General features: G+C 72.6%; 45 protein-coding genes and 1 pseudogene (1 of these 46 running past the window's edge). 20 read left to right on the top strand and 26 right to left on the bottom strand.

Annotation, left to right across the window (positions count from 1 at the left end; translation table 11 throughout):
• Nucleotides 1-1,351, bottom strand: partial view of a protoporphyrinogen oxidase gene (hemG, locus tag ACGFH9_RS20710; RefSeq protein ID WP_393221648.1) — the 5' portion only. 59 nt of this gene lie to the left of the window's left edge; 1,351 of the gene's 1,410 nt are visible here — the first part of the coding sequence; its start codon is at nt 1,349-1,351; its stop codon lies off the left edge, out of view.
• Nucleotides 1,352-1,358: 7 nt separating this feature from the next.
• Entirely contained in the window at nt 1,359-2,456 is a 1,098-nt protein-coding gene (hemE, locus tag ACGFH9_RS20715) for a uroporphyrinogen decarboxylase (RefSeq protein WP_393221651.1), read from the bottom strand.
• A 148-nt stretch (nt 2,457-2,604) separates the two neighbouring features.
• Here hemE and ACGFH9_RS20720 point away from each other — a divergent pair, with 148 nt between their 5' ends.
• Complete coding sequence (locus ACGFH9_RS20720) at nt 2,605-3,177, top strand: DUF3000 domain-containing protein (RefSeq protein ID WP_393221653.1); 573 nt, start codon at nt 2,605-2,607, stop codon at nt 3,175-3,177.
• Between the two features lie 31 nt (nt 3,178-3,208).
• Here the strand turns inward: ACGFH9_RS20720 and ACGFH9_RS20725 are convergent, their stop codons facing one another.
• Both ACGFH9_RS20725 and ACGFH9_RS20730 read right to left on the bottom strand, forming a co-directional pair.
• Nucleotides 3,209-4,048: a hypothetical protein gene (locus tag ACGFH9_RS20725; RefSeq protein WP_393221656.1), complete on the bottom strand. Its 840-nt coding sequence runs from the start codon at nt 4,046-4,048 to the stop codon at nt 3,209-3,211.
• A gap of 143 nt (nt 4,049-4,191) precedes the next feature.
• Nucleotides 4,192-5,394, bottom strand: a complete 1,203-nt coding sequence (locus ACGFH9_RS20730) for a trypsin-like peptidase domain-containing protein (protein ID WP_393221658.1) — start codon at nt 5,392-5,394, stop codon at nt 4,192-4,194.
• 209 nt (nt 5,395-5,603) lie between these two features.
• On the opposite strand from ACGFH9_RS20730, the gene ACGFH9_RS20735 reads away from it, so the two are divergent.
• The 5 genes from ACGFH9_RS20735 (at nt 5,604) to ACGFH9_RS20755 (ending at nt 13,658) form a co-directional block, all read left to right on the top strand.
• Nucleotides 5,604-6,929, top strand: a complete 1,326-nt coding sequence (locus tag ACGFH9_RS20735; RefSeq protein WP_393221661.1) for a ribonuclease D — start codon at nt 5,604-5,606, stop codon at nt 6,927-6,929.
• Between the two features lie 390 nt (nt 6,930-7,319).
• On the top strand, nt 7,320-8,516 hold the full coding sequence (locus ACGFH9_RS20740; protein WP_393221664.1) for a thiolase family protein: 1,197 nt from the start codon (nt 7,320-7,322) through the stop codon (nt 8,514-8,516).
• Nucleotides 8,513-10,564, top strand: coding sequence for a 3-hydroxyacyl-CoA dehydrogenase NAD-binding domain-containing protein (locus ACGFH9_RS20745; protein ID WP_393221667.1), 2,052 nt, complete (start codon nt 8,513-8,515; stop codon nt 10,562-10,564). Before ACGFH9_RS20740 ends, ACGFH9_RS20745 begins: the two co-directional genes overlap by 4 nt.
• A 156-nt stretch (nt 10,565-10,720) precedes the next feature.
• Nucleotides 10,721-11,473: a hypothetical protein gene (locus ACGFH9_RS20750; RefSeq protein WP_393221669.1), complete on the top strand. Its 753-nt coding sequence runs from the start codon at nt 10,721-10,723 to the stop codon at nt 11,471-11,473.
• Between the two features lie 202 nt (nt 11,474-11,675).
• Nucleotides 11,676-13,658 carry a M36 family metallopeptidase gene (locus ACGFH9_RS20755; RefSeq protein ID WP_393221672.1) on the top strand — a complete coding sequence of 661 codons (1,983 nt, stop codon included), beginning with the start codon at nt 11,676-11,678 and terminating at the stop codon, nt 13,656-13,658.
• Between the two features lie 58 nt (nt 13,659-13,716).
• Here the strand turns inward: ACGFH9_RS20755 and ACGFH9_RS20760 are convergent, their stop codons facing one another.
• The 5 genes from ACGFH9_RS20760 to ACGFH9_RS20780 all read right to left on the bottom strand — a co-directional run bounded on the left by ACGFH9_RS20760 (nt 13,717) and on the right by ACGFH9_RS20780 (nt 18,804).
• The gene (locus ACGFH9_RS20760; protein ID WP_355233989.1) at nt 13,717-14,124 is read right to left on the bottom strand and encodes a VOC family protein; all 408 of its coding nucleotides are present in this window, start codon (nt 14,122-14,124) and stop codon (nt 13,717-13,719) included.
• A 169-nt stretch (nt 14,125-14,293) separates the two neighbouring features.
• The gene (locus ACGFH9_RS20765; RefSeq protein WP_393221674.1) at nt 14,294-15,469 is read right to left on the bottom strand and encodes a sensor histidine kinase; all 1,176 of its coding nucleotides are present in this window, start codon (nt 15,467-15,469) and stop codon (nt 14,294-14,296) included.
• Nucleotides 15,466-16,134, bottom strand: coding sequence for a response regulator transcription factor (locus tag ACGFH9_RS20770; RefSeq protein ID WP_393221677.1), 669 nt, complete (start codon nt 16,132-16,134; stop codon nt 15,466-15,468). The genes ACGFH9_RS20765 and ACGFH9_RS20770 overlap by 4 nt, the downstream gene beginning before the upstream one ends.
• 85 nt (nt 16,135-16,219) lie before the next feature.
• Complete coding sequence (locus ACGFH9_RS20775; RefSeq protein WP_393221680.1) at nt 16,220-17,512, bottom strand: PQQ-binding-like beta-propeller repeat protein; 1,293 nt, start codon at nt 17,510-17,512, stop codon at nt 16,220-16,222.
• On the bottom strand, nt 17,509-18,804 hold the full coding sequence (locus ACGFH9_RS20780; protein WP_393221683.1) for a PQQ-binding-like beta-propeller repeat protein: 1,296 nt from the start codon (nt 18,802-18,804) through the stop codon (nt 17,509-17,511). Before ACGFH9_RS20780 ends, ACGFH9_RS20775 begins: the two co-directional genes overlap by 4 nt.
• 116 nt (nt 18,805-18,920) lie before the next feature.
• On the opposite strand from ACGFH9_RS20780, the gene ACGFH9_RS20785 reads away from it, so the two are divergent.
• Nucleotides 18,921-20,777 carry a hypothetical protein gene (locus ACGFH9_RS20785; protein ID WP_393221742.1) on the top strand — a complete coding sequence of 619 codons (1,857 nt, stop codon included), beginning with the start codon at nt 18,921-18,923 and terminating at the stop codon, nt 20,775-20,777.
• A 75-nt stretch (nt 20,778-20,852) separates the two neighbouring features.
• Here the strand turns inward: ACGFH9_RS20785 and ACGFH9_RS20790 are convergent, their stop codons facing one another.
• Nucleotides 20,853-22,778, bottom strand: a complete 1,926-nt coding sequence (locus ACGFH9_RS20790) for a hypothetical protein (RefSeq protein WP_393221686.1) — start codon at nt 22,776-22,778, stop codon at nt 20,853-20,855.
• Nucleotides 22,779-23,143: 365 nt separating this feature from the next.
• Here ACGFH9_RS20790 and ACGFH9_RS20795 point away from each other — a divergent pair, with 365 nt between their 5' ends.
• Complete coding sequence (locus tag ACGFH9_RS20795; RefSeq protein ID WP_393221744.1) at nt 23,144-24,286, top strand: hypothetical protein; 1,143 nt, start codon at nt 23,144-23,146, stop codon at nt 24,284-24,286.
• A gap of 208 nt (nt 24,287-24,494) precedes the next feature.
• On the opposite strand, the gene dxs is transcribed toward ACGFH9_RS20795, so the two are convergent.
• From dxs to ACGFH9_RS20810, 3 genes are all read right to left on the bottom strand, one after another.
• The gene (dxs, locus tag ACGFH9_RS20800; RefSeq protein WP_393221689.1) at nt 24,495-26,444 is read right to left on the bottom strand and encodes a 1-deoxy-D-xylulose-5-phosphate synthase; all 1,950 of its coding nucleotides are present in this window, start codon (nt 26,442-26,444) and stop codon (nt 24,495-24,497) included.
• Between the two features lie 106 nt (nt 26,445-26,550).
• Nucleotides 26,551-27,795, bottom strand: coding sequence for a class I SAM-dependent RNA methyltransferase (locus tag ACGFH9_RS20805; RefSeq protein WP_393221747.1), 1,245 nt, complete (start codon nt 27,793-27,795; stop codon nt 26,551-26,553).
• Between the two features lie 46 nt (nt 27,796-27,841).
• Nucleotides 27,842-29,920, bottom strand: a complete 2,079-nt coding sequence (locus ACGFH9_RS20810) for an APC family permease (protein ID WP_393221750.1) — start codon at nt 29,918-29,920, stop codon at nt 27,842-27,844.
• A 152-nt stretch (nt 29,921-30,072) separates the two neighbouring features.
• On the opposite strand from ACGFH9_RS20810, the gene ACGFH9_RS20815 reads away from it, so the two are divergent.
• Both ACGFH9_RS20815 and ACGFH9_RS20820 read left to right on the top strand, forming a co-directional pair.
• Complete coding sequence (locus tag ACGFH9_RS20815; protein ID WP_393221692.1) at nt 30,073-30,738, top strand: potassium channel family protein; 666 nt, start codon at nt 30,073-30,075, stop codon at nt 30,736-30,738.
• A gap of 3 nt (nt 30,739-30,741) precedes the next feature.
• Entirely contained in the window at nt 30,742-31,431 is a 690-nt protein-coding gene (locus ACGFH9_RS20820; protein WP_355234558.1) for a TrkA family potassium uptake protein, read from the top strand.
• A 27-nt stretch (nt 31,432-31,458) separates the two neighbouring features.
• On the opposite strand, the gene ACGFH9_RS20825 is transcribed toward ACGFH9_RS20820, so the two are convergent.
• The 4 genes from ACGFH9_RS20825 to dut all read right to left on the bottom strand — a co-directional run bounded on the left by ACGFH9_RS20825 (nt 31,459) and on the right by dut (nt 33,893).
• A complete protein-coding gene (locus ACGFH9_RS20825) occupies nt 31,459-32,142 on the bottom strand; it encodes a DUF3159 domain-containing protein (protein ID WP_355234561.1) in 684 nt (227 codons plus the stop codon).
• Nucleotides 32,143-32,167: 25 nt separating this feature from the next.
• Nucleotides 32,168-32,548 carry an OB-fold nucleic acid binding domain-containing protein gene (locus tag ACGFH9_RS20830; protein ID WP_357122730.1) on the bottom strand — a complete coding sequence of 127 codons (381 nt, stop codon included), beginning with the start codon at nt 32,546-32,548 and terminating at the stop codon, nt 32,168-32,170.
• A 126-nt stretch (nt 32,549-32,674) separates the two neighbouring features.
• On the bottom strand, nt 32,675-33,331 hold the full coding sequence (locus ACGFH9_RS20835; RefSeq protein WP_393221697.1) for a DUF3710 domain-containing protein: 657 nt from the start codon (nt 33,329-33,331) through the stop codon (nt 32,675-32,677).
• Nucleotides 33,332-33,356: 25 nt separating this feature from the next.
• A complete protein-coding gene (gene dut, locus ACGFH9_RS20840) occupies nt 33,357-33,893 on the bottom strand; it encodes a dUTP diphosphatase (protein ID WP_355234570.1) in 537 nt (178 codons plus the stop codon).
• Between the two features lie 85 nt (nt 33,894-33,978).
• Here dut and ACGFH9_RS20845 point away from each other — a divergent pair, with 85 nt between their 5' ends.
• Nucleotides 33,979-34,512: a DUF3093 domain-containing protein gene (locus tag ACGFH9_RS20845; RefSeq protein WP_393221699.1), complete on the top strand. Its 534-nt coding sequence runs from the start codon at nt 33,979-33,981 to the stop codon at nt 34,510-34,512.
• A 19-nt stretch (nt 34,513-34,531) separates the two neighbouring features.
• On the opposite strand, the gene ACGFH9_RS20850 is transcribed toward ACGFH9_RS20845, so the two are convergent.
• Both ACGFH9_RS20850 and ACGFH9_RS20855 read right to left on the bottom strand, forming a co-directional pair.
• A complete protein-coding gene (locus ACGFH9_RS20850; RefSeq protein WP_393221702.1) occupies nt 34,532-35,329 on the bottom strand; it encodes a hypothetical protein in 798 nt (265 codons plus the stop codon).
• Nucleotides 35,330-35,449: 120 nt separating this feature from the next.
• Nucleotides 35,450-35,746 (bottom strand): DUF4193 domain-containing protein, encoded by a 297-nt coding sequence (locus ACGFH9_RS20855; RefSeq protein WP_007075406.1) that lies wholly within the window; start codon nt 35,744-35,746, stop codon nt 35,450-35,452.
• A 435-nt stretch (nt 35,747-36,181) separates the two neighbouring features.
• Between ACGFH9_RS20855 and ACGFH9_RS20860 the strand changes: the two genes are divergently transcribed.
• A complete protein-coding gene (locus ACGFH9_RS20860) occupies nt 36,182-36,700 on the top strand; it encodes a LytR C-terminal domain-containing protein (protein ID WP_355234815.1) in 519 nt (172 codons plus the stop codon).
• A 31-nt stretch (nt 36,701-36,731) separates the two neighbouring features.
• On the opposite strand, the gene ACGFH9_RS20865 is transcribed toward ACGFH9_RS20860, so the two are convergent.
• Nucleotides 36,732-37,553, bottom strand: a complete 822-nt coding sequence (locus ACGFH9_RS20865; RefSeq protein WP_393221753.1) for an inositol monophosphatase family protein — start codon at nt 37,551-37,553, stop codon at nt 36,732-36,734.
• A 290-nt stretch (nt 37,554-37,843) separates the two neighbouring features.
• Between ACGFH9_RS20865 and ACGFH9_RS20870 the strand changes: the two genes are divergently transcribed.
• Complete coding sequence (locus tag ACGFH9_RS20870; RefSeq protein WP_393221706.1) at nt 37,844-39,463, top strand: RNA polymerase sigma factor; 1,620 nt, start codon at nt 37,844-37,846, stop codon at nt 39,461-39,463.
• A gap of 245 nt (nt 39,464-39,708) precedes the next feature.
• Complete coding sequence (locus tag ACGFH9_RS20875; protein ID WP_355234582.1) at nt 39,709-39,942, top strand: hypothetical protein; 234 nt, start codon at nt 39,709-39,711, stop codon at nt 39,940-39,942.
• Between the two features lie 233 nt (nt 39,943-40,175).
• Here the strand turns inward: ACGFH9_RS20875 and ACGFH9_RS20880 are convergent, their stop codons facing one another.
• The 3 genes from ACGFH9_RS20880 to ACGFH9_RS20890 form a co-directional block, all read right to left on the bottom strand.
• A complete protein-coding gene (locus ACGFH9_RS20880) occupies nt 40,176-41,909 on the bottom strand; it encodes a DEAD/DEAH box helicase (RefSeq protein ID WP_393221709.1) in 1,734 nt (577 codons plus the stop codon).
• 180 nt (nt 41,910-42,089) lie between these two features.
• Complete coding sequence (locus ACGFH9_RS20885; RefSeq protein WP_393221712.1) at nt 42,090-42,731, bottom strand: trimeric intracellular cation channel family protein; 642 nt, start codon at nt 42,729-42,731, stop codon at nt 42,090-42,092.
• Between the two features lie 40 nt (nt 42,732-42,771).
• The gene (locus ACGFH9_RS20890; RefSeq protein ID WP_007456912.1) at nt 42,772-42,990 is read right to left on the bottom strand and encodes a DUF3039 domain-containing protein; all 219 of its coding nucleotides are present in this window, start codon (nt 42,988-42,990) and stop codon (nt 42,772-42,774) included.
• A gap of 88 nt (nt 42,991-43,078) precedes the next feature.
• On the opposite strand from ACGFH9_RS20890, the gene ACGFH9_RS20895 reads away from it, so the two are divergent.
• Both ACGFH9_RS20895 and ACGFH9_RS20900 read left to right on the top strand, forming a co-directional pair.
• Nucleotides 43,079-44,014, top strand: coding sequence for a pseudouridine-5'-phosphate glycosidase (locus ACGFH9_RS20895; protein ID WP_393221715.1), 936 nt, complete (start codon nt 43,079-43,081; stop codon nt 44,012-44,014).
• Nucleotides 44,011-44,913, top strand: coding sequence for a carbohydrate kinase family protein (locus ACGFH9_RS20900; RefSeq protein WP_393221718.1), 903 nt, complete (start codon nt 44,011-44,013; stop codon nt 44,911-44,913). The genes ACGFH9_RS20895 and ACGFH9_RS20900 overlap by 4 nt, the downstream gene beginning before the upstream one ends.
• Nucleotides 44,914-44,943: 30 nt before the next feature.
• On the opposite strand, the gene ACGFH9_RS20905 is transcribed toward ACGFH9_RS20900, so the two are convergent.
• A complete protein-coding gene (locus tag ACGFH9_RS20905) occupies nt 44,944-45,303 on the bottom strand; it encodes a DUF3099 domain-containing protein (protein WP_355234597.1) in 360 nt (119 codons plus the stop codon).
• 104 nt (nt 45,304-45,407) lie between these two features.
• On the opposite strand from ACGFH9_RS20905, the gene ACGFH9_RS20910 reads away from it, so the two are divergent.
• Together ACGFH9_RS20910 and ACGFH9_RS20915 are read left to right on the top strand one after the other, a co-directional pair.
• A complete protein-coding gene (locus tag ACGFH9_RS20910; protein ID WP_124771959.1) occupies nt 45,408-45,695 on the top strand; it encodes a hypothetical protein in 288 nt (95 codons plus the stop codon).
• Nucleotides 45,692-46,021 carry a hypothetical protein gene (locus tag ACGFH9_RS20915; RefSeq protein WP_393221720.1) on the top strand — a complete coding sequence of 110 codons (330 nt, stop codon included), beginning with the start codon at nt 45,692-45,694 and terminating at the stop codon, nt 46,019-46,021. The genes ACGFH9_RS20910 and ACGFH9_RS20915 overlap by 4 nt, the downstream gene beginning before the upstream one ends.
• 3 nt (nt 46,022-46,024) lie before the next feature.
• On the opposite strand, the gene ACGFH9_RS20920 is transcribed toward ACGFH9_RS20915, so the two are convergent.
• Entirely contained in the window at nt 46,025-46,609 is a 585-nt protein-coding gene (locus ACGFH9_RS20920) for an HhH-GPD-type base excision DNA repair protein (protein WP_393221755.1), read from the bottom strand.
• Between the two features lie 96 nt (nt 46,610-46,705).
• Here ACGFH9_RS20920 and ACGFH9_RS20925 point away from each other — a divergent pair, with 96 nt between their 5' ends.
• On the top strand, nt 46,706-48,190 hold the full coding sequence (locus tag ACGFH9_RS20925; protein WP_393221723.1) for a methyltransferase: 1,485 nt from the start codon (nt 46,706-46,708) through the stop codon (nt 48,188-48,190).
• 90 nt (nt 48,191-48,280) lie between these two features.
• Complete coding sequence (gene dtd, locus ACGFH9_RS20930; RefSeq protein ID WP_393221726.1) at nt 48,281-48,703, top strand: D-aminoacyl-tRNA deacylase; 423 nt, start codon at nt 48,281-48,283, stop codon at nt 48,701-48,703.
• Between the two features lie 82 nt (nt 48,704-48,785).
• Here dtd and ACGFH9_RS20935 read toward each other — a convergent pair.
• Nucleotides 48,786-49,075: pseudogene (locus ACGFH9_RS20935) on the bottom strand (IS110 family transposase); the annotation flags it as partial.

The following is a 49,075-nucleotide window of genomic DNA, read 5'->3' on the forward strand; positions in this document are numbered from 1 at the left end:
GGACGCAGACCGGTATGCCGACACCGTCGTAGCCGGCGCCGGCCAGGACCAGGGTGGGCTGCGCGGCCCGCAGCGCCGTCCGCGCGGCGGCGACCCGGTCGGCGTGCCCCGGGGCGTACTGGGGCAGCGCACCGCCCCACCGCTGCACGTGCCCGTCGACCGGGGCGGGCAGCGGAGTGTCGAGCACCGCCGACAGCTCCCGGTGCACTGTCGCGGCCAGGTCGGCGTCCGGGCGCTGGAGCTGCGCCTCCTCACCGTAGCGGCCCACCGAGGCACGCACGAGGGCCAAACCGTCCGGCCGCCGCAGGTGCCCCCACTTCGTGGTGAAGAACGTCGCCGCCTTGATCAACAGCCCCTCGGTGCTCGGCACCAGGAAGCCGGACAGCTCTGGCAGCGGTGGCTGCGGCAAGGCCAGCGTGACCAGCGCGACGCTGGCGTACTCCAACTCGCCAACGGCCGAGGCGGCCTCCGGGGCCGGACCGGTGAGCAGGCGCGCCGCCGGGCGGGCCGGCACCGTCAGCACCACGGCGTCCACGTCGACGCGCGCAGGGTCACGCGTCGGACCGACCGTGAGCCGCCAGCCGGTGCCGGTCCGGGTCACCTCGCGCACAGCGGCGTCCCGCCGGATCGTCGCGCCGCTGGCCGTCACCGCCGCCTCGACCAGGGTGCCCAGCCCGCCGGCCAGGGTGCCGAAGACCGGGGCGCCGGGCGCGCGGGGGGCGGCGGCCTGCGCGGCCCGGACCGCGCCGACCAGTGTGTGCTCGACCCGGGCGGTACGGGCCAGCGCCGGCATGGTCGTGACCAGGGACAGGTCGTCGGCGCGGCCCGCGTACACGCCACCCAGCATCGGGTCGACCAGCCGGTCGACCACCTCGTCACCGAAACGGGACCGGACCAGCGCACCCACCGAGACGTCCGCCTCGGGCCCGACCAACGGCCGACCGTCGTCCAGGTCGGCGTCCGCCGCCGGGCGCGCGACCGTCGCCACCTGATCCAGATCCCCGGGTACGCCGACAAGCGTCCCGCCCGGAATGGGGCGCAGCCCTCCGTCGACGACAAGCGCGGCCTGCCCGACGGTGGGGTGGACGATCTTCTCGGCCAGCCCGAGCCGGCGGGCCAGCACCACCGCCGCGCTCTCGGCCCCGGTGGGGTCCCGCATCAGGAAGGACTCGGCGCCGAACTCCACCGGTCCGCCGGCCAGCGCACCGGTGCGCAACTTGCCGCCCAGTGCGCCGGACTGCTCGTACACCGTGATCTCGGTGCCCTCCGGCGCGCGGTCGCGCAAGCGGACCGCGGCGGCCAGCCCGGCGATCCCGCCGCCGACCACCGCCACCCGCCAGGGCTGCCGCATCGCCGTGTCAGCCCCGCTCGGCCCGACGGCTGGACACCTCGTGCACCAGCGCGACCACCCGGGTCAGCACCTCCGGGTCGGTCTCCGGCAGCACACCATGACCGAGGTTGAACACGTGTCCGGGGGCCCCCCGGCCCTGCTCCAGGATGCGGCGCACCTCGGCCTCCACCACCGGCCACGGCGCGAGCAGGACACACGGGTCCAGGTTGCCCTGCACCGCCTTGTCCGACCCGATCCGGCAGGTGGCCACGTCCAACGGCGTACGCCAGTCGACGCCGACCACGTCCGCGCCGGCCTCCCCCATCGCGCCCAGCAGCTCGGCGGTGCCCACACCGAAGTGGATGCGCGGCACACCGGAGTCAACCAGCCCGCTCAGCACGGCGGTCGAGTGCGGCAACACGTAGCGGCGGTAGTCGGCCTCGGAGAGCGCGCCGGCCCACGAGTCGAACAACTGCACGGCGGAGACGCCCGCCTCGATCTGCACCCGCAGGAAGGCAAGCGTCACGTCGGCGAGCCGGGCACAGAGCGCGTGCCACAGCTCGGGGTCGCCGTACATCAGGGCCTTGGTCTTGGCGTGGGTCCGCGACGGCCCGCCCTCGACGAGGTAGCTGGCCAGCGTGAACGGCGCGCCGGCGAAGCCGATCAGCGGGGTGTCGCCCAGCTCGACCACGAGCTGGCGGACGGCCTCGTCGACGTACGACACGTCGTCGCGGGTGATCGGGCGGATCCGGTCGACGTCGGCGGCGGTACGGACCGGCTCGGCGACCACCGGTCCGGTGCCCGGCACGATGTCCAGGTCGATCCCGGCCGCTGCGACGGGGACCACAATGTCGCTGAACAGGATGGCCGCATCCACCCCGTGCCGGCGCACCGGTTGGAGGGTGATCTCGGTGACCAGCTCCGGACGGCGGCAGGACTCCAACATCGGCACGTTGGCGCGGATCTCCCGGTACTCCGGGAGGGAGCGGCCCGCCTGGCGCATGAACCAGACCGGGGTGTGCGGGACGGGCCGACGCCGACAGGCCCGGATGAAGGGCGAGTCGGCCGGGCCGCCGGGGCGCGGGTGTCCGTCTCGGGCGGCAGTGCCCGTGGTATCCGTGGTCATCGCCGCAATCGTGCCACGCCCCTCGCCTCCGACCCGCCGGGGGTGAACGGAAGGGACGTACCTAACGCCGAGCCCGCGAGACGGCGGCGGAGGGGCGTGTCGGCGCGCCGTCGAAGCGGGCGGACCAACGGCGGCATAGGCTGCCGACATGGCCCCCCCGATCGCGCTCCCGGAGACCTTCGCCCGCGCGGTCGCCGGGCTGCGGTCGCCGGCGCCCCGGCCGGAGATCACCCTGGAGGAGGTCGGCGCGCCCCAACGGCTCGCGCCGTTCACGTTCGCGCTCTCCGCGACGGTGCTGCGCGACGGCGACGAGGTGGCCACCGGCCGGCTGATCCTGCTGCACGATCCGGCCGGGCACGAGGCGTGGCAGGGCACGCTGCGACTGGTCACCTACGTGACGGCCGAGTTGGAGGTCGACCTCGCCGCCGACCCGCTGCTGCCCGGGGTGGGCTGGACGTGGCTGACCGACGCCCTGGATACCCAGGACGCCGGTCACCGGGCGATCGGCGGGACGGTCACCCAGACCATGTCGACCCGGTTCGGTGACCTCGCGGGCCCACCGACCGCCGGCGACATCGAGATCCGCGCCTCGTGGACACCTGTCGACGACAACCTCGCCCCCCACCTGCTCGGCTGGTGCACCCTGCTCGCCTCGACGGCCGGCCTGCCCCCGCCCGGGGTCACCGCTCTCTCCGACCGCCGCCCCGCCGCCACCGCCTGAACACTGTGGCGACGACGGGCGGCGCGGTGGATCAGAGGTAGTTCTCGGCCTCGTCGCAGACCTTGTCGAGGCCCTTCATCGCCGCGTCGTACGCGCCCTTGTTGCCGGCCGCCGCCGCGCCCAGCGCAGTCGTCAGCTTGTCCAGGCAACTCGCGATGACCTTCTTCTGCCGGGTCTGCTCGTCACGGTCGTTACGGGTACCGGTCAGATCCTGCTCGGTGTTGTCGAGCTTGTCCTGCATGACCTGAAGCTCGGTCTTGAGCTTGCCGATCTCGCTGGTGTTGGCGGCGATGGTGCCGTCGCGCTCGCTGACCTGGGCGGTGAGACGCTTCTCGGTCCGGTTCAGCTCGTTGTTCTTGGTCACGAACAGCCCGGTCATCACCCCGCTGACGACGAAGAGCAGAGCGGCCACCAAGGCCAGCACCAGCACCGCGCGACCGCGCCGAGGAGCCGGCGCAGCGCCGTACGGCGTCATACCGGGCGGGCCCGACATCGGCTGGCCGTACGCGGGACCGGAGACCGGCGGCGCCGACATGGGCTGCCCGTACGCCGGGCCGGAGACCGGCGGCGCCGACATCGGCTGGCCGTGCGGCGGGGCGCTGGCCGGGTAGGCCGACGTCTGCGGTGCGCCGTACGGCGGGGCGGCCTGGCCGGGCGCGTACTGCTGCGGCGGCGTGGGCTGGCCCGGGGTGGGCTGACCCGGCGCGTACTGCTGCGGCGCGGGCTGACCGGCCGGGTACCGCACGGTCGGGTCGGTGCCCGGCGCGGACGGCAGCGTCGCGTGCGGCACCGTCGCGTCGCCCTCGGGCGAGCCGGGCGGCGGCGGGGTGGTGGGCGGGAGGCCCTCCGGGCCGGTCGGTGGCTGGGACATGTTCTTCCTCCAGGGTGAGCAGGTCCTCCGCCGATGGGCGCGACGGACCGGATGCAGCGGCAGGTTCGTCCGGGGCCGAGGACCCGGAGACCTCGGGAACGACCGCTAGGGCCGTGGTTGGCGCGAGCGGCCGGAGCCGCGGGTCAGCAGATCTTGAAACCGTCGCAGGCGACCTTGATCGGTACGGCCAGCCCGATGCCCTCGGCGTCGCGAGCCTTGGCGGTGGCGATGCCGACCACCTGCTTGCTGCCGTTGATCACCGGGCCGCCGGAGTTGCCGGGGTTGATGGGGGCGTCGAACTGGATGGCCGGTCCGGAGCCACCCTGTGCGGCGCGCAGCGCGCTCACCACGCCTGTGGTGACGCTGTCCTCCAGGCCGAGCGGAGCGCCGACGACGACGATCTGCTGGCCGGACTTCACGGCGGTGGGCGCGGTGACCAGGCCGGTGAACTTGCCGGTGGTCCGCAGGTGCGCCACGTCGTTGGTCTTGTCGACCTTGACGATGGTGGCCGGAAAACGCTGGTCCGTGCGCTCCAGGAAGACCTCGCGTCCACCGGCCTCCCACACCGACTCGACCACGTGGAAGTTGGTGAACAGGTTGGTGCCACCGCCGGCCGCCGGCTTGCCCACCGCGAACGCGCTGCCGGTGAACTGCCCGGCCCGAACCCGGAACACGCTCGGCAGCACCGCGCTCGCCACCGCCTCCGGGTTGAACGCGGCCCCGGCCTGCTTCTCCAGGGCGTCCGCGCGCTTCTCCAGGCCGTCGAGGCGTGTGCCGTCGCCGTCCTGGGCCTGCGCCAACCGGCGGTCGGTGGCGGCGAGACGGTCGCCGAGCCGGTCCAGCTGGTACGCCTGAAGGCCGGCAACGGCGGCGAGCGCCACGACGAGCAGGGCGGCGAGCAGGACCGGCCAACGACGGCGGCTGGGTTGGACGGGCGGCGGGGTGACACCCGGCCACGCGGGCTGGCCGGCAGGGAACGGTGGCGCGCTGGCCAGGTCCCCGACGGGCGGGTAGCCGCCGCCGTGCGACGCCGGGGCGTACGGCGCGGTGCCGTAGGGCGCCGACGGGTAGGTACCGGTGCCCTGCCCCGGGGGTACGGCGGCCGGGGCGGGGCCCTGGCTCCACTGCCCGCTGTTAGGCGGTGCCGACCACCCGGTACGGGGTGCCGGAACGGCCGCGGTCGGCTCGGTGCCGCCCGGCGTGCCGGGCCAGGTGGCGCCGAGGGGTGGATGCGGTTCGATGCGCGGGGGCAGGGGGCCGGGTCGTTCGGCGGATGAACCGCTCACACCGTCCGGCTCGGCGCCGCCCATCGGTCGTCCGTCGCCCGCACCGAAGCCAGCCGTCATGATCGTCGTGCCTTTCCCCGTGGTCTCCCCGTGCGGCCGTCGTGCCGGATGTCACGCGATCGGGCCGACGACTCGATGGACCGTACCTGCGCGAACGGGCTTTGTCTCCCCCGATGTCCGGCATCCGAAAGGACACCTTGCGGACACCCGGCCGACACACGCCGGACCGGCTGCACACGCCGGATCGGCGCGCGCACTAGGGTTGGCAGGTGACCGACGAACCACCCCTGCGCCGTCGGCCCACCGCAGAACCTCCGGGACACGCACCCCAGCACCCGCCGTCGGCCCAGCCGCAGCCGGCGGGCGAGGGGCCCGACCCGACCGACGGTGGGCCCGTTCCGCTGACCGCTCCGCGTGACGGCACCCCCGATCCCGTGGCCACCCCGGCCGAACTCGCCGAGGTCGTGGCCCGGTTCGCGGCCGGCACCGGCCCGGTTGCCCTGGACGCCGAGCGCGCCTCGGGCTACCGCTACAGCCAGCGCGCGTACCTCGTCCAGCTACGCCGTGCCGGCGCCGGCACGGCGTTGATCGACCCACTGCCGCTGCCCGACCTCAGCGCGCTCGACGCGGTGATCGGCGATGCCGAGTGGGTGCTCCACGCCGCCAGCCAGGACCTGCCGTGCCTCGCCGAGGTGGGGCTGCGGCCACGCCGGCTGTTCGACACGGAACTGGCCGCTCGGTTGGCCGGGTTCGAGCGGGTCGGCCTGGCCGCGCTGACCGAGCAGCTACTCGGTTTCACCCTGGAGAAGCACCACTCGGCGGCCGACTGGTCCAGTCGCCCACTGCCCGAGTCGTGGTTGACCTACGCCGCGCTCGACGTGGAGATGCTCACCGATCTGCGCGACGCGCTCGACGCCGAACTGGCACGACAGGGCAAGTCGGCCTGGGCCGCCGAGGAGTTCGCCGCCCTGGTCCGCAGCGGCGCCCGGCCACCCCGGGTACGCGCGGAACCCTGGCGGCGTACGTCCGGCATCCACCGCGTACGCGGTGCGCGGGCCCAGGCCCGGGTCCGCTCGCTCTGGTACGCCCGCGACCAGATCGCCTCCCGGCGGGACGCCGCGCCCGGTCGGGTGCTGCCCGACTCGGCCATCGTCGCCGCGGCCGAGCTGGACCCGAAGGACGAGAAGACACTGCTGACGCTGCCCGGTTTCGGTGGCCGGTCGGTCCGTCGCCTGGCCCGCACCTGGCTGGCCGCGCTCGACGACGCCCGGGAACTGCCGGACGACGCGCTTCCGGTCACCCCGGCGGTCGAGGGCCCACCCCCACCGCACCGCTGGGCCGAGCGGGACCCGGTGGCGGCCGGTCGCCTGGCCCGTTGCCGGGAGGTGGTGGTCCGCATCGCGGCCGAACACAACCTGCCCCCGGAAAACCTGATCACCCCGGATTCGGTACGTCGCCTGGCGTGGAGCCCGCCGGATGAGATCACCGAGGCCACGGTGGCGGAGGCCCTGCGCGGCTTCAACGCCCGCGAGTGGCAGATCGCCCTGCTGAACCCACACCTGACAGAAGCCCTGTCCCCCAACCCCATCCCGTAGTCCCCACCCCACCCCACCCCGTTGATCATGAAGTTATTGCCACCGGCGCCGGCGTGTCCGGGCAACAACTTCATGATCACCGGGCGCTGGGGTGGGGTGGGGCCGGGCCGGGCGCTGGGGTGGGGTGGGGCCGGGCCGGGCGCTGGGGTGGGGTGGGGCCGGGCCGGGCGCTGGGGTGGGGTGGGGCCGGGCGCTGGGGTGGGGTGGGGCCGGGCGCTGGGGTGGGGTGGGGTGGGTGTTGTGGGGTGGGCCACAGTGGGGCGGTGGGGACGGGGCTGGTTACTGGCGAGTAGCATTCTGGGCGACGTGCCCCGCCCGGCCGACCCCTGTTCGGTCCGGAGCGCCGCCTGGCGGCGCGGAGGCCGAATGATGGTCGAGTAGGAGGCTCAAGTGCCCCGTGAAGTTCGGGATGTCGTCTTCGTCGACGGCGTCCGTACCCCATTCGGCAAGGCGGGTGGCATGTACGCCAACACCCGCGCCGACGACCTGGTGATCCGCTGTATCCGTGAGCTCCTGCGCCGCAACCCGCAGCTACCCCCGGAGCGGGTCGAGGAGGTCGCCGTCGCGGCCACCACCCAGATCGGCGACCAGGGCCTCACCATCGGCCGTACCGCCGCGCTGCTGGCCGGTCTGCCCAAGACCGTGCCCGGTTTCGCCATCGACCGGATGTGCGCGGGCGCGATGACCGCCGTGACGACCGTGGCCAGCGGCATCGCGATGGGCGCGTACGACGTCGCGATCGCCGGCGGCGTCGAGCACATGGGCCACCACCCGATGGGTGAGGGCGTCGACCCCAACCCGCGCATCATCGCCGAGAAGCTGGTGGACCCGTCCGCGCTGGTCATGGGCGCGACCGCGGAGAACCTGCACGACCTGGTCCCGCACATCACCAAGGAGCGCACCGACGCGTTCGCGCTCGCCTCGCAGCAGAAGACCGCCAAGGCGTACGCCAACGGCAAGCTCCAGGACGACCTGGTGCCGATGTCGATCCGCGACGCCGAGGGCGGCTGGGGTCTGGCAGGAGTGGACGAGGCTCCCCGGGACACCTCGCTGGAGAAGCTCGCCACTCTGAAGACTCCGTTCCGCCCGCACGGCAAGGTCACCGCCGGCAACGCGGCCGGCCTGAACGACGGCGCGACCGCCAGTCTGCTCGCCGACGAGGCCACCGCCCGCGAGCTGGGTCTGCCGATCGCCATGCGGCTCGTGTCGTTCGGTTTCGTCGGGGTGGAGCCCGAGGTGATGGGCGTCGGACCGATCCCGTCGACGGAGAAGGCCCTGCGCCTGGCCGGGCTCGGCATCGACGACATCGGCCTGTTCGAGCTGAACGAGGCGTTCGCCGTGCAGGTGCTCGCCTTCCTCGACCACTTCGGCATCGCCGACGACGACCCGCGGGTCAACCCGTGGGGCGGCGCGATCGCCATCGGTCACCCCCTCGCGTCCTCCGGCGTACGGCTGATGACGCAACTGGCCCGTCAGTTCGCCGAGCACCCCGAGGTCCGCTACGGCGTGACCGCCATGTGCATCGGCATCGGCATGGGCGGCACGGTCATCTGGGAGAACCCGCACTGGACGGAGGGCGACAAGTGAGCGAGGTCGTCACGAAGGCGCTGCTGCGCCAGGTGAACGTGCCGGGGCTGGACCGCCCCGCCGCGCTGATCACCCTGGACAACGGCTTCGACCACACCAAGCCGAACACCTTCGGCCCGGGCGGGCTGGCGAGCCTGGACGAGGCGATCACCGCCGCGCTCGCCGCCGACCCGGCGTTGATCGCGATCACCGGCAAGCCGTACATCTTCTGCGTGGGCGCGGACATCGTCGGCCTGCCGCAGCTCGCCGACCGCGCCCAGGCGCTGGAGATCGGCCGGCTCGGCCACCGGGTCTTCGCCCGCCTCAAGGACAGCACGGTCCCCACCTTCGCGTTCGTCAACGGCGCGGCGATGGGCGGCGGCCTGGAGCTGGCACTGCACTGCCACTACCGGACGCTCTCCGGTGGCGCGGCGGCGCTCGCCCTGCCCGAGGTGTCCCTCGGCCTGGTGCCCGGCTGGGGCGGCACCCAACTGCTGCCGAACCTGATCGGCATCCCCGCCGCCACCCAGGTGATCATCCAGAACCCGCTCATGCAGAACAAGATGCTCAAGCCGAAGCAGGCCGCCGAGTTGGGCATCGCGGACGTCCTGCTGGAACCGGCCGATTTCCTGGAGCGCTCGCTCGAGTGGGCCGCCGGGGTGGTGCGCGGTCAGGTGACGGTGATCCGGCCCGAGGTCGACAAGGACATGTGGGCGGGCGTGCTCTACTTCGCCCGGGAGACGCTGAACCAGCGGCTGCACGGCGCGGTCCCGGCCGCGTACAAGGCGTTGGACCTGCTGGAGACCGCCAAGGACGCCGACTTCGCGGCCGGTACCGCCGCCGAGGACGAGGCCCTGGCGGACCTGGTCTTCTCCGAGGAACTGCGCAGCGGCCTGTACGCCTTCGACCTGGTGCAGCGGCGGGCCAAGCGGCCGGCCGGCGCACCGGACAAGGGCCTGGCCCGCACGATCACCAAGGTCGGCATCGTCGGCGCCGGCCTGATGGCCAGTCAGTTGGCGTTGCTGTTCGCCCGCCGTCTCCAGGTGCCGGTCGTCATGACCGACCTGGACCAGGCCCGGGTGGACAAGGGCGTCGGCTACGTGCACACCCAGATCGAGAAGGCCGTCACCAAGGGCCGGATGGACAAGCGTACGGCCGCGAAGCTGTACGGCCTGGTCAGCGGCACTGTCGACAAGGGCGCGTTCGGTGACGCCGATTTCGTCATCGAGGCGGTCTTCGAGGACCTGGGCGTCAAGAAGCAGGTCTGGGCCGAGCTGGAGAAGATCGTCTCCCCGGAGGCGGTGCTCGCCACCAACACCAGCTCGCTGTCGATCACCGAGATGGCGGCGGAGTTGGAGCACCCGGAGCGGGTGGTCGGCTTCCACTTCTTCAACCCGGTGGCCGTGCTGCCACTGCTGGAGATCGTCCGTGGCGAACGCACCGACGACGCCACCCTCGCGACCGCGTTCGCGGTCGGCAAGCAGCTCAAGAAGTCGAGCGTGCTGGTCAAGGACGCCCCGGCGTTCGTGGTGAATCGGCTGCTCACCCGCTTCCTGGGCACGGTCTTCGCCGCCGTCGACGCCGGCACTCCGCTGGACGTCGCGGACAGCGCCCTGGACCCGCTGGGCCTGCCGATGCGCCCGCTCGCCCTGCTCCAGCTCGTCGGGCCGGCCGTCGCGTACCACGTGGGGGGTACCCTGCACGCCGCCTACCCGGACCGGTTCGGCGTCAGCGAGAACCTCAAGCGGATCGCGGACTCGGGTCGGCCGATCGTGGTCGACGACCAGGTCAACGAGGAGGTCGCCAAGCTGCTCGTCGTCGGTGACCAGCCGCTGACCGCCGAGCAGGTACGACAGAACGCGCTCGACGCGCTCGCGCAGGAGATCCGGCTCATGCTGGACGAGGGCGTGGTCGCCGAGGCGCAGGACATCGACCTGTGCATGATCCTGGGCGCCGGTTGGCCGTTCCACCTGGGCGGCGTCACCCCGTACCTGGACCGCACCGGCACCTCCGAGCGGGTCACCGGCCGGCGGTTCCTGCCGCGCGGGGCGGCGAGCCTGCCCGCCTGACCGTTCGGCTCCACCGTCGCGGTGGCCGGCTCGTCCCTCGTGGACTTGCCGGCCACCGCGCTCGTTCGCACCGCCGGTGTGACCCGGACGGGTACCGCGTCGGGACGCGCGCCGGGTTACGATCACGCGCTTCGCACCCCATCCTGGAGCTGACTGATGTCCCAGCCGCCGGCCAATCCCTTCGGCCCGCCGCACGATTCCCCCACTCCGCCGCAGCAGCAGGGCCAGCCGGCCGTGCCGCAGCAGCCGGGTCCACCGCAGCAGCCCGGTTGGCCGCAGCAGCAGGGCCAGCCGTACGGCGGCCCGCACCTGGCCGGTCCACCGCCGAAGAAGTCGAATGTTGGCAAGATCATCCTGATCGCGCTGGCCGTACTGCTGGTGCTCTGCCTCGGTGGCGCGGCGGCCATCTGGTTCACGGTCAAGGACGAGGTGGGCGACGTCGTCGACGCCACCAAGACCCGCGTCGTCGCGCCGGCCACCCTCGCCGGCCGTGCCAAGAACACCGACCCGCAGTTGCAGACGGTCGCCGACCAGATGGTCGCCTCCATGAAGTCCGAGGTGAAGAACGAGACCAGCACTGTCGGTGCGTTCTACGGCGACCCGACCAAGCAGGACCTCCTCATGATCGCCGCGGTGTCCGGCGTGATGGCCGACCCGAAGAAGGAGCTGGACGAGGCGGTCACCGGGCTCTCCAGCGAGCTGTCGGTGACCAACATGACGGCGGTCGACGCGGGGCCGCTCGGCGGTGACGCCCGCTGCGGCGACGGCAAGGCCGAAGGCGTACCGCTCGGCGTCTGCATCTGGGCCGACCGGGGCAGCGTGGGCCTGACGGTCATGTACTTCAAGACCGCCGAGCAGACGAAGGCGGAGTTCGTCACCATCCGTGGTCAGATCGAACAGCGTTCCTGACCCGGACACCATCGGGCCCCGGTCACCTCAGGGTGACCGGGGCCCGCGTTCATGGACCACGTCGACGTCCGCGCGCCCGCGAGTCCCTCGCCCAGCGCGGCCTCAGCCGAGCTGCTCAGCCCATTGATCCAGAGGGTGTCCATTAGGGACCTTTAGCGTCTGTCGTGTCAGTACTGCCTGAATCGAGTATTGGAGTACGACAGTGGGCTCAACAATCATCAGGCGCGGCGTCGCCGCGGCGGCGGGCATCCTGCTCGCGTCCGCGCTACTGCCGACGAACGCGCGGGCCGAGCCGCCCGGCTCCCGGGTCGCCGAGGCGGCGAACTCGCTGCGAGCGAGTCTTGGCGCACAGGGTGTCGTCGAGATCGACCGTGACACCGCGACGCTGCGGCGGCTGGCTCGGCTCGACGGTTACCTGACCGGGCCGAGCGCTGCCGCGCCCGAGCGGATCGCCCGCGACTATCTGGCAGCCCACCGGTCGGTCGTCGGCCTGACCGTCGCCGAGATCGCCGCCCTGCGGCTGCGCAAGGACTACGTCGACATCGAGGGCACCCACCACCTGAGCTTCGTGCAGCGCGTGAACGGGGTCGACGTCGTCGGTAACGGCATCAAGGCGCACATCACCAGAGACGGCCGGCTGATCGCTGTCGACGGCGCACCGCTCGCTGGGCTGCCCACCACGCTCGGCTCCGCGAGCGTCGACGCGGTCGCCGCCCGCAGGACCGCGGTACGCAACGTGTCGGGCACCGCGACGGCGACGGTCCGCTCCCGAACCACGGCGTCCGTGACCTTCTCCGACGGCGGCCGCGCCCGCCAGGTCGTCTTCAACACGCCGGCGGGTCCGAAACTGGCGTGGGAGGTGATCGACATGGACGAGGGTCATCTCAGCGTGGTGGATGCGGCCAACGGCGCGATCCTCTTCCAGCGGAGCATGGTCGCCGAACACCACGCGACGACGTGGCAGAACTACCCGGGCGCCCCGGTCGGCGGACGCCAGCGCACGGTCGACCTGAACAGGTGGTTGCCGGCGAACGCGGGCAGGCTGGAGGGCAACGTCGGGCACGTCTACTCCGACGTGAACGCCGACAACGCCCCGCAGGCGTCGGAGGAGGTCGAGCCAGACGCCACGAGCAGCTTCGACTTCCCGTTCACGGATTTCTCCAACCAGGTCGGTGCCCCCTGTTCGGCGCAACGGCAGTGCTCGTGGAATCCGGCGGTGCCGTATTCCTGGCAGAGCAACCGCAAGCAGAACGCGGCGCAGCTCTTCGCCTTCCTGGGAACCTGGCACGACCATCTCGCGGCCGCACCGATCGGCTTCACCCGGGCGGCGGGCAACTTCGAGGCTGTCGACGGCGATGGGGTGATCGCCGAGGCGATGGACGGCGCGGACACCGCCAACGGCCTGCCGGACAGCGCCCACGACAACAACGCCAATATGACGACTCCGCCGGACGGCATGGCGCCGCGCATGCAGATGTACCTGTTCGTCAAGTCGGCGAGCGTTCTCGCCGGTAACTCCGGCGACACGGCGGACATCCTCTACCACGAGTACACCCACGGACTGTCCGACCGCCTGGTGGTCGACGCCAGCGGCAACTCGACCCTGATCAGCGCCCAGGCGCAGGCGATGTACGAGGCGTGGAGCGACTGGTACGGCCTGGACTATCTGGTCGACAGCGGCCTCGAGCAGGACGACGCCGTCGACGGTGACGTTCGCGAAGGCGACTACATCCTGGGCGGCCGTTCGGTGCGCAGCGAGGCGATGGACTGCCCGGTGAACAGCACCGAGCCGGTCTGCGCCGGCAACCCCGCCGCAGGCGTGGGCGGTTACACCTACGGCGACTACGGCAAGATCCGCAATTCGTCGACCGTGCCGGGGACCACCGAGCCGGAGATCCACGCCGACGGTGAGATCTGGGCACAGACGCTCTGGGACCTGCGCGCGGCGATCGGGAGCCGCCTGGCCCGCTCCCTGGTCACCCGGGCGATGGAACTCTCACCGGCGGACCCGTCCTACCTGGACATGCGCGACGCGATCCTGCTGGCCGACCGGGTCGTGAACCGCGGCCGCGGGCAGCGGGACATCTGGCGGGTCTTCGCGGCCCGTGGCATGGGCGTGCACGCGAGCACGGACGGCACCAGCGACACCACTCCGACCGAGGACTTCTCGGTGCCCCGCCGCTGACGCGCGGGCGTAGGTACGGCGGGACGCCGCGACTGCGGCGTCCCGCCGTACGCAGACCCTAGGCCGCCGGGGCGTCCGGCCGCGCCGGTGACGCCGCCCGCTCGGCCGCGCTACGCAGCACGCAGAACTCGTTGCCCTCCGGGTCGGCGAGCACGACCCAGCCGGAGCCGTCCGGCCGGATCTGGTCGGCGACGTGCACCGCGCCGATGCCGAGCAGCCGCTCGACCTCCTCGGCCCGGGTCCGGTCGGCGGGTTGCAGATCGAGGTGCAGTCGGTTCTTCACCGCCTTGTCCTCGGGCACGGCGATGAAGAGCACCTCCGGGCCACCCGGCGGCAGCAGCATCGCCTCCGGATCGCCGGGGAAATCGTCCGGCTGCATGGGGCAGTCGAAGACCTGTGACCAGAAGCCGGCCAGGGCGTACGTGTCGCGACAGTCGAAGCTGATGTTGTGGATCGTCGAACTCACAGTGGTCCTCCACGAGAGTGGCCTGGTACGGGGAACTCCGCCTCCGGGACCTCAGCCGGCGTGCACCCGGGGTGCGGAGTCATGGTTGGCGGACATCGACGCACCCCCTCTCGTCTCGGGCTGACCGGCTGATCTTGCCGGGTGCCGGGTGTCCCGCGCAACCGTCTTCTCACCCACTGATGGCCACCGGGCCGGGCACCGCCGGGGCGTCCACCGCCGGCAGGGTGACCGTCACCTCCAAGCCGCCGCCGGGCTGGGCGACCACCCGGACCGTACCGCCGTGCGCCTGGCAGACCGCGCGGACGATGGACAGCCCCAGGCCGGAGCCGCGCGCGCCGGTCCGTTCCCGGCCGCCGCGCCGGAACGGCTCGAACAGCCCCGGCACGTCGGCCTGGTCCACCTCGAAACCGGTGTTGCCGACCACCAGCCACGAGCGCTCGCCGTCGGTGCCGGTACGCACCCAGAGCCGCCCGTGCAGGTGGTTGTAGCGCACCGCGTTCTCGATCAGGTTGCCGGCCAGCCGATCGAGCAGCCCGGGATCGCCGACCACCGGCGCGGACTCCAGCGACGTCTGCACGCGCAGGCCGATGCGCTCCACCTCGCGGCGCATCGCCGACAGCGCGTTGGCGGTGCCAGTGGCGAGGTCACACTCGGTACGCCGGCCCAGCCGCCGTCCGGCCTGCGCTTCGCTGCGGGCCAGCACGAGCAGCGCGTCGACCAGCCCGTTCGCCCGCTCCGAGGCGTCGCGGACCACGGTGGCCATCCGGCGGTACTCGGCGGCGTCCGCGTCGTCGTCGCTGAGCGTCACGTCGATCTCGGTCCGCATGACGGCAAGGGGAGTCCGCAGCTCGTGCGAGGCGTTCGCCACGAAGCGCTTCTGCGCCTCGAACGCGGACGCGATCCGGTCCAGCATCGCGTCGAACGTCTTGGCCAGCTCGGCCACCTCGTCGTCCGCGCCCGAGTAGCCGATGCGCTGGTCCAACGTCGCCTCGCCGAGCCGCTGTGCGGTCGCGGTGACCTGGTGCAGGGGCCGCAGCGCCCGCCCCGCCACCGCGTACGCGCCGGCGACCCCGACCACGCTGATCGCCAACAGCGCGACCAGGCCCTTGGCCAGCAACTCCCCCGAGGCGGAGTCGACCAGTTCACGTTGCCACTGGGCGGCGTCCATCGTGCCGCCGTCGGAGAGCAGCACCGTCGTGCCGGGCAGCAGCTCGTCGGTGGGCCGCAGCGCGTCGCGGACCAGCAGCCAGGCCAGCAGCACCAGGATCGCGCCCGCGCCGACCAGCAGCACACCGTTGAGCAGGGTCAACCGCAGCCGCAGAGTGGGCCGCAACGGGCGCTTCACGGCTGGACCTCGGCCGTGCGGTAACCCGCGCCCACCACCGTCTCGATCAACGGCGGATCGCCGAGCTTCTTCCGCAACGTCATGACGGTCACCCGGACGATCGTGGTGAACGGGTCGGTGTTGGCGTCCCAGACCCGTTCCAACAGCTCCTCGCTGGACACCACCGCGCCACGGGCCTTGAGCAGCTCGCTGAGCACCCCGAACTCCTTGTTCGTCAGGTCCATCGGCACCCCGGCGCGGGTGGCGACCCGACGTGCCGGGTCCAGCACCAGGTCGGCCAGTTCGAGCACCGGCGGCGCGGCCGGGGTGGCCCGCCGGCCCAGCGCCTGCACCCGGGCGACCAACTCGTCGAACGCGAACGGCTTCGGCAGGTAGTCGTCCGCGCCGAGTTGAAGCCCCTCCACCCGATCGGCGACGGTGCCGCTCGCGGTCAACATCAGCACCCGGGTCAGCGCCCCCGAGGCGGCGAGGTCGGCACAGATCTGGTCGCCGTGCACACCGGGCAGGTCACGGTCGAGCACCACCACGTCATACCGGGTGACGAACGCCGCCTCGTGGCCGGCGTCGCCGTCGTACGCGACGTCGACCGCCATGCCCCGCTTGCGCAACCCGCGCGCGATCGCGTCGGCGAGGTTGCGTTCGTCCTCGACCACCAGTACCCGCATGCCGGCCTCCTCGCTGCTGACCACCGACAACCTAGTGCCGGCCGGCAACCATCCTCCCTCGCCGACCGCCCGGACCCGCCGACGGTCAGCGGGTCAACCGCCACACCCCGAACGCGGCGTCCTGACGGCGACAGAGCAGCCACCCGGTGGCGGACCGGCAGTCCCCCGAGGCGTCCGGCAACACGTCCAACACCCGCACCGTGCCACCCCGGACGTCCAACTCGGCGACGACCAGGCCGCCGTCGGGGTGGGGGCGTACCCCGATCAGTGGTTTGTCGACGTCGGACCGGACGATCTCCCAGCGACCCAGCCTCGCCAGCACCCGGCCGGTCGGCGGATCGAGGACGACGAGATCCTCGGATCCCGGCCCGGCGCTGCTCACCGCGGTGGCCAGCAATCGGTCGGCGTACGGCCAGACCCACCCCCAACGGTCGTCGGCCCACCGCGGCTCACCTGTCGCGGCGTCGATCGTCCGCATCCCGGCGGACTGGCTCTGCAGGCACAGGAGGACGCCGCAGGCGGAGACGTACGTCTCCCCGACGGCAGGGATCTGCCAACGCCGGTCCAGGTGGTCCAGGCCGTACGCCGAGATGACGGACGGTGGTCCGTCGATGGTGACCAGCAGGTCGTCCACCACCTGCAGGACGCGGGGCGTTCCGCCGCGCGGCGCGGGCAGGTGGGCGCCCCTCAGCACCGTTCCGGTGGTCGCATCGCGGACCTCGACCTGCCCGTTCCCGCGCAGGAGCACCAGCCGGTCCACCCATCGCTCACCGTCGCGCGGGGTGAGGTCGGCACCCGCCTCGACGGACGCCTGCCAGCGCACGGTGCCGCAGCACGCGTCGACGGCGCGCAGGACGCCCGCGGCCTCGTCCGCGCCGGACCACAGCAGGATCCCGCCGTCGGGCAGGGCAACGGGTCGTCCCGGCTGCTGCCAGAGGTACGCGCCCGTCTCGGGGTCCAGGGCGATCGTAATCGTCCCGGAGTGGTCCGTGCCGCTCTCGTACCCGACGGCCAGCAGCGTTCCGCCCTGCCGCGCGACGCCCCAGTACCGGCCCTCGACCGGCAGCGACGTACGCCAGGCCTGCTCACCGTCGGGCAGTCGGGTGGCGGTCAACGTGCGCTGCCCCGTCGCCCCGAGCTGCTCGACGAGGAAGATCATGTCGTCGGAGAGGATCGCGTCCGCGTTGTTCGCCGCTGGCAGCGTCACCATCTCGCGCGGGGTGAGTGGCACCGACCCGGCGAGGCCGACCAGCACCAGCACCAGGACCAGCACGCCGCGCAGGGGTCGCCCGCGGGCCGCCGGCGGACGGGGCAGCCGGGCGGTGTCGAGGTCCGGTCCCTGGCGCAGTTCACCGAGGTCGATCACGGGGCCGGTCACCGGGGCAACCGCCAGAGTGCCGTCGAGCCGTCGAGCCGTCGACAGAGCAGGACGGGCTGCGCGGCCTGGCATCCGCCCACCACGCCCGGCAGGACATCGAGAATCCGCGTCCGCCCGGCGGTGAGGTCCAGCTCGGCGACGACGAGCCGACCGTCGGGTGTCGGGCGTACGCCGAGCAGCGTGTCCTCGCGGCGCACCTGGTTCACCAACTGCCACCGGCCCAGCTCGGCCCGTTCCCGTCCGGTCCGCGCGTCGCGGACCGCGTACCGCTGCTCGGACGTGGCCACCAGCAACCTGTCCCGGCGGACGTCGACGAGCATGTCCGGACCCTGGTCCGACCAGCGGACGGCACCGGTGGCGGGGTCGATCATCTGGATACCGCCGGTCTGCTGGACCGCGCACAGCAGATCCGCGCACGGTACCGCCCAGGCGACCAGTGGCACCGGGGACCTCCAGGCCGGCGCCATCGCGGGCAGCCGGAAGGCGACAAGTTCGGTACTGCCGGGTGGGACGAGCAGCACCAGGTCGTCCGCGACCTGCACCCGTTGGAACGCCGACCGGGCGCCGGGCAGGGTGTCGACGCTGTGCCGCAGGGCTCCGGTGTCGGCGTCGTACACCTGCACCTCGCCGGTCGGCTGCACGAACACGACCTGGTCGACCTGGTCGACCTGGTCGCCCTGGTCGCCCTGCCGGTGGAAGTCGGTGCCACCGAACGGCGCGGGCACCGACCAGAGCACCCGCCCGGTGTCGGGCGTCACCCGGCTCACCGAGCCCAACCCGTCCTCCGTGTCGTTGACGAGGAGCATGCCCCCGTCGGTCGCCCGCTGGACGATCCCCGGGTTGCGCCAACGCCGCTGACCCGTCTCGGCGTCGAAGGCGGTTGTCTCCAACACCCCGTCGGCGGTGCTGACGCCCACCGCCAGCAGCATCCCGCGTTGCATCCACGCGGAAACGTAGTCTCCGCTGCGCTCCAGCGGTGCACGCCACCGACGTCGCACGCTGTCACCGCCCGTCGGCCCGGGTTGGTCGTAGACGGTCAGGTACCGGTCCCCGCTGGGCGTGGACGCGTCGACCACCACGATCGCGTCCTCGGTGAGGTACGCCGACGCGCCGGGCGCGGTCGGCACGGACGTCACGGTGCGGTGCCGTACCGCCGTCGCGCCGGTGAGCGCGACGAGGGCGAGCAGCAGCACCACCGCGGTCCGCAGGGGACGGCCCACGGCGCGCGGCGGACGGGCCGTCGGCTGCGCCACCGGCTCGCCCCGGACCTCGCCCAGCTCGATGATCGGCAACGATCGTCCCTCCATCGCCGGTGGATCCGACCGGGGGCGGCCCGGCAGACCGGCCGTGACCGTACCGGCCCGGCAAAAGCGACGCATCCTCGCCTGTACGATGGCGCGTCGTGGCTGTGCCGGTGGTAGACCCCTCGCTGAATCCCGTGACCGACGCCGAGCCGGCCGAGGTCGAGCCGACACGGCGGCCTCGACGCCGCCCGAGCCGAGCCGACCTGTTGGCCCTCGGAGCCTATGTGGTGCTGGGCGTCTTCGTCTGCCTCAACTACTGGGGGGACGTGACGGGTCGGGTCTCGTCGCACCTGCCCACCGACCACAGCTGGTTCGAGTGGCTGTTCGCGCACGGCGCGTACTCCGTGCGGCACCTGGAGAACCCGCTGTTCACCGCCCGGCAGAACGCCCCGGACGGCGTGAACATGATGGCCAACACCTCGCTGCTCGGGGTGACCCTGCCGCTGGCCCCGCTGACCATGCTGCTCGGCCCGCAGGTGATGTACGCGCTCTACCTGGGTGGGGCGCTGGCCGCCACCGCCGGCACCGCGTACTGGATGCTCTCGCGGCACCTGGTGCGCTCCCGGGCGGCGGCCTTCGTCGGCGGGGCCTTCCTCGGCTTCGCGCCGGGCGTCATCCACCACGCCAACGGTCAGCCCAACTTCGTCTCCAACTTCCTGCTCCCGTTGATCGTGGTGCGGGTGCTGCGGCTGGCTGAGCCGGGCCGATGGCGGCGCAACGGGCTGGTGCTCGGCGCGCTGGTGACGTACCAGATCTTCATCAACGAGGAGATGCTGCTGCTCACCGCACTGGCCTGCCTCGTCGTCGTGGTGGCGTACGCGGCGCAGCGACCACGGGCCACCCGCGCCATGGCCGGGACGTTCCTGGCCAGCATGAGTGTCGCCGGTGGGCTCACCCTGGTGCTCACCGCGTACCCGATCTGGTTCCAGTTCGACGGCCCCCAGTCCTACCGGGGCCTCCAGGGTGGCGTCTTCCACAACTGGGGCGAGGACCTGGTCGCCTTCGTCTCCTTCGCCCGGGACACCTGGGCGGGTGACCCGGCGATCGAGAAGACGATCGGGCTGACCGAGCAGAACACCTGGTTCGGCTGGCCGCTGGTACTGCTCTCGCTGGTGGCCCTGGCGCTGCTCGTACGCCGCTCGCTGGCCGCCCGGATCGTGGCGGTGCTCGTCGTGGTGTTCACCGTGGCCGCGATCGGGCCGTGGGTGCGCTTCGACGGGGTCGAGACCGACATCCCCGGCCCGTGGTCGTACGTGTCGGACGAGCTGCCGCTGGTCGAGATGATGATGCCCACGCGCCTGGCGCTGGTGGTCGCCGCCGCGGTGGGCGTACTGCTGGCGCTGTTCTGGGACGCGGCGGCCCGCCACGGCCGCCCGGCCCTCGCGCCGGCCCCGCGCGCCGGTGAGCCGGCCGCCGCGCCGGTCGCGGCGCGTCGACGGTGGCTGCGCCCGCTGGGGTACGCGGCGGTCGCCCTCGCCCTGCTGCCGCTGTTCCCCCGGCCGCTGCCGGCGCAGCAGATCGACCCGCCGCCGCACTTCATCACCGCAGGCGGCTGGCGACCGTACGTGCCGGCGGGCCGGACCCTCGTCCCGGTGCCGATCCCGAGCAACGTGCACGGCCTGCCGACGCTGCGCTGGAGTGCCCTCACCGGGCAGGAGTTCCCCATCCCGGGCGGCTACTTCATCGGCCCGAACGAGTTGGGCGAGGGCGTCTTCGGCGCCCCGAACCGGCCCACGAGCAGCCTCATCTACTCCACGATGGACGCGGGCGTCCTGCCGGCGCTCACCGACGAGAACCGGCGGCAGGCCGTCGAGGATCTGCGGTTCTGGCGCGCGTCGGTGGTGGTGCTCGGAGCGCACCCGCGCGAGGCGGTGCTCCGCGAGCTGGTCACCGCGCTGATCGGGCCGCCGCAGCGGGTCGACGACGTCTGGGTCTGGGACGTCCGCGCCCTGGTGGGCTGATCAGCCGACCGGGGGCCGGACGTCCCGTCGTGGGCGCGCGGGCGGCACCCCGACCGGCGCCGTTCCGGGTGGTCGTCAGACCGAGCGGTCGGTCAGCGTCCGGACGTCCCACACCCAGACGTCCAGCTCCTGCCGACCGGGACCGACCAGCTCCTCGACGGTACGCCGCAGCGGCTCGGCGTTCTGCTGCCGGACCGGAAGCACGAGGATCGCCGCCCGCCAGTGCCGCAACTCGTCCGTGAAGCGCCGGCGCTGCCGGTCGTCCAGCTTGGAGGTACGACCGGTGGTCGCCACCTCCTCCAGCAGTTGGCTGACCCCGCTGGGCCGGCCGCCGAACCGGCCCGGGTCGCCGGTGTTGCCGTTGCGGGGGGCGAGGAAGTAACCACCCGGAATCTTGAAGTCGAGGTTGGTGGCCGCCGCCCAGCGCATGCCGTGCGTGTTGCCCATGCTGGGCACCGGGATCGGCACGAGCGTCTGGTCCGGACCGACGTACGCCCGCCAGCGGTCGGCGGTGATGAACTCCGGCACCGGCGGTCGGGAGACCATCCGCAGCGGCATCGGAGCGATCGGCAGCAGCGCGAACGCCAGGCCGGCGGCGGTCAGTGTCCGGACGGTACGCCGCTCGGCCGGACGCAGCGCCCAGGCCCGCTCGACGGCGAGCGCGAGCAGCAGGCCGATGACGACCGTGGTGATCAGACCGAAGCGGGTCGGCACCACCGCGTCCAGCAGGGGCAGGTGCACCAGCAGCTCCCACGGCCCCGCGATCAGGTCCCGGTCCCACCAGGAGATCTGCTCGCCGAGCGAGAGCAGGGCGAAGAACGCGCCGGTCGTGGCGAGCGCCCGCACGACCATCTCCCGACGCAGCCAGACCACGACGCCGACGGCCAGCAGCGACAGGCTCCAACCGAAGAAGGCGTTCTCCTCCGAGTAGTTCGGCGCCAGGTTGACGTTGGCCCGCTGGTTGCCGCCGAGCGTGGCCGAGCCGGGCGCGAAGAAGGAGGCGATGTCGTTGCCGTAGTCCTGCACCGCGTCGCTGAGCCCGTGGTACGCCATCGGCCCGGCGAACTGCACATACAGCGGGTACGCCAGCAGCGCCCCGGCCAGCAGCGCGCAGGCGGCGAGACCGGCGGCCAGCGGTCGCCACGCAGCCCACCAGCGGGCCGGCTCCTGGGCCACCACCGCGAGCAGGAAGATCCCGCAGGCCATCGCCGTGAAGAGCAGAATCTCCTCGTTGATGAACGCCTGGGCGGTGACGAGCAACGCCAGCAGGACGCCGTCGCGGACCGGCCGGCGCGAGCGGGTGAGCACCAAGACCCGCCAGACGATGAACGGCAACAGGAACTGGCTGATGATGTTCGGATGCCAACTGGCGTGCGAGAGCATCGCCGGGGAGAAGCCGCAGAACCAGCCGCCGGCCGCGGCCGCGAGCGGCGTACGCACGATGTGACGGCGGAGCACGAAGTACCAGGCCAGGGCGGTGCCGGCGAGGCCGAGCGTCACCAACATGACGAAGGACACCGCGGGGCCGAACAGCAGGGTCACCGGCACCATCGGGATGCCCAGCGCCAGCACCGCCGTGTTGGCCATCAGGTTGACGCCGTCGGGGTAGTTGAACTGCTCGGTGTAGAACGGATACTCCCCGTGCAGCACCACCCGCACCGAATGGGCGAGGAAGAACTGCACCTGGGCGGGGTCACCGGTGTAGAGCGACGCCACCCGGCCGGCCGGGTCCAGCCAGATCCGGCTGGTCACCCAGAGTGCGGCGAGCAGGAACAGCGCGCCGACCGCCAGGTGCTGTCGTCGCCGGGTCCAGCCCGACCAACGGCTCCGGCCCGACCCGGACGCCGCGACCGTCTCGTCCGGCGCGGTCGGTGCGGGCGCGGACTCGTCCGGCACGGTCGAGGTCTGGGCACTCGTCGCGGGCGCGGACTCGTCCGGCACGGTCGAGGTCTGGGCACTCGTCGCGGGCGCGGACTCGTCCGGCACGGTCGAGGTCGACACGGACGCTTCCGGCGCGCGTGAGGTCGACGCGACCGAGGTTGGGGACGCTGTCGGGGCCGGGACGGTCTCGACGCGGTCGGTCGGAGCGGCGGAGTCGCCGGGCGCCCCGACGGACCTGGCCCGGGAAGCGAGGGCACGGGACTCGGCAGGCGTCACAGTCGGCGGAGTCTACCCGAGTGACGAAAGGGCACTAAAGCCGCGGTGGTGTCCATTGTGGTGGGTGCGGAACCAGCCAGCGGCGGCGTCGCGTCGGACATCTCGTACTATGGCGCTTTCCGGGAACGACGGCGAGGCGATCGGGGGCGGATCAGGTGACTCCGGGCCGCCGGCACGGCAGGACGCTCGCCGTCCTGCTCGCCGCGCTGATGACCGCCACCGCGTGCGGTCCCGTCGCGGACCGAGCGCCCCGTGATCTGCGGGTGGGGTACGACAGCCTCGACGGCACACTGGCCGTGTGGCCGCCGCGGGGTGACCTGTCCGGCGACACGGCGGTGACGAGGGCGGTCACCGAGGCGGTGCGCGAGTGGCGCTCGCCAGCCGACGACCGTGCGCACCTGCCCTCGTCCGGCATCCTCTTCTCCGGGCGCGTCGACGGCGCTCCGGTGGCCCTGGTCGCGGCCGACGTGCCCGGCGAGAGCGCGTCCTGGCTGCTGCAACTCACCGGCGACAGCGGCCGGTACGCCATCACCCGCGCCACCGAATACACCGACCCCGGCTACCTGGTCTACTCCGACGTGCTTCCGGTGCAGACGGCCGGCGGCAGGCGCTACCTGGTCTCGGCGCGGGTGCAGCAGCTCCTCGGACCGCAGGGACGGGCGTTGGTCGTCGCCGACGGTCTCAGCGCCCCGGTCGACGTGCCGGCCTGCATGGCGGTGGGCGTGACGGCAACCCTCCGGGCCACCGAGTCTCTGCCCCGGGGACGGGCCGCCGACCGCCTGCTCGACCTGGGCACCGGCACGACCGACCCGCGCTATCCGCTGGTCCGGGACGAGTCCGGCGCGGGCCGTCGGGCGCTCACCGGCCTGGACACCTGCGTGCTGGCGGGTGAGCGGGGTCCGTTCGGCAGCATCCCGCGCCGGATCGGCGACCGGGACGCGCCGAAGTCGGTGCCGACGTCCTGGCCGATGGCGAAGCTCTCGGTCCGTTCACTCGGCGAGGTGGCGCTCGGCGGCGGCGAGCCGGCCGAGTTGCAGCAGCTCAGTTGGGACACCGACGCCGGCACCATGACCGCTGTCGTCTACCGCCCGGCGAACGGGAGCGCCCCGGTGGTCTCGCCGGCCGACCGGGCCACCCCACTGCAGACGTACCAACTCCCGGTCCCCGGCCAACCTCTGCTCGTACTCAGCTGGCGGGCCACCCGGGACAGCTCGCTCTCGGTGCCGCCGGGCACCCCGCTGCTGGTGGAACGCCCCGGCCTGGTGGTCGTGCCCGAGCCGTCCCGCACCCAGACCTACAGCCTCGCCAACACCGACAAGACCCACTACCGCTCAGTAAGCCCCCGCCGCTAACCCCCCCCAGCCCCAGCGATCTTGCACTTTCTGCTGGGACAAAGGCACGAACGTGTGCATTACAACAACCGAAAGTGCAAGATCGGCGCGCGGAGAGAGGCCCGGGAGGCGCGCGGAGAGAGGGGTTTGCGCGGAGCGGGGTTGAGGTGGCGGGCACGGACGGCGGGCAGCCCTCGGGGGGCTGCCCGCCGTCGTGACGTTTCGGGGGCTAGTTCTGGGCTGCCGTCTTGCTGGCGGGGGTCAGGTGGTCCGGGGTGGTGTCCAGGCGGGAGATCCAGCCGGTGACGTCGCGGGCCACGTCCTGCGCGGTGAGGCCGAGGTCGGCGAGGATCTGCGCGCGGGTGCCGTGCGGGTGCCAGTCGGCCGGTACGCCCAGGTCCTTGAGCGGCACGCGGACGTCGGCGTCGCGCATCGCCTGGCCGAGAGCGTCACCGACACCCCCGACGCGGACCCCGTCCTCGATGCTGACCACGAGCCGGTGGCGGGCGGCCATGTCGACCAGCTCGGCCGGCACGGGGCGCACCCAGCGGGGGTCGACGACGGTGACGCCGTAGCCGTGCTCGGCGACCCGGGCGGCGACCTCCATGCCCATCTGGCCGAAGGCGCCGACGGCGACGAGCAGTACGTCGGTACGTGCCGACTCGGCCAGTACGTCGACGGTGCCGACCCGGCGCAGCGCCGGCAGGTCGGTGGCGACCGAGCCGGTCGGGAAGCGCAGGACGGTCGGGCCGTCGTCGGTGGCCACCGCCTCCCGCAGCTCCTCGCGAAGCGTGGCGGCGTCACGGGGTGCCGCGATCCGCAGGCCGGGCACCACCCCGAAGACCGACATGTCCCAGATGCCGTAGTGGCTGGGGCCGTCGGGGCCGGTGATGCCCGCCCGGTCCAGCACGAAGGTCACCGGCAGCTTGTGCATCGCCACGTCCAGCAGGACCTGGTCGAACGCGCGGTTGAGGAAGGTGGCGTAGACGGCGACGACCGGGTGCAGGCCACCGAGCGCCAGGCCGGCCGCCGAGGTGGCGGCGTGCTGCTCGGCGATGCCCACGTCGTACACCCGCTCGGGGTACTTGCGGGCCAACTTGGCGATGCCGGTCGGCTCGGCCATGGCGGCGGTGATGCCCACCACGTCGGGGCGTTCGTCGGCGACGGCCAGCAGCTCGTCCGAGAAGACGTGGGTCCACTTCACCGACGGGGCGGCCAGCAGCGTGCCGGTCTCCACGTCGAAGGCGCTGCTCGGGCCGTGCAGGCAGTCCGCCTCGTCCTCCTCGGCCGGGCGGTAGCCGTACCCCTTACGGGTGACGGCGTGCACGATCACCGGGCCGCCGAAGTTCTTCGCCGCGCGCAGGGCCGACTCGACGGCCGCCACGTCGTGCCCGTCGACCGGGCCGACGTACTTGATGCCCAGGTCCTCGAACATGGCCTGCGGGGCGACGGCGTCCTTGATGCCCTTCTTGACCGCGTGCAGCACCTCGTACATCGGCTTGCCGACGAGCGGGGTGGAGCCGAGGGCGTCCTTGACGGTGTCGAGGACCTTCTCGTAGCCCGGGTTGAGCCGCAGCGAGGAGAGGTGGTCGGCCAGGCCGCCGATGGTCGGCGAGTAGGAACGGCCGTTGTCGTTGACCACGATCACCAGCGAGTTGCCGGCGGTGGCGATGTTGTTCAGCGCCTCCCAGCACATGCCGCCGGTGAGCGCGCCGTCGCCGACCACGGCCACGACGCTGCGCTGCTCACCACGCAGGGCGTACGCCTTGGCGAGGCCGTCGGCGTAGGACAGGGCGGTGGAGGCGTGCGAGTTCTCGATGAGGTCGTGCTCGCTCTCGGCCTGGCTGGGGTAGCCGGAGAGGCCGCCGCGCTGCCGGAGCTTGTCGAAGCCGGCCTGACGCCCGGTGAGGATCTTGTGCACGTACGCCTGGTGGCCGGTGTCGAACAGGAGCCGGTCCCGGGGGGAGTCGAAGACGCGGTGCATGGCCAGCGTCAGCTCGACCACACCGAGGTTGGGCCCGACGTGCCCGCCGGTGCGGGAGACCTTGGCGATCAGGAAGTCCCGGATCTCGGCGGCGAGCACTTCCAGCTCCTCGCCCGACATCCGCTTGACGTCCTGCGGGCCGCGTACCGTCCCCAGCAGCCGACCGTGGTTGGCCGTGTCCTCTTCAACGCTCATGACCGGAGAGTCTATCGGCCGCCCGGCACTCCGCAGCCTGGCCCGAGCCACTCACGCCGAACGGGCCGGCTGAGCGCCTGGTCAGGGGCGAATCCGCCGCCGGTCGCTACGCGGCGGCCGGCGGAAGCAGCAGTCCGACGCACTCGACGTGCTGCGTCATCGGGAACAGGTCGAAACCGCGCAGCGCAGCCAGGCGCCAGCCCAGCTCGGCGAAGGTGCGCACGTCCCGGGCGAACGCCGCCGGGTCACACGCCACGTACGCGACCGCCCGCGGGCCGGCGGCGGCCAGCGCGCGCACCACCGGGGCGCCGGCGCCGGAACGCGGTGGATCGAGCACCACCACGTCGACCGGGCCGGTGATCCGTCGACGGGCCAGCGCGGTCTCCACCCGGGCCGACACCACCTCGACGCGGGGCAGGTCGGCCAGGTTCTCCCGAGCGGCGGCGACACCCTGCGCGGAGGCCTCCACCAGTGTCACCCGGCCGGTTGCGCCGACGCGGGCGGCAAGCCCGGCGGCGAACAGTCCGGCACCGCCGTAGAGGTCCCAGGCGACCTCGCCCGGTCGGGGGGCGAGCAGCTCCAGCACGGCCGTGTCCAGCGTGTCGGCCGCGGCCGGGTGCACCTGCCAGAAGGCGGACGCGGGCAGCGCCCAGTCCCGCCCGGCGGCCACCTCGCGGACCTCGGTCGGCCCACTCACCGGGGTGGCGACCCCGTCGCGGACCTCGGCGACGCTCACGTCCGCGCCGCTGCTGGCGACGGTCTCCACCGCCTCGGCCGCCGGCCAGCGCGCGCCGGTCGGGCTGAGCACCGCAAGCTGCTGGATGGCCGGGTGCGCGATCCGGCACCTGTCGATCGGCACGACCTCGTGCGAACGGTGCTTGAGCAGGCCGGCCCGGTCGGCGGCGTCGACCGCGTAGCGGACCCGCGTACGCCAGCCGAGCAGCCCACCCGGCAGCGCCTCGACCCGGACGCCGAGCCGGTCCAGCTCGGCGTCGGTGAGGCCGCCGAGGCGGGTCAGCTGCTCGCGCACCACGGTGGTCTTCCAGGCCAGCTGCGCGGCCGGGGCGACGTGTTGCAGGTCGCAGCCACCGCAGGCGCCCGGCTTCGCGTACGGACAGGGTGGCTCCACCCGGTCCGGCGAGGGGTCCAGCACGGTCACGGCGTCGGCGCGGACGAACCCCCGGTGCACCTCGGTGACCTCGGCGATCACCCGTTCTCCGGGCAGCGCGTGGCGGACGAACACCACCTGCCCGTCCACCCGGGCGACGCAGTGCCCGCCGGGTGCCACCGCGTCGACGGTCAGCTCGACCCGCTCCGCCTCGCCGAGGCCACGTTCGGCGGCCCACGCCAACGCCGATGCCGAGGCCGTCGACGCAGCAGCCGCAGCAGCCGCACGCTCAGTCACGGCCGTTCCCCACCGTCTCGCTGTCCACCGGGCCCGCCTCGCCGGGCGCTGGCGCGGCCACCGCCGCCGGCACGGTGCCCCGGGGCCCGCGCGCCGGCGTGTTGGAGAGCGTGGCGTCCAGCCGGTCCAGGTTCTTGCTCGCGGTCGAGGCGAGCTGCCACGGCACGCTGACCACCATCACCCCCGGCTCGAAGAGCAGCCGGCCCTTGAGGCGCAGCGCGCTCTGGTTGTGCAGCAGGTTCTCCCACCAGCGCCCCACCACGTACTCGGGGATGAAGACGGTGACCACGTCGCGCGGCGACGTACGGCGGGTGGAGGCGACGAAGTCCAGGATCGGCCGGGTGATCTCGCGGTACGGCGAGTCGACAACCGTGAGCGGGATCGCCATCTCCCGCCGCTCCCAGTCGGCCTGCAGGTCGCGGGTGTCCTTCTCGTCCACGTTGACGGTCACGGCGGTCAGCGTGTCCGGGCGGGTGGCCCGGGCGTACGCGATGGCCCGCAGCGTCGGCTGGTGCAGCTTGCTGACCAGCACGATCGCGTGGTTGCGCGCGGGCAGCACGGCCCGGCTCTCGGCCGGCGGGGTCAGCTCGGCGGCGACCCGGTCGTAGTGCCGGCGGATGGCCAGCATCAGCACGTAGATCACCGCCATCGCGGCGATGGCGATCCACGCGCCGAGCAGGAACTTGGTGATCAGGACGATCACCAGCACCGTGCCGGTCAACGCCATGCCGAACGTGTTGATGGCCCGGGAGCGGTGCATCCGCTTGCGGGCCTCCGGATCGCGCTCGGTGCGCAGCCGCCGGTTCCAGTGCCGGATCATGCCGGCCTGGGAGACGGTGAACGAGACGAACACCCCGACGATGTAGAGCTGGATGAGCCGGGTCACCTCGGCCTGGAACCCGACGATCAACACGATCGCGAAGAGAGCGAGGAAGGTGATGCCGTTGGAGAAGGCCAGCCGGTCGCCCCGGGTGTGGAACTGGCGGGGCAGGTAGCGGTCCTGGGCGAGGATCGAGCCGAGCACCGGGAAGCCGTTGAACGCGGTGTTCGCCGCCAGGAAGAGGATGAGCGCGGTCATCCCGGCCACCACGTAGAGCAGGAACGAGCCGGCGCCGAAGACCGTCTCGCCGAGCTGGGTGGTCACCGTCTTCTGCACGTACCCGTCGGGGCCGGAGACGATCTGCAGGGCCGGGTCCTCGACGAACTGCAGGTGCGTCAGCCGGGCCAGCCAGATGATCCCGACGAGCAGGCTCACCGCGATCGCGCCCAGCAGCAGCAGCGTGGTGGCGGCGTTGCGGCTCTTCGGCGCCTTGAACGCGGGTACGCCGTTCGAGATCGCCTCCACGCCGGTCAGCGCGGCGGCACCCGAGCTGAACGTCCGCAGCAGCAGGAAGACCAGCGCGAAGCCGGTGACGCTGTGCTCGGCCTGGATGACCAGGTCGGCGCTGGGCGCACGGAGGTCGTCACCCAGGACGAACACGCGGAACAGCCCGGTGAGCAGCATTCCGCCCATGACGATCACGAAGCCGTAGGTGGGGATGGCGAACGCGGTGCCCGACTCGCGCAGCCCGCGCAGGTTGACCGCCGTCAACAGGATCACTGCGACGACCGCGATCATGACCTTGTGGGTGGCCACGAACGGGACCACCGAGCCGAGGTTGGCCACGCCGGAGGAGACCGACACGGCCACCGTGAGCACGTAGTCGACCAGCAGGGCGCTGGCCACACCGACGCCGAACTTCGGGCCGAGGTTGACCGTGGCCACCTCGTAGTCGCCGCCGCCGGAGGGGTAGGCGTGCACGTTCTGCCGGTAGCTGGCCACCACCGTGAGCATCACCACGACGACCGCGAAGGCGATCCACGGGGAGAACAGGAACGCCGACGCCCCGGCGATGGACAGGGTCAGCAGGATCTCGTCAGGCGCGTACGCGACGCTGGACAGCGCGTCGGAGGCGAAAACGGGCAGCGCGATGCGCTTCGGCAGGAGGGTGTGCTGCAGGCGGTCGGACCGGAACGGTCGACCGAGGAGCAGGCGCTTCAGCAGCGAGGTGGGACTGGCCACGAACGCCAAGAGTACGACCACCACGGTGAGAACGCGGGGGTGGGCGATCACGGCTTCTCGCGACCGCGGGGTACGGTCGGTCCCCGCTCGCGATCGGGACGTGGCAGGCTCGCACTCGAAGCCACCGGCAGCGGGATGGTACGCACCTTGGGAGGGACAGCGTGCACGTCGTGATCATGGGTTGTGGGCGGGTCGGATCGACCCTCGCCCACAGCCTGGAGTCCCGGGGGCACTCGGTGGCGGTGATCGACCAGGACGCCGACGCCTTCCGCCGGCTCGGCCCCGACTTCGCCGGGATCACGGTGACCGGGGCGGGCTTCGACGGCGACGTGCTGCGCCAGGCCGGCATCGAACGGGCGGACGCCTTCGCGGCCGTCTCCAGCGGCGACAACTCCAACATCATCTCGGCGCGGCTGGCCCGGGAGACGTTCGGCGTGTCCCGGGTGGCCGCCCGGATCTACGACCAGCGCCGGGCGCAGGTCTACGAGCGTCTCGGCATCCCCACCGTGGCGACGGTGCGGTGGACGGCCGACCGCATGCTGCGGCACCTCGTGCCCGAGGGCAACGTGGAGATCTTCCGCGACCCGACCAGCACCGTGTCGATCGTCGAGGTCCCCGTGCACAAGGAGTGGATCGGCCGTCCGGTGCGTGTGCTGGAGGAGGCGTCGGGTGCGCGGGTGGCCTATCTGATCCGCTTCGGCATCGGCACGCTGCCCACCGCGTCCACCCTCGTGCAGGAGGGTGACCAGGTGTTCATGCTGGTCAGCGACGACATCGTGGCGACGGTCACGGCGGTGGCGGCGACGCCGCCGGAAGGAGGGCACTGAGCCATGCGGATCGCTATCGCGGGCGCCGGCAACGTGGGCCGCTCGATCGCCCAGGAGCTGATCGAGAACGGCCACCAGGTGATGCTGATCGAGCGTCAACCGAAGATGCTCCGACCGGACCGGGTGCCCGCCGCCGAGTGGGTGCTGGCCGACGCGTGCGAGGTCGCCAGCCTGGAGGAGGCCAACGTCGCCGGCTGCGACGTGGTGGTCGCGGCCACCGGCGACGACAAGACCAACCTGGTGCTGTCGCTGCTGGCCAAGACCGAGTTCGCGGTGCCCCGCGTGGTCGCCCGGGTCAACCGGGCGGAGAACGAGTGGCTCTTCACCGAGCAGTGGGGCGTCGACGTCGCGGTGAGCAAGCCCCGGGTGATGGCCGCCCTGGTCGAGGAGGCGGTCACCGTCGGCGACCTGGTCCGGCTGATGACCTTCCGGCAGGGCGAGGCCAACCTCGTCGAGATCACCCTCCCGCCGACCGCCCCGTACGTCGGTCAGCCACTGCACGCCGTGCCGCTGCCCCGCGACTCCGCCCTGGTGGCGATCCTGCGCGGCAAGCGTGTCCTGGTGCCCAGCCCGGACGACCCGATCGAGGCCGGCGACGAGTTGATCTTCGTGTGCACCGCCGAGGTGGAGGACCAGGTCCGGGCTGTCATCCTCGGCCCGGACAGCGTCGAGCGGACCCGCGGCTCGCGCTGAGAGGGCCGGTGCGCCCGGCGCGGACTCTCAGGCGCCGGGCAGCGGGGTGGGTTGCGGCTCCCGGGTGACCCGGCGCACCGTCCAGACGGTGATGAGCAGCAGCAGCGCGTACGGCGGATAGCCCAGGGCCAGCCGGGCCACGCCCAGCGCCGTGTCCTGGTGGGCCAGGTAGAGCCCGGCCTGTACGCCCACCTTGGCGAGCCACACCACGCCCCAGAGCACGGTCAGCCGGGTGAAGACGCGTACCAGCTTCGGGTCGGCCCGCCACTCGGAGCGACCCTTGGCGACCAGCACCGACCAGATCCACCCGACGAGGGGCTGCCGGACGACCGCCGAGATCAGCAGCGCGATGCCGTAGCCGATGCCGTAGAGGATGCCGGGCAGGTAGAAGTCCCGCTCGTCACCGGTGCGCCACGCGATGGCGGCGCCGATACCGACGCCGAACAGCCCGTTGACCGCGTGCCGGACCGGCCGGCGCTGGGCCAGCCGCAACCCGGCGATCACCAACGCGACGGCCACCGAGGCGATCACGGCGGGCCGCAGGTCACCGATGATGTTGGCGAGGACGAAGACGACCACCGGGATGCTGGACTCGACCAGCCCGCGCCAACCGCCGAGCTGGTCGGCCATCTGCTCGGCGATCGTCGGCAGCGCCTCGTCGTCCTCCGGGCCCGTCTCCGGCTGTGCCGCCCGGTGCTGTCCCGTCGTCATGGCCGGCCTTCCGTCTGCGGCGCCGTCACTTCGGCGAGTCCAGCTCGTAGTACGGGTTGTAGATGACCTTGCGGTCGTCGCGCATCGCCACCCGGCCACGCGCGGTCAGGTGCCGCCCCGGCTCGATACCGGAGATGTGCCGCCGACCCAGCCAGACCAGGGTGACGACATCGCTGCCGTCGTACAGGTCGGCCTCCAGCGTGGGCAGGTTGGTGCGGGGCGTGTAGACGACGGTGCGCAGCCGACCGGCGACCGAGACCAGCTGGCCCCGGGAGCACTGCTGGGCCAGGACTCCGCCGCACTCGGCGCTCTCCTGGCGCAGCTCCTGCGCGTCGATCTCGGCCTCGCTGGCGGTGAACCGTTGCAGGATGCGCCGCAGCGACACCTTGCTCTCGTCGGTCGTCATGACCTCCGCGTCACCCTCTCCACGCTCGCCGGCTCGCGCCGGGACCGGCCCAGCTCCGGCGACGCCGGAACCGTCCCGCCAGCGTACGCCGACAGGGCCGGTTCCGGCGCTCCGGTGCGCGGTCGGTCAGACCTGGCGGGTCTCGGAGTCGGCGGACGCGTCCCCGGCCTGGTCGGCGATCTCCCGGGGCAGGCGCAGCGGCAGCGGCTCACGGACCGGCTTCGCCTCCTGGCCACGGTCGACCACCAGGCCTTCCAGGCACTCGGTGAGCGGGCCCGAGCTGGCCGGATCGGTGGCCACCGGGCCCTGGAAGACACCACGGACCATCCAGCGCGGCCCGTCGACGCCGACGAACCGCAGGTTGGTCGGGCCATCCGGGGTCCGCACCTGGGCGTGCAGCTCCGGGCCGTACTCGCCCTCGACCTCCTGGGCGGAGGCGCCGTCGTTCACCAGCGACTGCCGGATCTCCTCGCGCACCTCGTCCCAGATGCCCTCGGAGCGGGGGGCCGCGAAGACGCCGAGCTGCAACGCGTTGTCCCCGTGCACCAGCACGACCTGCTGGATCACGCCCTGCGGGTCGGCCTGCACCCGCACCTCCACCTCGGCGACCGCCGGGATGTGCAGGCTGCCCAGGTCGAGGCGCTGCACCTCGTCGTCGACCTCGGAGATGTCGTACGGCCCACGCACCAGCGCCGGCGCCGCCGCGCCCTCGCCGAGGACATCGGTGGCCCGCTCGTCGCGGGTGTGCCGTCCGGCATCGGCCCGCTTTCGGGAGAAGATCACTGCGCCCACCCTCCGCTGTTCACAATCACCCTGCCATCTCTTCCGTCTGCCCGCGGCCCGGCTCGTCCGGTCGCTGGTCGGCCCACTCCTGGCCGACCGGCGAGGGCACCAGCTGAGCGTGCCCGCCGGTCGAGCCGTGCCCGCCGGTCCCGCGCGCGGACCCGGGCAGTTCGGCCACCGGCTCGAACCGCGCCCGCGCCACCCGCTGGACCACGAGCTGGGCGATCCGGTCGCCGCGGGAGATCTTCGCGGGCGTTTCCCGATCATGGTTGATCAGGTTGACCATGATCTCACCCCGATAGCCGGCGTCGACCGTACCGGGCGCGTTGAGCACCGTCACGCCGAGCCTGGCCGCCAGGCCGGACCGGGGGTGGACCAGGCCCACGTACCCGTCCGGCAGGGCGACGGCGACGCCGGTGGGCACCAGGGCCCGGCCGCCGGGTGGCAGCTCCACGTCCGCGGCGGCCACCAGGTCGGCCCCGGCATCGCCGGGATGGGCGTACGTGGGCAGCGGCAGCTCGGTGTCGAGCAGCCGTACGGGCACGGGTACGACGTCGGTCACGGGTCCCCTCTTCGGTCCGGTTGTCTCCGGTGACCCTGCCATCCTGCCGGTTGGCCGGCCTGCCGTGCGCCGTACCCTCGCAGGAGTGAGCATGTCGCCCTCCCCGTCCGCCGATCGGCCGCCGGTCCCGGCCCGTCCGGCGTACGCCGAACGGCTGGACCTGCCCTGGTGGCTGTGGCTGACCGGGCTGGTCGCCGCCGCGCTGCTGGCCGTCGAGATCTGGATGGGCGGCTCCGGCGCCCGCGCCTGGCTGCCCTTCGTGGTGCTGCTCCCGGTCACCGCCGTCGGGCTGTGGTGCCTGGGTCGGATCCGGGTGGCGGTCGTCGACGGCGAGCTGCGGGTGGACGACGCCCGGCTGCCGGTGCGCTTCGTGGCCGACGTGGTCCCGTTGGACTCGTCCGGCCGCCGCGAGGTGCTCGGGGTCGGCGCGGACCCGCTCGCCTTCGTGGTGCAGCGACCCTGGGTCGGCGGCGCCGTGCAGGTCGTGCTCGACGACCCGGCCGACCCCACGCCGTTCTGGGTGGTGAGCAGCAGGCATCCGGTCGAGCTGGCCGAGGCGGTGCTGACCGCGCGGGACGCCGCCCGACCCACCGACCGTACGGCCGGCGAGCCGGGCTGACCGACGCCGGAGGTCCGCCTCAGGTGCCCGTGGGCGGGCCGGGCAGGGCCGTCGGTGGCGCCGGGCGGGCGATGCCGCGACGGCGCAGGTCGGTCTGGAGCTGGTCGGCCATCTGGCGGGTGGCCCGACGGTTGAGGAAGCTGGCCACCGCCGCGCCGGTGAGGAACGGTCCGAGGGTGGTGAGGTTGCGCCCGAAACGGCGCAGCAGCATGTCCCGCATCTCCTTGCGGGCGGCGGTGCCGAGCACCGCGCCGACGCCCACGCCGGGCACCATCGGGTTGACGCCGCGCTGCGTGGCCCAGGAATGCACCAGGGCCGCCGCCCGCTGGCCACCGGTGTCGGGCAGCGCCACGCCGTGGATCTCGTGCAGCTCGCCGATCAGCTTCAGTTCCACCGCCACGACGGCGACGGTCTCGGCGGCGAGCAGCACCGGCGCGGAGAGCAGGGTGGGCGTGACCGCCCACTCGACGGCGGCGACTCCCCCGCCGGCCGCGCCGATCCCGGCCGTGGTGCGGGAGGCGTTGCGGATCAGTCGCTCGGCCAGGGCGGCGTCGTCCAGGCCGGGGAAGTGTCGGCGCAGCGTGGCCAGGTCCCGCACCGGCACGTGCGGAGCTATCTCGGCCACCGTGTCGACCATCCAGCGCACGGCGGCACGGGGCTTGAACAGGTCGGAGATGCCCCGGCTGCGGGCCTGGGACACCATCCGGGTGAGCAGTTGACGTCGCCGGGCCGGCGCGATGTCGTCCTCGGTCAACGCCGCGACGGTGGCGCCGAGGTCGTCCGCGCCGCCGTCGGTGGTGTCGCCTCGATCGCTCATGGGTGGAACCTCCCGGTGCTGTGGCTACCCGCTACGAGTCAAGCAGGTACCCACCGGCGTCGCACGCCTACACCGGTAGCGGCGGCCCCGATCAGGAGGCCGCCGCCGGTGTCGTGAGTGTCAGACGCACTCTCGGCAGATCAGCTCGCCGTTGCGCTCGACCGCCAGCTGGCTGCGATGGTGAACCAGGAAGCAGCGGGCGCACCGGAACTCGTCCTGCTGCATCGGTAGCACCTTGACAGTGAGCTCCTCGTCGGCCAGGTCGGCACCGGGCAGCTCGAAGCTCTCGGCGACCTCGGCCTCGTCGACGTCCACCGCGCCCGACTGTGAGTCGACGCGTCGGGCCTTGAGCTCTTCCAGGCTGTCCTCGCCGAGGTCGACCTCGTCGCGACGCGGGGCGTCGTAGTCGGTGGCCATCGGATGTCACTCTCCCATATCGATGTTGTCGCTTCCGGTTGTAACGCCGGACGACGCTGTTTCGGTTCCGCTGGCCGGCAACCACTTGTGTCGGGCACCCGACCCGCGGGACCGTACAGGTCGGGACCGCTGGGGCCACTCCCCTGCGAGCGCGGAACCTTACCCCCCCTTGGGCGAGGCATGTATACCGCCCTTGCGGCTGAGATGTACGCCCCCGCACGCGAAGTTGTTCCCAATGTGATTCAGGCGACACGAAGATAGGGGTAGTAGTACCCGGTTCCCGGTCGGCGCGCCGGCATGTCGGACTGTTTCCACGCGACGGCCGGACAACCGTTAACCTCAGCGGCGTATTCGACGGCCGGCGGTCAGTGCGATCGTTGGCTGCCGCCACCACCCACCTGAAGTCCCGGGAGCGCCCAGATGAGTTTTGCGCGAGTGCGAGCACTCGTCGTCGTCGGCCTGCTGGGGGTCCTGGCGCTGGCGTTCGTGATCACCGCGATCGTCCGTGACACCCAGGGCGAGGCCGGCGCCGCGGGCGGCTGCCCGGACGGTTGGCCGCTGGCCGACGTCACCCTGCACGAACCCAAGGACGTCAAGATCAACGTGTTGAACGCGACCGACGAGCCGGGCCGGGCGGGCGCTGTCGCCGACGACTTCCGCAACCGCAAGTTCCAGGTCAAGAAGGTCGGCAACGCGCCCAAGGGCATCGACGACGTCGCCGTGCTGAAGTTCGGCCCGAAGGGCGTCAGCTCCGCCCACCTGCTGAAGGCGTACTTCCTCAACAACGCCGAGCCGGTCTACGACGAGAAGCGGACCGACGACACCGTGGACGTGGTGCTGGGCAACGGCTTCCAACAGCTCGCCACCACCACCGAGGTCAACCAGTCCCTCGGTGACCTGGGCCCGCCGGTCGCGCCGGCCGGCTCCTGCCCGTCCCCCGCTGCCAAGAAGTGACGGCCTGACCGGCGGCTCCTGCCCTCCGGGGTCAGGGGCCGCCGGAGGCGTCCAGGGCGGCCAGCCGGTCGTGCAGCCCGGCGAAGAGGGCCGGTGGGGCGGCGATGACCAGGTCCGGACCGGCCGGGCGACCGGCCAGGCCGGCGACCCGCGCGCCCGCCTCGGCGGCGACCAGGCCGCCGGCGGCCTGGTCCCAGGCCGACAGACCCTTCTCGAAGTACGCGTCCAGTCGTCCCTCCGCCACCATGCAGAGGTCCAGGGCGGCGGCCCCGAGGCGGCGGATGTCGCGCACCGACGCGATCAGCCCCGCCACCACCGACGCCTGGTGGGCTCGCCGGCCGGCGTCATAGCCGAAGCCGGTGCCGACCAGCGCCTGCCCCAGGTCGGTCTCCCCGGAACAGCGCAGCCGGACGCCGTCGCGCCACGCCCCGCCACCGGCCGTGGCGGTCCACTCCTCACCGGTGTGCACGTTGCGCACCACGCCGGCGACCACCACCCCGTCCACCTCGGCGGCCAGCGACACCGCGCTGTACGGCAACCCGTAGAGGTAGTTCACGGTGCCGTCGATCGGGTCGACGATCCACCGCACGCCGCCCGGCGCCACCGGACCGGTGTCCCTGGTGCCGTACTCCTCGCCCAGGACCGCGTCGCCCGGTCGGAGCCGGCGCAGCGCGTCGAGGACCTGCCGCTCGACGGCCCGGTCCGCGGCCGTGACCACGTCGGTGACCGTGCTCTTGGTCGCTGCCACCGAGACGCCCTCGACCCGCATCCGGTACGCGGTCGCCGCGGCGTCCCGCGCCACCTCGATCGCGATCGACAACAATTCCCGCGGCGGCGGTGCCGAACGGTCCATTCCAGGGTCCCCTTCCCGCACGACCGAGGCGTTGCGGGCCATGCGCGAGTATCATCCTTACAAAGTCCACATCTACGTCGAATCGGCGGTCCCGCCGCCGTTACGCCGTGCGGCGCAGGATGATCGCCGCAGACGGCGTTACAATTCACCCCTGCCCACGCGCCACGGACCGCCGAGACACCGGCCGGCCCGGGACACGGGGGTTCCTCAACCACATCGCCCGGCCCGGCTGCCCCACGCCGTGCCGGACGACCCGGCCGTGCCCGCTCTTCGCCTCCGGAAGGTCATTCGTGACAGAACCCCGCCAGCCCGGCGCCGACGTTCGCTCGCTCACCGACACCCTGATCGCCCACGCGCAGAGCGCTGGCGGTCAGCTCACGTCGGCTCAGCTCGCGCGCACCGTCGAGACCGCCGAGGTGACTCCGGCCCAGGCCAAGAAGATCCTGCGGGCGCTCTCCGAGGCGGGAGTGACCGTGGTGGTGGACGGCTCGGCGAGCACCCGCCGCCGGGTCGCCGCGGCTCGCTCGACGACCCCCGCGTCCCGAGCCACCACCGCCAAGACGACCAAGAAGGCCGCCGCTCCCGCCCCGAAGCAGGCGCCCGCCTCCGACGACGCGCCGTCGACGCCGGCTCCCCGCAAGGTGGCCGCCCGCAAGGCCGCCGGCAGCACCGCCGAGGTCGCCGCCGCCGCGGCCACCCCGGCCAAGGGGACGAAGTCCACCCGCGCGACCAAGGCGACGGTCGCCGCGGCGGCCGGCGCCAAGTCGGTCAAGGCCGGCGGCAAGGCCAAGGGTGAGGGCGAGGCCGACGGCGAGATCGACCCGGAGGAGCTCGCCGCCACCATCGAGGACGTGGTGGTGGAGGAGCCGGCCGAGCTGGCCCAGGCCGCCGAGACGGACGCCGCCGCGTCGGCCACCGACAACGACTTCGAGTGGGACGACGAGGAGTCCGAGGCCCTCAAGCAGGCCCGGCGCGACGCCGAGCTGACGGCCTCCGCCGACTCCGTCCGGGCGTACCTGAAGCAGATCGGCAAGGTCCCGCTGCTCAACGCCGAGCAGGAGGTGGAGTTGGCCAAGCGGATCGAGGCCGGGCTCTACGCCGCCGAGCAGCTGCGCGCGGCCGACGAGGGCGAGGACAAGCTCGCCCGGGAGATGGTCCGCGACCTGGGCTGGATCTCCCGCGACGGCGAGCGCGCCAAGAACCACCTGCTCGAGGCGAACCTCCGTCTCGTCGTGTCCCTGGCCAAGCGGTACACCGGGCGCGGCATGGCCTTCCTGGACCTGATCCAGGAGGGCAACCTCGGCCTCATCCGCGCGGTCGAGAAGTTCGACTACACCAAGGGCTACAAGTTCTCCACGTACGCCACCTGGTGGATCCGGCAGGCCATCACCCGCGCCATGGCCGACCAGGCCCGCACCATCCGCATCCCGGTGCACATGGTGGAGGTCATCAACAAGCTCGGCCGCATACAGCGTGAGCTGCTCCAGGACCTGGGCCGCGAGCCCACTCCCGAGGAGCTGGCCAAGGAGATGGACATCACACCCGAGAAGGTGCTGGAGATCCAGCAGTACGCTCGGGAGCCCATCTCGCTGGACCAGACCATCGGTGACGAGGGTGACAGCCAGCTCGGTGACTTCATCGAGGACTCCGAGGCTGTTGTCGCCGTCGACGCCGTCTCGTTCTCGCTCCTGCAGGACCAGCTCCAGCAGGTGCTGCAGACGCTCTCCGAGCGGGAGGCGGGCGTCGTACGCCTGCGCTTCGGCCTGACCGACGGTCAGCCGCGGACGCTGGACGAGATCGGTCAGGTCTACGGGGTGACCCGGGAGCGGATCCGCCAGATCGAGTCCAAGACGATGTCGAAGCTGCGGCACCCGTCGCGGTCACAGGTTCTCCGGGATTACCTGGACTGAGCCTGTTTCGTCAACCGAGCGTGTCGTTTTGACCACCTGGTGTGCAACGCCAGATGGTGATCGTCCGGATGCACGAATGTGATCGTTGACGTGGCACCCTGGGTTCACGGCACACTGTCCCTGCCATGTGTGACCTCGGTCCCCCGCGGGCACACAGGGAAGGCAAGGCCCAGCACGGGTGTTGCACGATAGGTGAGCAACGACCGAAGAGATTGTTCATCGGTGACGACCAGAGGAGGAAGGCGATGACCCCGACCCTCACGCCGCCGCCCGAGACGGTGGCTCCCCCAGCCGCCGATGAACGGTGCGACCGCTGCAATGCTGCCGGCAAGCTCCGGATCACTCTCTCGGGTGGGAGCGAGTTGGTGTTCTGTGGGCACCACGCGAACAAGTACGCGGAGGATCTCGTGAAGATCACCGTCCGGTTCGCGACGGACCCCGAGTTCAGCTGGCGTGGCGCCGATCTGATGGCGAACTAAGTCCGCAAACCGACATAGCCGACCGGAGGTACCCCACGGGGTGCCTCCGGTCGGCTTTTTCCTGCCCGGCCTGCGCCGCGCCGCGCCCACCTGCCGTCGGAGGGGCCGGCAAGATCCGCGCATCTTCGGGGATGTTGCTGCCTCCGACGCGCGGGAGGCAACAACATCGCCGAAGTTGTGCGGATCTTGAACGCTCCGCCCCCAAGGTCCCGGGGGCTCAGGGGCGCGTGGGGCTAGAGGGTCTGGACGGTGGCGATGCGTTCCTCGAGCTGCTCGATGGTGGCCTGGGCGCTCGGCGGTCCGCCGCAGAGCCGGCGCAGCTCGGCGTGGATCTTGCCGTGCGGTTGGCCGGTGCGGTGGTGCCGGGCGGCCACCAGAGCGTTGAGTTGGCGCCGGAGCGCCACACGGCGCTGGGCGGCACTCATGGGTACCGGTGGCGCTACCGAGGGCGCAGCGGCCGGCTGAGCGGCCCGCTCGGCGGTACGGCGGCGTTGGGCGGCGAGTTGGTCGGCCTGCCGCTTGGTGAGCAGTAGGGAAACCTGGTCGGCGGTGAGCAGACCGGGCAGTCCGAGGTACTCCTCCTCCTCGGGGGTGCCGGCCTGGGCGGCGGTCCCGAAGGACGCGCCGTCGAAGATCACCTGGTCCAGTTCGGCGGTGGCCGAGAGGGCGGCGAAGCGCTTCTCCAACTCCCCGCTGGCCTGCTCGTCGCGCTGCGCGCGTTCCAGCAGGTCGTCGTCGAGGCCGTCGGAGTCCTTCGGTTTGCCCAGGACGTGGTCCCGCTCGTTCTCCATCTCGCTGGCAAGCCCGAGCAGGTGCGGCACGCTGGGCAGGAAGACCGAGGCGGTCTCGCCGGGGCGGCGGGCCCGCACGAACCGGCCGATCGCCTGGGCGAAGTAGAGCGGCGTGCTCGCGCTGGTGGCGTAGACACCCACCGCCAGCCGGGGGATGTCGACGCCCTCGGACACCATCCGCACCGCGACCAGCCACCGCTGGTCGGACGCCCCGAACGTCGCAATCCGCGCGGACGCGCCCTGGTCGTCGGAGAGGACCACGGCGGCCTTCTCACCGGTGACCTGCTCGATCAACTTGGCGTACGAGCGGGCGGTCTGCTGGTCGGTGGCGATGATCAGACCACCGGCGTCGGGCATCCCGGCGTTGCGCAGCACGGTGAGCCGGGCGTCGGCGGCGCGCAGCACCTGCGGCATCCAGTCCCCCGCCGGGTCCAGGGCGGTACGCCACGCCTGCGCCACCAGATCCTGGGTCATCGGCTCGCCGAGGCGTGCCGCCAACTCGTCCCCCGCGTTGGTGCGCCAGCGGGTCTCCCCCGAGTACGCCAGGAAGAGCACCGGCCGGACGACCCCGTCGCGGAGCGCGTCGGCGTAGCCGTACACCGAGTCGGCGTGGGAGCGCAGCAGCCCGTCACCGCCCCGCTCGTAGCTGACGAACGGGATCGGGTTGTCGTCGGAGCGGAACGGCGTGCCGGTGAGCATCAGCCGTCGTACGGCCGGCTCGAAGGCCGCCTTGACCCCGTCACCCCAGGTACGGGAGTCGCCGGCGTGGTGGATCTCGTCGAGGATGACCAGGGTACGACGGGTCATGGTGCGTCGACGGTGCACCTGCGGCGCCATGCCCACCTGGGCGTACGTGATCACCGCACCGTGGAAGTCGGCGGCCGAGTGCACGTCGGCGTTGCGGAACGCGGCGTCGAGCTGGATGCCCACCCGGGCCGCGGCCTCGGCCCACTGGGTCTTCAGGTGCTCGGTCGGCGCGACAACGGTGACCGCCTCGATGGTCCCGTCGGCGAGCAGTTCGGCCGCGATGCGCAGGGCGAAGGTGGTCTTGCCGGCGCCCGGCGTGGCGACCGCGGTGAAGTCGTCGGTACGTCGGCGCAGGTACTCCACCAGGGCTTTGCGCTGCCACGCACGCAGTGCCGGGAACGTCTCGAGCACCGGCGTCCGGGCTGCCACGCGAAAGCTCCTCTCCGACCGCACGACGGCGGACACCGGGCGAGGGCCACGAGTACCGCCGCCCATGAAAACGCCTCCGCGCAGAAGCTGCCGCGAAGGCCGACTCAGCATAACCAGCGCGGGCCCGTGGGCCCAGGCGACGCCACGCCTGTCACATCCGCCACCTCGGCACGGCGGTTCTCACCACGGTTCGCCGGTTTGTGGCGGCCGCAGCGTCGCCACTGGCGCGGACCAGCGTCGACGCAGCGCGATCAGGCGCAGCCCGAAGACCAGGACGGCGGCGGCGGTGAGCGGCACCGGGCCGGTCTGGCCGCTGACGTACAGCAGCACCACCAGGACCGAGCCGGCCAGCGCCGCCACCGCGTAGATCTCCCGGCGCAGCACCACCGGGATCTCCGCGGTCAGCAGGTCCCGGCCGAGACCGCCCCCGATCGCGGTCAGCATGCCGATCAGGCAGGCGCCGACGGCCGGCACCCGGGCGTCGAGCGCCTTGAGCGTGCCGGTGACGGTGAACAGCGCGAGACCCGCCGCGTCGAGCACCAGCACTGTGGTGCGCAGCCGGGCGAGTTGGGGGTGCAGCCAGAAGACGGCGAGCGCGGTGACCGCGGCGGTCGTGGCGTACCGCCAGTCGGCGAAGGCCAGCGGCGGCACCTCGTCGATGACCAGGTCGCGCAAGATGCCGCCGCCGAGCGCGGCCACGAAGCCGACGAACGCGACGCCGAAGAGGTCGAGCCGTTTGGCCACCGCGGCCGAGGCCCCGGAGGCGGCGAACACCGCGACCCCGGTCAGGTCGGCGAGGAGCAGGGCGGTGGAGGTGGTCACCGCCGCAGGCTACGTCGCCGGCCGGAGGGCCGAACCGCATTCACTCGCGGTACGAGTCGTAGATCTCCTTGCACTTGGGGCAGACCGGGGAGCCCGGCTTGGCCGCCTTGGTGACCGGGAAGGTCTCGCCGCAGAGGGCGACGACGAAGGTGCCCATGACGGCACTCTCGGCGATCTTCTCCTTGCGGACGTAGTGGAACATTTCCGGACCGGTGTCGGCGTCCTTCAGCTCCGGACGCTCGAGAACCTCTGTGCTCACGTCTGCACCTCCAACGGACAAGTTTGGCAGGTCATCACGGCCGGGTCCACTTGAGGCCGGCCGGGGCCGGACCCCGTACGGTGCCCGTGTGACTGACTTTCGCATCAGCTACGGCACCGAGGTCGCCGAAGCCCTGCGCGACGGCCGACCGGTCGTCGCCCTGGAGAGCACCATCGTCTCGCACGGCCTGCCGCGCCCGCAGAACCTGCGGGTGGCGCGGGAGATCGAGCAGGCGGTCCGGGACGCCGGGGCGGTGCCGGCGACGATCGGCATGATCGGCGGCGAGCTGGTGGTCGGTCTGGACGACGCGCAGCTGACCCGACTCGCCACCGTCGATGGTGTGACGAAGCTCTCCGTGCGCGACCTGGCCGTGGCGGCGGCGACCGGCGCGGACGGCGCGACCACCGTGGCCGCGACCAGCGCGGTCGCCGCCGCGGCCGGGATCGGCGTGTTCGCGACCGGCGGGCTCGGCGGTGTGCACCGGGAGGCGGCGCACACCTTCGACGAGTCGGCGGACCTGGTCACCCTGGCCCAGACGCCGATCACCGTGGTCTGCGCCGGGGTCAAGTCGATCCTCGACGTGGGCGCGACGCTGGAGCGTCTGGAGACCCTCGGGGTCGCCGTGCTCGGCTACCGCACCCGTCGGTTCCCCGGCTTCTATCTCACCGACGCCGGCTTCGACCTGGACTGGTCGGTGGACTCGCCGGAAGAGGTCGCGGCCGTGCTCGCCGCCCGGGACGAACACGCCGTGCACACCGGCGGCCTGCTCGTCGCCAACCCGCTACCGGTCGACGAGCAGCTCGACCCCGAACTGCACGACCGGACCCTGGCCGAGGGCCTGGCGCTGCTGGAACGGGACGGGGTGACCGGCAAGGCGGTGACGCCGTACCTGCTGGCGCACTTCCACTCGGCCACCGAGGGCGCGAGCCTCACGGTGAACGTCCGGATCATCCTGCGCAACGCCGACCTGGCCGCCCGCATCGCGGTAGCCGCGGTAGCCCGCGCCTCCGCCGTCCCGGCATGACCCGTCCGACCCGTGTGGTCGTCGTCGGAGACGTGATCACCGACGTGGTCGCGGTGCTCTCCGGTCCCCTCGCGGCCGGCACGGACACCGCTGCCGAGATCACCCTGGGCGGCGGCGGGCAGGCGGCCAACACCGCCGCCTGGGTGGCCGCGCAGGGAGTCGCCGTCACGCTCGTCGGCGCGGTCGGCGGCGACGACGCAGGGCGCGACCGGGTGGCCGAGCTGACCCGGGCGGGCGTGGACTGCGCCGTCGAGCGGGTGCCGGGCGTGCCCACCGGAACGGTGATCGTGCTGGCCGCCGACGGCGAGCGGACCATGGTCACGTCGCGGGGAGCGAACCTGCGGTTGAGCGCCGAGCACGTCGAGAAGGCCGTTGCGGCCGCGCCCGACGCGGGGCATCTGCACCTGTCCGCGTACACCCTGTTGGACGCCTCGTCGCGCGACGCGGGGTTGCGGGCGTTGGCCGCCGCCCGCGAGCGCGGGCTCACCACCAGCGTCGACGCGGCCTCCGCGGCGCCGCTGCGGCGGGAGGGCGCGCAGACCTTCCTGGGTTGGGTACGCGATGTCGACCTGCTCCTGGTCAACGCGGACGAGGCCACGGTGCTGGCCGGCGGTCTGGACCCGGCGGCGCAGGGGCGGGTGTTGTCGGCCACGGCCCGGCGGGTGGTGGTCAAACGTGGCGCGGCCGGCGCGGTCTGGGTCGAGGGACGCACGGCCACGGTCAGCGTGGTGGCGGCCCGGCGGGTGGCGGTGGTGGACGTCACCGGAGCTGGTGACGCGTTCGCGGCCGGCCTGCTGACCGCCTGGCTCGGCGGGGCCACCCCGACCGCGGCCCTGGACCGCGCGACCGAGTTGGGTGCCCTGGCCGTCTCCAGCGTCGGCGCCCGACCACCGGCCTGACCGATCGAGCCCTGACCCGCACGGAGCGGGTCAGGGCTCGACGTCGATGACCTTGTGCGGGCGCTCGTCGGCGGTGAGGCTCATCGGCGGGGTGTCGTCCCGCTGCCGAGGGTGGAACCGGTTGGCCAGCCGGTGCTCCTCCTTGGGTGGCCGGTCGTTGGCCAGCAGCACGGCCAGCCACGGGATGAGCACCATGCCGAGGGCGCACAGCGGCAGCCAGAGCCCGAGCAGTGGGGCCTGCACGCCGACCAGGATCGCTCCGACGACGATGCAGGCCACCCGGATGCCCATCATGAGGACGTAGCGGCGCTGACGGCTGGTGAGCTGATCGTTCTGGCTGCGCGAGGCATCGGTGATCAGAATCGGCTGGTACGCCTGACGCTTCACCATGGACCTCCTCGAGGGGATTACGCCCCATCCTGTCACCACGAAGCCGTGATCAGCGAAAATCGACTCATCCCGGTACGTGTTACGCGCGTGGTACGCTGCGCGTCGTGGGCAGCAGGTTCAGCTTCACCGACGAGGCGTTGGCCAACCTGAGGGTCTACGACGTCACGCCCGGGGAAGTCTGGGAGGCGTTGCACAGCGCACGCCGGGTCATCCGCCACCTGGGCGACGACGTGATGGTGGTCTACGCCGCCGCACGCCGGGGTCGCCGCCTGGCGGTGCTGCTCGCCGAGGCCGATGGCACCGACAACGACTGGGACATCCTCTCCGCCCGCGAGCTGAGCGACGTCGAGTCCAAGCGCTACGACGAGGCCGTGCGGAGGGATCGCCGATGAGGGGAGCCGTGACGATGCACCGCAACGACGCGACGAAGCAGTTCCACAGCGGCGACGACCGGCTCGCCGAGCTGATCGACGAGAGCCCGGCGGTGGACCTGCCGACACCCGACACCGACGTGCCCATGGTGAGCCGGTCGGTCCGGCTGCCGCTGGAGACCTACGAGCGGGTCCGCGCCGCCGCCGACGCCCGGGGCATCGGCGTCACCACGCTCATGCGGCAGTGGATCGAGGCCGGCCTCGCCGACCTGGACGACTCGACCACCGTCTCGCTGGCCGACGTCCGGCGCGCGCTGGCCTCCCTGGCGCACCCCACCGCCGCCTGAGCGTCAGCCCTTCTCGGCCTTCGCCGCCGCCTTCATCTGCTGCTTGTACTCCCGCACCCGGCGCAGTGAGTCGGCGTCGGTGACGTCGGCCACCGACCGGTACGCGCCGGGATCGCCGTACCCGCCGGCCGCCGTCCGCCAGTCCTGCGGGGTCACCCCGAACCGCTTGCCGAGCAGCGCCACGAAGATCTGGGCCTTCTGCTTGCCGAAGCCGGGCAGCGCGGCGACCCGCCGCAGCAGCTCCGGCCCGTCGGCGACGTCCGACCACAGCAGCGCCGCGTCGCCGTCGTAGCGCTCCACCAGCGCCCGGCAGACCTCCTGCACCCGGGCCGCCATCGCCTTCGGGAACCGGTGCAGCGCCGGCGGCTGGGCGAAGAGCGCGACCAGCGCCTCGGTGTCGTAGCCGGCCAACTCGGCCGCGTCCAGGTCGTGGCCCAGCCGCTGCGCCAGCACGTACGGCGAGGAGAACGCCTTCTCCATCGGCACCTGTTGGTCCAGGGTCATGCCGATGAGCAGGGCCAGCGGGCTGCGCTCCAGCAGCCGGTTGGCCTCGGGGTCGATGGGGAGCACGAGCGTCATGGCCACCATCCTGCCCCGCGCACCGATCCGGCCGGACACCGACGCTCCGACGTCTACCGGCGGGTGCCGCCGACCCGGGGACGCGACGCGGGGCAGGATGTCGGGGTGGACGAACACGACATGCTGCTCTCCCCCGCCGGCGTCGACGCGCTGCGGACCGCGCTGACCCGGGCCGGGTTCACCAGCAACGGCACCGCCGAACGGCTCGGCCCACAGGCCACCGCCTCGGTCGGGCGCAACGACTATCGGGCCGCGCTACGCGCCACCGAGGACCGCGATCCCCTCGCCACGCTGATCCGGGTGTTCATCTGCGACCAGACCGAGTCGGAGGCGAACGTCGCCGCCGCGCTGGCTCCGCTGGACGTGGCGGACGCACTGGCCGGCGGGCTCGTCGAGCGGTACGGCGACGGTCTGCGCGCCGGAGTCGACCTGGAACCGTACGGCGACGACTGGTGGGTACTCGCCGACGTGCCGGCCTCCGCCCGACCGGGCCGGCCCCTGCACGCCGAGCACGTGCTCGGCATCGGCGGCGCCACCCACACCCTGATCGGGGCGACCGTACGCCGGCGGGTCGGTGCCGCACTGGACCTGGGCACCGGCTCCGGCGTCCAGGCCCTGCACCTGGCCACCCATGCCGACACGGTGACCGCCACGGACCTCTCCGAGCGGGCCCTACGCTTCGCCGCCACCAACGCCGCCCTCAACGGCCAGGACTGGGAGCTGCTGCGCGGCGACATGGTCGCGCCGGTGGCCGGCCGGCGGTTCGACCTGGTGGTGAGCAACCCGCCGTTCGTGGTGGGCCCGGGCACCACCACGCACGTCTACCGCGACTCGGGTCGCGTGGGTGACGCCATCGCCGCCGAACTGGCCGCCGCCGCCCCGGGCCTGCTCACCGAGGGCGGCACCATGCAGTACCTGGCGAACTGGGTGCACGTCGCCGGTGAGGAGTGGGACGAGCGGGTGGCCGGCTGGTTCGCCGGCACCGGCCTGGACGCCTGGGTGATCCAACGCGAGGTGGCCGACCCGATGGCGTACGTCGACCTGTGGCTCACCGACGTCGGTGAGGGCGCCGACCCGCAGCGGGCGGCCGTCTGGCTGGACTGGTTCGACCAACACAAGATCGAGGCGGTCGGCTTCGGGATCGTGTCGCTGCGCCGCGGCGGCCACGCCGATCCGGTGGTCCGCGTGGAGGACCTGCGCCAGCAGGTCCAGCCGCCGCTGGGCGACCAGATCGGTGCCTGGTTCGACCGCCAGGACTTCCTGCGGGTACGCGACACCGAAGGGTTGCTCGCCGAGCGCTACCGGGCCGCCGCCGGCCTCCAGCTCCGCCAGGAGGCCACCATGGGCGACGAGGGTTGGGCGGTGGACCGGCAGGCTCTGGCGATGCCGGACGGCCTGCGCTGGACCGAGGAGATCGACCCGCTCGTGCTGGCACTGGTCGGCGGCGCGGACGGCCGCCTGCCACTGCGCGACCAGCTCGCCCTGCTCGCGGCGGCCCACGACGTCGAGCCCGACGAGATGGCCGAGGCCGCCGGCCCGATCGTCGCGCACCTGGTGGAACGCGGCTTCATCGAGCCGGTGACCGCGTGATGCCGCCGGTCCGCGCGGTGCTCACGTCCACTTGCGCGGTGCTGACGCCGGCCGTGGCGGTGGAGCACTGATGCGGGCGGTGGTGCGCTGATGCGGGCGGTGGTGCAGACCGTCGGGCAGGCCAGCGTGACGGTGGACGACGAGGTGGTCGGCGCGATCGAGAATGGCCTGCTGATGCTGCTCGGGGTGACGCACACCGACACGGCCGACACCGCTCGGACGATGGCCCGCAAGGTGCACGAGCTGCGGATCCTGGACGACGAGCGGTCCGCCGCCGACGTCGGGGCGCCGATCCTGGTGGTCAGCCAGTTCACCCTCTACGGCGATGCCCGCAAGGGACGCCGTCCAAGCTGGACGGCTGCCGCCCCCGCCGAGGTCGCCGAACCCCTGGTAACGGCGGTGGTGGAGGCACTGCGCGACCGCGGCGCAAAGGTCGAGACCGGCCGCTTCCGCACCCACATGCTGGTGACCAGCACCAACATAGGCCCCAAAACAATCCTCCTAGACCTCTAACTCGAAAATCGAACCGTACGTAGACACGCGGCAGCATCCCGCGTCGCGAAGCGGCGTGGGATGGGTCGTGGTGTAGCGGTGGTTAGGCGGCGAGGTCGAGGGTGACGCGGTAGCCGAGGGCTTCGAGTTGGTGGATGTGGTTGCGTTTGCGGCGTTCGGTGTCGGTGCGGCTGAGGTAGAAATCGGCGCCGAGGTCGTGGAACTTGGTTGCGGGGTCGGACAGCAGGTGCCAGATGATCGTCAGGATCGAGCGGCCGACCGCGACGATCGCGCGTTCGGCGCCGCGTCTTCGGGCGATGCGCCGGTAGCGTTCCCCGAGGAACGTGTCGGTTCGGGCGGCGGAGACCGCGATCTGGCCGAGGACGCGGGCGA

Source organism: Micromonospora sp. NPDC049102, from assembly GCF_043197485.1.
Taxonomy (GTDB): domain Bacteria; phylum Actinomycetota; class Actinomycetes; order Mycobacteriales; family Micromonosporaceae; genus Micromonospora.

Coding starts and splice junctions, on each gene's coding strand:
- ACGFH9_RS20900 (WP_393221718.1), top strand. CDS start 44,011: ATGACCCGTCCGACCCGTGTGGTCGTCGTCGGAGACGTGATCACCGAC.
- ACGFH9_RS20795 (WP_393221744.1), top strand. CDS start 23,144: ATGACCGCCACCGCGTGCGGTCCCGTCGCGGACCGAGCGCCCCGTGAT.
- ACGFH9_RS20770 (WP_393221677.1), bottom strand. CDS start 16,134: ATGCGGGTACTGGTGGTCGAGGACGAACGCAACCTCGCCGACGCGATC.
- ACGFH9_RS20725 (WP_393221656.1), bottom strand. CDS start 4,048: ATGTCCCAGCCACCGACCGGCCCGGAGGGCCTCCCGCCCACCACCCCG.
- ACGFH9_RS20875 (WP_355234582.1), top strand. CDS start 39,709: ATGACCCCGACCCTCACGCCGCCGCCCGAGACGGTGGCTCCCCCAGCC.
- ACGFH9_RS20850 (WP_393221702.1), bottom strand. CDS start 35,329: ATGAGCGATCGAGGCGACACCACCGACGGCGGCGCGGACGACCTCGGC.
- ACGFH9_RS20905 (WP_355234597.1), bottom strand. CDS start 45,303: ATGGTGAAGCGTCAGGCGTACCAGCCGATTCTGATCACCGATGCCTCG.
- ACGFH9_RS20750 (WP_393221669.1), top strand. CDS start 10,721: ATGTCCCAGCCGCCGGCCAATCCCTTCGGCCCGCCGCACGATTCCCCC.
- dtd (WP_393221726.1), top strand. CDS start 48,281: ATGCGGGCGGTGGTGCAGACCGTCGGGCAGGCCAGCGTGACGGTGGAC.
- ACGFH9_RS20830 (WP_357122730.1), bottom strand. CDS start 32,548: ATGACGACCGACGAGAGCAAGGTGTCGCTGCGGCGCATCCTGCAACGG.
- ACGFH9_RS20820 (WP_355234558.1), top strand. CDS start 30,742: ATGCGGATCGCTATCGCGGGCGCCGGCAACGTGGGCCGCTCGATCGCC.
- ACGFH9_RS20855 (WP_007075406.1), bottom strand. CDS start 35,746: ATGGCCACCGACTACGACGCCCCGCGTCGCGACGAGGTCGACCTCGGC.
- ACGFH9_RS20720 (WP_393221653.1), top strand. CDS start 2,605: ATGGCCCCCCCGATCGCGCTCCCGGAGACCTTCGCCCGCGCGGTCGCC.
- ACGFH9_RS20915 (WP_393221720.1), top strand. CDS start 45,692: ATGAGGGGAGCCGTGACGATGCACCGCAACGACGCGACGAAGCAGTTC.
- dxs (WP_393221689.1), bottom strand. CDS start 26,444: ATGAGCGTTGAAGAGGACACGGCCAACCACGGTCGGCTGCTGGGGACG.
- ACGFH9_RS20920 (WP_393221755.1), bottom strand. CDS start 46,609: ATGGTGGCCATGACGCTCGTGCTCCCCATCGACCCCGAGGCCAACCGG.
- ACGFH9_RS20825 (WP_355234561.1), bottom strand. CDS start 32,142: ATGACGACGGGACAGCACCGGGCGGCACAGCCGGAGACGGGCCCGGAG.
- hemE (WP_393221651.1), bottom strand. CDS start 2,456: ATGACCACGGATACCACGGGCACTGCCGCCCGAGACGGACACCCGCGC.
- ACGFH9_RS20730 (WP_393221658.1), bottom strand. CDS start 5,394: ATGACGGCTGGCTTCGGTGCGGGCGACGGACGACCGATGGGCGGCGCC.
- ACGFH9_RS20865 (WP_393221753.1), bottom strand. CDS start 37,553: ATGGACCGTTCGGCACCGCCGCCGCGGGAATTGTTGTCGATCGCGATC.